The 57,671-nt window shown below is 71.6% G+C and carries 35 protein-coding genes (1 of these 35 cut by a window edge); 16 read left to right on the plus strand and 19 right to left on the minus strand.

The features are described 5' to 3' along the window. The 3 genes in view from G4D85_RS21310 to G4D85_RS21320 are tightly spaced (at most 41 nt apart) and all read right to left on the minus strand, a layout consistent with a single transcriptional unit that may run on beyond the window. Nucleotides 1–14,843, minus strand: the 5' portion of a protein-coding gene (locus G4D85_RS21310; RefSeq protein ID WP_164014774.1) for a non-ribosomal peptide synthase/polyketide synthase. The gene continues 2,122 nt to the left of window position 1, outside the view; only the first 14,843 of its 16,965 coding nucleotides appear in the window; the start codon lies at nt 14,841–14,843; its stop codon lies beyond the left edge, outside the window. 10 nt (nt 14,844–14,853) lie between these two features. Further along, the gene (locus G4D85_RS21315) at nt 14,854–19,989 is read right to left on the minus strand and encodes a non-ribosomal peptide synthetase (RefSeq protein WP_164014776.1); all 5,136 of its coding nucleotides are present in this window, start codon (nt 19,987–19,989) and stop codon (nt 14,854–14,856) included. Nucleotides 19,990–20,030: 41 nt separating this feature from the next. Next, nucleotides 20,031–20,924: an alpha/beta hydrolase gene (locus G4D85_RS21320; RefSeq protein WP_205525640.1), complete on the minus strand. Its 894-nt coding sequence runs from the start codon at nt 20,922–20,924 to the stop codon at nt 20,031–20,033. A gap of 159 nt (nt 20,925–21,083) precedes the next feature. Between G4D85_RS21320 and G4D85_RS21325 the strand changes: the two genes are divergently transcribed. Then, the gene (locus tag G4D85_RS21325) at nt 21,084–22,241 is read left to right on the plus strand and encodes a glycosyltransferase (protein ID WP_164014778.1); all 1,158 of its coding nucleotides are present in this window, start codon (nt 21,084–21,086) and stop codon (nt 22,239–22,241) included. Between the two features lie 201 nt (nt 22,242–22,442). Further along, a complete protein-coding gene (locus G4D85_RS21330) occupies nt 22,443–24,131 on the plus strand; it encodes a glutamine--tRNA ligase/YqeY domain fusion protein (RefSeq protein WP_164014781.1) in 1,689 nt (562 codons plus the stop codon). A 754-nt stretch (nt 24,132–24,885) separates the two neighbouring features. Here the strand turns inward: G4D85_RS21330 and G4D85_RS21335 are convergent. Next, on the minus strand, nt 24,886–25,104 hold the full coding sequence (locus tag G4D85_RS21335) for a hypothetical protein (RefSeq protein WP_164014785.1): 219 nt from the start codon (nt 25,102–25,104) through the stop codon (nt 24,886–24,888). A gap of 184 nt (nt 25,105–25,288) precedes the next feature. Between G4D85_RS21335 and G4D85_RS21340 the strand changes: the two genes are divergently transcribed. Beyond that, nucleotides 25,289–26,458, plus strand: coding sequence for a hypothetical protein (locus tag G4D85_RS21340; RefSeq protein WP_164014787.1), 1,170 nt, complete (start codon nt 25,289–25,291; stop codon nt 26,456–26,458). Here G4D85_RS21340 and G4D85_RS21345 read toward each other — a convergent pair. Continuing rightward, the gene (locus G4D85_RS21345) at nt 26,453–26,956 is read right to left on the minus strand and encodes a GNAT family N-acetyltransferase (protein ID WP_164014789.1); all 504 of its coding nucleotides are present in this window, start codon (nt 26,954–26,956) and stop codon (nt 26,453–26,455) included. The two genes, G4D85_RS21340 and G4D85_RS21345, sit on opposite strands and share 6 nt — an antisense overlap. A gap of 219 nt (nt 26,957–27,175) precedes the next feature. Between G4D85_RS21345 and G4D85_RS21350 the strand changes: the two genes are divergently transcribed. Beyond that, nucleotides 27,176–28,009: a 3'(2'),5'-bisphosphate nucleotidase CysQ family protein gene (locus G4D85_RS21350; RefSeq protein ID WP_164014791.1), complete on the plus strand. Its 834-nt coding sequence runs from the start codon at nt 27,176–27,178 to the stop codon at nt 28,007–28,009. Nucleotides 28,010–28,042: 33 nt separating this feature from the next. Here the strand turns inward: G4D85_RS21350 and mug are convergent, their stop codons facing one another. Beyond that, the gene (gene mug / locus G4D85_RS21355) at nt 28,043–28,543 is read right to left on the minus strand and encodes a G/U mismatch-specific DNA glycosylase (protein ID WP_164015197.1); all 501 of its coding nucleotides are present in this window, start codon (nt 28,541–28,543) and stop codon (nt 28,043–28,045) included. Between the two features lie 240 nt (nt 28,544–28,783). Here mug and G4D85_RS21360 point away from each other — a divergent pair, with 240 nt between their 5' ends. After that, complete coding sequence (locus tag G4D85_RS21360; protein ID WP_164014794.1) at nt 28,784–29,728, plus strand: 1-phosphofructokinase family hexose kinase; 945 nt, start codon at nt 28,784–28,786, stop codon at nt 29,726–29,728. Nucleotides 29,729–29,839: 111 nt separating this feature from the next. Then, nucleotides 29,840–31,102 (plus strand): glycosyltransferase family 87 protein, encoded by a 1,263-nt coding sequence (locus tag G4D85_RS21365; protein ID WP_164014795.1) that lies wholly within the window; start codon nt 29,840–29,842, stop codon nt 31,100–31,102. 2 nt (nt 31,103–31,104) lie between these two features. Here G4D85_RS21365 and G4D85_RS21370 read toward each other — a convergent pair whose 3' ends face one another. After that, nucleotides 31,105–32,391 (minus strand): metal-dependent hydrolase family protein, encoded by a 1,287-nt coding sequence (locus G4D85_RS21370; protein WP_164014797.1) that lies wholly within the window; start codon nt 32,389–32,391, stop codon nt 31,105–31,107. Nucleotides 32,392–32,506: 115 nt separating this feature from the next. Here G4D85_RS21370 and G4D85_RS21375 point away from each other — a divergent pair, with 115 nt between their 5' ends. Next, nucleotides 32,507–32,815 carry a hypothetical protein gene (locus G4D85_RS21375; RefSeq protein ID WP_164014798.1) on the plus strand — a complete coding sequence of 103 codons (309 nt, stop codon included), beginning with the start codon at nt 32,507–32,509 and terminating at the stop codon, nt 32,813–32,815. A gap of 15 nt (nt 32,816–32,830) precedes the next feature. Here G4D85_RS21375 and G4D85_RS21380 read toward each other — a convergent pair whose 3' ends face one another. Continuing rightward, nucleotides 32,831–33,205 carry a DUF423 domain-containing protein gene (locus G4D85_RS21380; RefSeq protein ID WP_164014800.1) on the minus strand — a complete coding sequence of 125 codons (375 nt, stop codon included), beginning with the start codon at nt 33,203–33,205 and terminating at the stop codon, nt 32,831–32,833. 95 nt (nt 33,206–33,300) lie between these two features. Here G4D85_RS21380 and G4D85_RS21385 point away from each other — a divergent pair, with 95 nt between their 5' ends. Next, complete coding sequence (locus G4D85_RS21385; protein WP_164014802.1) at nt 33,301–33,933, plus strand: SET domain-containing protein; 633 nt, start codon at nt 33,301–33,303, stop codon at nt 33,931–33,933. A gap of 30 nt (nt 33,934–33,963) precedes the next feature. Further along, a complete protein-coding gene (locus tag G4D85_RS21390) occupies nt 33,964–34,902 on the plus strand; it encodes an acyl-CoA dehydrogenase family protein (RefSeq protein WP_164014804.1) in 939 nt (312 codons plus the stop codon). Nucleotides 34,903–34,953: 51 nt separating this feature from the next. Here G4D85_RS21390 and G4D85_RS21395 read toward each other — a convergent pair whose 3' ends face one another. After that, nucleotides 34,954–35,670, minus strand: coding sequence for a hypothetical protein (locus tag G4D85_RS21395; protein WP_164014806.1), 717 nt, complete (start codon nt 35,668–35,670; stop codon nt 34,954–34,956). 120 nt (nt 35,671–35,790) lie between these two features. On the opposite strand from G4D85_RS21395, the gene G4D85_RS21400 reads away from it, so the two are divergent. After that, nucleotides 35,791–36,606, plus strand: a complete 816-nt coding sequence (locus G4D85_RS21400) for a hypothetical protein (RefSeq protein ID WP_205525641.1) — start codon at nt 35,791–35,793, stop codon at nt 36,604–36,606. Nucleotides 36,607–36,658: 52 nt separating this feature from the next. After that, nucleotides 36,659–37,969, plus strand: a complete 1,311-nt coding sequence (locus G4D85_RS21405) for a M18 family aminopeptidase (protein WP_164014808.1) — start codon at nt 36,659–36,661, stop codon at nt 37,967–37,969. A 63-nt stretch (nt 37,970–38,032) separates the two neighbouring features. Here the strand turns inward: G4D85_RS21405 and mdoH are convergent, their stop codons facing one another. From mdoH to G4D85_RS21425, 4 genes are all read right to left on the minus strand, one after another. Beyond that, on the minus strand, nt 38,033–40,054 hold the full coding sequence (gene mdoH / locus G4D85_RS21410; RefSeq protein ID WP_164014810.1) for a glucans biosynthesis glucosyltransferase MdoH: 2,022 nt from the start codon (nt 40,052–40,054) through the stop codon (nt 38,033–38,035). A gap of 23 nt (nt 40,055–40,077) precedes the next feature. After that, complete coding sequence (locus G4D85_RS21415) at nt 40,078–40,572, minus strand: hypothetical protein (protein WP_240359420.1); 495 nt, start codon at nt 40,570–40,572, stop codon at nt 40,078–40,080. Then, nucleotides 40,569–42,107 carry an OpgD/OpgG family glucan biosynthesis protein gene (locus G4D85_RS21420; RefSeq protein WP_205525642.1) on the minus strand — a complete coding sequence of 513 codons (1,539 nt, stop codon included), beginning with the start codon at nt 42,105–42,107 and terminating at the stop codon, nt 40,569–40,571. The genes G4D85_RS21415 and G4D85_RS21420 overlap by 4 nt, the downstream gene beginning before the upstream one ends. A gap of 366 nt (nt 42,108–42,473) precedes the next feature. After that, nucleotides 42,474–44,759, minus strand: a complete 2,286-nt coding sequence (locus G4D85_RS21425; RefSeq protein ID WP_164014814.1) for a PAS domain S-box protein — start codon at nt 44,757–44,759, stop codon at nt 42,474–42,476. A gap of 164 nt (nt 44,760–44,923) precedes the next feature. On the opposite strand from G4D85_RS21425, the gene G4D85_RS21430 reads away from it, so the two are divergent. Next, a complete protein-coding gene (locus tag G4D85_RS21430; protein ID WP_164014816.1) occupies nt 44,924–45,511 on the plus strand; it encodes a DUF2378 family protein in 588 nt (195 codons plus the stop codon). A 7-nt stretch (nt 45,512–45,518) separates the two neighbouring features. On the opposite strand, the gene G4D85_RS21435 is transcribed toward G4D85_RS21430, so the two are convergent. Further along, nucleotides 45,519–46,517 (minus strand): S1 family peptidase, encoded by a 999-nt coding sequence (locus G4D85_RS21435; protein WP_164014818.1) that lies wholly within the window; start codon nt 46,515–46,517, stop codon nt 45,519–45,521. 137 nt (nt 46,518–46,654) lie between these two features. On the opposite strand from G4D85_RS21435, the gene uvrA reads away from it, so the two are divergent. The 3 genes from uvrA (at nt 46,655) to G4D85_RS21450 (ending at nt 54,008) form a co-directional block, all read left to right on the plus strand. Then, nucleotides 46,655–51,955: an excinuclease ABC subunit UvrA gene (uvrA, locus tag G4D85_RS21440; RefSeq protein WP_164014820.1), complete on the plus strand. Its 5,301-nt coding sequence runs from the start codon at nt 46,655–46,657 to the stop codon at nt 51,953–51,955. Nucleotides 51,956–51,989: 34 nt separating this feature from the next. Beyond that, nucleotides 51,990–52,595, plus strand: coding sequence for a glutathione peroxidase (locus G4D85_RS21445; RefSeq protein WP_164014822.1), 606 nt, complete (start codon nt 51,990–51,992; stop codon nt 52,593–52,595). A 414-nt stretch (nt 52,596–53,009) separates the two neighbouring features. Continuing rightward, nucleotides 53,010–54,008 (plus strand): DUF5996 family protein, encoded by a 999-nt coding sequence (locus G4D85_RS21450; RefSeq protein ID WP_240359422.1) that lies wholly within the window; start codon nt 53,010–53,012, stop codon nt 54,006–54,008. A 7-nt stretch (nt 54,009–54,015) separates the two neighbouring features. Here G4D85_RS21450 and G4D85_RS21455 read toward each other — a convergent pair whose 3' ends face one another. The 4 genes from G4D85_RS21455 to G4D85_RS21470 are packed head-to-tail and all read right to left on the minus strand — an operon-like array spanning nt 54,016 to nt 56,338. Beyond that, the gene (locus tag G4D85_RS21455; RefSeq protein WP_164014824.1) at nt 54,016–54,594 is read right to left on the minus strand and encodes a DUF4136 domain-containing protein; all 579 of its coding nucleotides are present in this window, start codon (nt 54,592–54,594) and stop codon (nt 54,016–54,018) included. A 57-nt stretch (nt 54,595–54,651) separates the two neighbouring features. Further along, the gene (locus tag G4D85_RS21460; protein ID WP_164014826.1) at nt 54,652–55,167 is read right to left on the minus strand and encodes a hypothetical protein; all 516 of its coding nucleotides are present in this window, start codon (nt 55,165–55,167) and stop codon (nt 54,652–54,654) included. After that, complete coding sequence (locus G4D85_RS21465) at nt 55,164–55,697, minus strand: zf-HC2 domain-containing protein (RefSeq protein WP_164014828.1); 534 nt, start codon at nt 55,695–55,697, stop codon at nt 55,164–55,166. The genes G4D85_RS21460 and G4D85_RS21465 overlap by 4 nt, the downstream gene beginning before the upstream one ends. After that, entirely contained in the window at nt 55,697–56,338 is a 642-nt protein-coding gene (locus G4D85_RS21470) for an RNA polymerase sigma factor (RefSeq protein ID WP_164014830.1), read from the minus strand. Before G4D85_RS21470 ends, G4D85_RS21465 begins: the two co-directional genes overlap by 1 nt. Before the next feature lie 174 nt (nt 56,339–56,512). Here G4D85_RS21470 and G4D85_RS21475 point away from each other — a divergent pair, with 174 nt between their 5' ends. After that, nucleotides 56,513–57,091 carry a TIGR02265 family protein gene (locus tag G4D85_RS21475; RefSeq protein ID WP_164014832.1) on the plus strand — a complete coding sequence of 193 codons (579 nt, stop codon included), beginning with the start codon at nt 56,513–56,515 and terminating at the stop codon, nt 57,089–57,091. An 18-nt stretch (nt 57,092–57,109) separates the two neighbouring features. Here the strand turns inward: G4D85_RS21475 and G4D85_RS21480 are convergent, their stop codons facing one another. Continuing rightward, nucleotides 57,110–57,583: a peroxiredoxin gene (locus G4D85_RS21480; protein ID WP_164014834.1), complete on the minus strand. Its 474-nt coding sequence runs from the start codon at nt 57,581–57,583 to the stop codon at nt 57,110–57,112. Nucleotides 57,584–57,671: the final 88 nt, after the last annotated feature.

Here is a 57,671-nt window from a genome sequence, read left to right on the forward strand (position 1 = left end):
GTTTTGGGAGGGAGGGAGGGGGGCTGGCCGTGGGAGAGGGCGAGGCAGCAGGCCTGCAAGTCCTCGAGGAGGAAGCGCCAGGAGACGGCGTCGACGACGAGGTGGTGGAGGGCGAGGAGAAGACGCGGGGTGAGGCCGGGGCCGCGGTGGAAGAGGGCGGCGCGAAGCAGGGCGCCGTCTTCGAGGCGCATGGAGGCTTGGAGCGCTGCTGCGTGGGTGGAGATGGCCTGGGGCTGCTGAGGCTGGGGCAGGTGGGAGACGTCCACCTGGTGCAGGGTGAGGGGCGGAGGAGTCTCGGCAGTCTCCTGGAGCCAGTGGGGCGGTGAGGCTTCGGCCTGGGAGTGCTGGAGGGAGAAGCGCATGCGCAGGGCGTCGTGGTGCTCGCACAGCGCGCGCAGGGCCTGCTCCAGGACGGCTGGGGACAGAGGCTGGCGGACTTCCAGCAGGAAGGCCTGGTTGAAGTGGTGGGGGGTGGGCAGGCCCCACTCGAAGAACCAGTGCTGGATGGGGGTGAGGGGTACCGGGCCGGAGACCTGCTCCTGGGAGGAGACGGCTGGAGAGGCGGATTGGACGACGCGGGCGAGGAGCTCGACGGTGGGGTGCTGGAAGAGGAGGCGAGGGGAGAGCTTCAGGCCGGCCTGGTGGGCGCGGGAAATGACTTGGAGGGAGAGAATGGAATCGCCGCCCAGGGCGAAGAAGTTGTCGCGCCGGCCGACGTGCTGAACGCGCAGCACGGAGGCCCAGATGGAGGCGAGCGTCTGCTCGGTGGGCGATTGAGGAGCGAGGAAGCCCGTGTCGCTGGGGGCGCCTTGCGACTCGGGAGCGGGAAGGGCCTTCCTGTCGACCTTGCCGTTGGGAGTGAGGGGCAAGGCCTCCAGGGTGACGAAGGCGGCGGGCACCATGTGCTCGGGCAGGTGGCGTAGGAGGAAGTCGCGTAGCTCTGTGGCGGTGGGCGCGGTGGAGTGGGGCACGATGTAGGCGACGAGCCGCTTGCCTCCGGGGCCGTCTTCGCGTGCCACGACGGTGGCTTCACGGATGGCTAGGTGCTTGAGCAGCGCTGCTTCGATTTCGCCGGGCTCGATGCGGAAGCCACGCACTTTCACCTGCTCATCGGCGCGGCCCTGGAACTCGAGTGTGCCGTCTGGGCGCCAGCGCGCCCGGTCTCCCGTGCGGTAGAGGCGGGTACCGGGTTCGGCGCTGAAGGGGTTCGGGACGAAGCGCTCGGCGGTGAGGGTGGGCTGGCCCAGGTAGCCACGCGCCAGGCCGTGGCCGCCCACGTACAGTTCTCCCGTGACGCCGACGGGCAGGGGCTGAAGCTCGGAGTCCAGCACGTACACCTGTGTGTTGGCGATGGGCCGGCCGATGGGCGGCAGTCCGGCTTCGGTGCTCACTGCCTCCACGGGGGCGCACGTCGTCACCACCGTGCTCTCGGTGGGGCCGTAGTGGTTGACGAGCTGGAAGGGCGCATTTGCGCGGGGCCTGTGGCGCAGTCGGTCGCCACCTGTCAGCAGCACGCGCAGGGCCAGGTCTTTCGGCCAGGCTTCTTCGGTTTCGGTGAGGACGGCTTCGGCCAGCGGCGTGGGCAGGAAGCAGTGGGTGATGGCCTGTGCGCCCAGCCACTTGAGAAGCAGGGCCGGGCTGGCGCGCTCCTCCTCGTCGGGGAGGTGGAGGCTGGCGCCCGAGGCCAGCGGGGGCCACAGCTCCCAGACCGAGGCGTCGAAGGCGGTGCCGGCCACCTGAGTCAGCCGGCTGTCGGGTGTCAGGGCGTACTGGCGTTGGTGCCACGTCACCAGGTTCATCAAGCTGGCGTGGGTGACGCCGACGCCCTTGGGCAGTCCGGTGGAGCCCGAGGTGTAGATGACGTAGGCGAGGTGCTCCGGGTCCGTGGTGAGGAGGGGCGCGGTGTCGGGCTGGGAGGCGATGAGCGGGGCCTCTGTGTCCAGCAGCACTCGTGAGGTGGAGTTGTTGGAGAGCCGGGCGGCGATGGCTTCGGTGGAGACGAGCAGGTGGGCCTGGCTGTCGGAGAGCAGCCATTCGAGGCGCTGAGGAGGGTAGTTGGGGTCGAGCGCCACGTAGGCACCGCCGGCCTTGAGGATGGCCAGGGCACCCACGGCCCAGCGAGCCGAGCGCTCCACACACAGGCCCACGCGCACCTCGGGCCCGACGCCCAGTGCGCGCAGGTGGTGCGCGAGCTGGTTCGTCCTTCGCTCCAGCTCCGCGTAGGTGAGGGACTCTTCGGAGTCGCTCACCGCGAGGGCTCTTGGAGTGCGTCTGGCGTGCGCTTCGACTTCCTGGTGGATGCAGGTGCCAGTCGGCACGAGGGCGCGAGTGGCGTTCCAGTCGACCAGCAACCGGGCCCGTTCGGCCTCCCTCATCCAGGGGAGCGACGCGAGCGGCTGGTCCGCGCGGGAGAGCATTCCCTCCAGCAACATCTGGTAGTGCTCCACCAGTTGATGCATCGCCTCGGTGTCGAAGCGGCCGGACTCGTATTCGAGCTTCAACAGCAGCTCTCCGTGTCGCGGCAGGATGACGGCGGTGAGCGGGTAGTGCGTGTGCTCCGAGGACCGCAGGTCCTTCACGGCCAGTCGGTTCGCGCGCTCGCGAACCGAGCCGTCCAGCGGGTAGTTCTCGAAGGCGAAGAGGCTGTCGAAGAGAGGGGTTCCTCGCGGGACTTCGCACCAGCCCTGGAGCTGGGCCAGGGGTGTGGCCTCGTGCTGGCGCACCTGACTCTGCTGCGCCTGGAGCTCCTGTAGCCAGGGGACGAGTCGTTCCCGCTCGGGCAACCGCACGCGCACCGGGAGGGTGTTGATGAACAGGCCAATCATCGACTCCGCGGCTGGAAGCTCTGGCGGACGGCCGGCGACTGTCGTTCCGAACACCACGTCTCGCTGGCCACTGTAGCGCCCGAGCAGCAGCGCCCAGGCTCCCTGGGCCAGCGTGTTCATCGTGAGGTGGTGCTGCCTTGCGAAGGCTTGCAGCCTCCCCGTGAGCTCGGCTGGGAGCAGGGTCAGGTGTCCTTCCGGAGCTCCTGGCTCCTCCTGCGCGCGGCCGGGGCGTGAGTCGACGGGCAGGGGCGTGGGCTCGGTAAAGCCAGCGAGGAACTCGCGCCAGAAGGACTCCGCGCGGGTCGCGTCTCGTTTCCGCAGCCAGGCGATGTAGTCGCGGTACGGCGGGCGGTCCGGGAGGACAGGGGACTTCCCGTTGGACAGGGCCTCGTAGCTCGCGAACAGCTCGTCGAGGAGTGGCCCCATGCTCCAGCCGTCCAGCAGCAGGTGGTGATGGCTCCACACCAGTTGGTAGGTGGCCTGGTCCAGTTGGACGAGCGTGAGGCGCAGCAGCGGTGCCCGGGTGAGCTCGAAGCCGTGGCTCCGGTCCTCCGCCAGGAAGGCTCGCAGGCGCGCGTCCCGCTCATTCTGGGGCACGTCGCTCCAGTCGAGCTGCTGCCAGGGCAGGTCGACGCGGGCCCGGACGCATTGGAGTGGCTCGGGCAGTCCTTCCCAGAGGAAGGCGGTGCGGAGGATGGCGTGCCGCTGGAGCAATACCTCCCAGGCGCGCCGGAATGCGTCCGAGTCGAGTCCGCGCATCTCCCATGTGAGCTGCGTGACGTAGGTGCCCGCGGTGGGCGACAGGAGCGCATGGAAGAGCAACCCCTGCTGCAACGGTGAGACGGGGTAGAGGTCCGCGACACCGGAGACTGTCTGGAGCACCCGGTCCAATGTGCTCGGGTCCAGGCGAGCCAGGGGGAAGTCCGCGGGACGCAGGCGGCGGGCTTCCTCCGTGTTCCGCTCTCGGATGAACGCTCGGAGCGTGTCGAGGCACGCGTCTGCGAGGTGCTCGATGGTGGATCGCTCGTGAAGGTTGTCACTGTAGGTCCAGCGCAGGGCGAGGCGCCCATCGAGGACATGGCCGTTCACGTCCAGCACATGACGGCGCGGTCCCTGGTCGCCATACATGGGGCCAGTCGGGTCTCGCGAGAGGCCGAAGAGGGCGCCGGAGTCCGCGAGCGAGTCGAGCTGGCCGAGGTAGTTGAAGCTCACCTCGGGCGAGGGCAGCGCCGCGAGCGCGCGGGTCGCTGGGTCCCGGGCGTCGCGCAGGTAGCGCAGCAGGCCGAAGCCGAGGCCCTTGTGCGGCACGTCGCCCAGTCGCTGGCGCATGGAGGCGAGGATGTCACCCGGAAGGGCCTCGGGCTCCGCTGAGAGCAGGAGGGGGAACAGGGTGGTGAACCAGCCAGTGGTGCGAGAGAGGTCCACGTCGTCGAAGAGGTCCTCGCGGCCGTGGCCTTCGAGGTTGACGGCGAGGGCGGCGTGGCCCGTCCAGGTGCAGAGGGCTTTGGCGAGGGCGGAGAGGAGGATGTCGTTGATGTGCGCGCGCCAGGCGGCGGGGGTGTCCTGGAGCAGGAGGCGGGTTTCGTCCGGGGAGAGGGAGACGGAGAGGTGGCGAGCGGAGGCGAGGGAGTTGTCGGCGGAGGGCTTGTCGCGAGGCAGGGAGTGGACGAGGTGCCAGGGCAGGCCCGTCCAGAAGGAGGCCTCGTGAGAGAGGGAGTCGGAGAGGGCGTGGGAGTGGAGGCGGCGTGCCCAGGCCTGGAAGGAGGTGGTTTTGGGAGGGAGGGAGGGGGGCTGGCCGTGGGAGAGGGCGAGGCAGCAGGCCTGCAAGTCCTCGAGGAGGAAGCGCCAGGAGACGGCGTCGACGACGAGGTGGTGGAGGGCGAGGAGAAGACGCGGGGTGAGGCCGGGGCCGCGGTGGAAGAGGGCGGCGCGAAGCAGGCCTCCGTCTTCGAGGCGCATGGAGGCTTGGAGCGCTGCTGCGTGGGTGGAGATGGCCTGGGGCTGCTGAGGCTGGGGCAGGTGGGAGACGTCCACCTGGTGCAGGGTGAGGGGAGGAGGAGTCTCGGCAGTCTCCTGGAGCCAGTGGGGCGATGAGGCTTCGGCCTGGGAGTGCTGGAGGGAGAAGCGCATGCGCAGGGCGTCGTGGTGCTCGCACAGCGCGCGCAGGGCCTGCTCCAGGACGGCGGGGGACAGAGGCTGGCGGACTTCCAGGAGGAAGGCCTGGTTGAAGTGGTGGGGGGTGGGCAGGCCCCACTCGAAGAACCAGTGCTGGATGGGGGTGAGGGGTACCGGGCCGGAGACCTGCTCCTGGGAGGAGACGGCTGGAGAGGCGGATTGGACGACGCGGGCGAGGAGCTCGACGGTGGGGTGCTGGAAGAGGCGGCGAGGGGAGAGCTTCAGGCCGGCCTGGTGGGCGCGGGAGATGACCTGGAGGGAGAGAATGGAATCGCCGCCCAGGGCGAAGAAGTTGTCGCGCCGGCCGACGTGCTGAACGCGCAGCACCGAGGCCCAGATGGACGCGAGAGTCTGCTCGGTGGGCGATTGAGGGGCGAGGTAGCCCGTGTCGCTGGAGGAGCCGTGCGACTCGGGAGCGGGAAGGGCCTTCCTGTCGACCTTGCCGTTGGGGGTGAGGGGCAGGGCCGCGAGGGTGACGAAGGAGGCGGGCACCATGTGCTCGGGCAGGTGGTGCAGGAGGAAGTCTCGTAGGTCCGTGGCGGTGGTGGGCGCTACGGACGAAGACTCACGCTCGCCTGCGAGGGCCTCGTTGGTGCTTCCCGAAGGCGCGGTGGAGTGGGGCACGAGGTAGGCGACGAGCCGCTTGCCTCCGGGGCCGTCTTCGCGTGCGACGACGGTGGCTTCGCGGAGGGCCGGGTGCTTGAGCAGCGCTGCTTCGATTTCGCCGGGCTCGATGCGAAAGCCGCGCACCTTCACCTGCTCATCGGCGCGGCCCTGGAACTCGAGTGTGCCGTCTGGGCGCCAACGCGCCCGGTCTCCTGTGCGGTAGAGGCGGGTACCGGGTTCGGCGCTGAAGGGGTTCGGGACGAAGCGCTCGGCGGTGAGGGTGGGCTGGCCCAGGTAGCCGCGCGCCAGGCCGGTGCCGCTCACGTACAGCTCTCCCGTGACACCCACGGGCACGGGCTGAAGCTCGGAGTCCAGCACGTACACCTGCGTGTTGGCGATGGGCCGGCCGATGGGCGGCAGTCCGGCTTCGGTGCCCGTTGCGGCCACCGTCGCGCACGTCGTCACCACGGTGCTCTCGGTGGGGCCGTAGTGGTTGACGAGCTGGAAGGGCGCATCCGCGCGGGGCCTGTGGCGCAGTCGGTCTCCACCTGTCAGCAGCACGCGCAGGGCCAGGACTTTCGGCCAGGCTTCTTCGGTTTCGGTGAGGACGGCTTCGGCCAGCGGCGTGGGCAGGAAGCAGTGGGTGATGGCCTGTGCGGCCAGCCACTTGAGAAGCAGGGCCGGGCTGGCGCGCTCCTCTTCGTCGGGAAGGTGGAGACTGGCGCCCGAAGCCAGCGGGGGCCACAGCTCCCAGACCGAGGCGTCGAAGGCGGTGCCGGCCACCTGAGTCAGCCGGCTGTCGGGCGTCAGGGCGTACTGGCGCTGATGCCACGTCACCAGGTTCATCAAGCTGGCATGGGTGACGCCGACGCCCTTGGGCAGTCCGGTGGAGCCCGAGGTGTAGATGACGTAGGCGAGGTGCTCCGGGTCCGTGGTGAGGAGGGGCGCGGTGTCGGGCTGGGAGGCGATGAGCGGGGCCTCTGTGTCCAGCAGCACTCGTGAGGTGGAGTTGTTGGAGAGCCGGGCGGCGATGGCTTCGGTGGAGACGAGCAGGTGGGCCTGGCTGTCGGAGAGCAGCCATTCGAGGCGCTGAGGAGGGTAGTTGGGGTCGAGCGCCACGTAGGCACCGCCGGCCTTGAGGATGGCCAGGGCACCCACGGCCCAGCGAGCCGAGCGCTCCACGCACAGGCCCACGCGCACCTCGGGCCCGACGCCGAGTGCGCGCAGGTGGTGCGCGAGCTGGTTCGCCCTTCGTTCCAGCTCTGCGTAGCTGAGCCGCGAGCCGGTGGCCTCAACCGCGACCTGGTCCGGATGGAGTGCCACGATGTGCTCGAACAGCTCCGGAAGCGTGACGTCGCTGGGGAAGCCGGTGACAGTGGCGTTCCACTCCACCAGCACTTTCCGGCGTTCCTCCTCGTGCATGACGGGCAGTGCGTCGATGCGCTGGTCTGGGTCCGAGAGCGCGGCTTCGAGCAGTCGCTCGAACCGCCCGGCAATCCGAGCCACCGTGGCGGGCTCGAAGAGGTCCGTGCTGAACTCCCAGACACCGACCCACCCGTCCTCCGTTTCTCGCATCGACAGGGTCAGGTCGAGCTTCGACGTGCCCGTCTCCACGTCCCGCAGGCGCACGGATACGCCTGGCAGCTCCAGCGCCGCACGAGATGCGCTCTGCAGCACGAACATGGCCTGCACCAGCGGCGTCCGTCCCAGGTCCCGCTCGGGATGCAGTGCTTCGACGAGCTGCTCGAAGGGCAGATCCTGGTGGGCGTACGCACCCAGGCAGCGCTCCCGCACACGGCCCAGCAGCTCTCGGAAGGTGGGGGCTCCGGACAGGTCTCCGCGCAGTACCAGCGTGTTGACGAAGAAGCCGATGAGCCCCTCCACCTCGCGCCGGTTGCGGCCCGCCACTGGCGTGCCCACCAGCACGTCCTCCTGTCCCGTGTGCCGCATCAGCAGCACCTGGAACGCCGCGAGCAACAGCATGAAGTGCGTCACGCCTTCGCGCTGCGCCAGGGCCTCGACATGCCCGGACAGCGTGCGCGGCAGCAGGACGCGGAGCCTGCCGCCCCGGTGGCTCCAGACCTGAGGACGGGCATGGTCCGCCGGCAGCTCCAGCACGGGCAGTGGACCCGCGAGCTGCTCACGCCACCAGGCGAGATGCTTCTCCCGCACCACTCCGCTCAGCCACTCGCGCTGCCAGACGGCGAAGTCCGCGTACTGCACGGGCAGGGGTGGCAGCGTGGCGGTGCCCCCGGACCGGAGTGCCGCGTAGACGGCGCTCAGCTCCCGCTGGAACACGTCCTGGGACCACCCGTCGGAGACGATGTGGTGCATCGACAGCAGCAGGGCGTGTACCTCCGGCGCGAGCCGCAGCAGCGTGGCCCGCACGAGCGGCCCCTGGTGGAGGTCGAACGGACGCAGCGCCTCCTCCTTCGCGCGACGCTCGGCCTCCGTGTCGCGGTCCTCCGGTGACAGGCCGGTGAGGTCCACCACGGGCATGTCGAGCGCCAGCTCCGGCGAGATGACCTGGACCGGGTGCCCGTCTTCCATCGCGAAGGTCGTCCGCAGGGCCTCATGCCTGCGCACCACTTCCCGCAGGCTCTCGCGGAGCAGGTTCGCGTCCAGCGCTCCCTCCAGCCTCACCACGAGGGGCACGTGGTAGGTGGCCCCGCCCGGTGCGAGCTGCTCCAGGAAGTAGAGCCGCTGCTGAGCGAATGAGAGCGGCAGTGGGCCGTTGCGTGGCACTGGCGCCAGTGAGGGCTCGCGCCGCGCTCCCGGAGTGGTGTCTCGCGGGGAGGCCTCGACGTGCCGGGCCACCGCCGCCACCGTGGGCTCCTCGAACAGGCGCTGCAGTGGCACCTCGACGCCAAAGGACTCCCTCAATCGGGAGATGGCTTGCGTGGCCAGCAGCGAGTGCCCGCCCAGCTCGAAGAAGTCGTCTTCCACCCCGACGCGTGCCACGCCGAGCAGCTCCGACCAGATGTCGGCCACCCTGCGCTCCACGTCGGTGCGCGGGGCGACGTAGCGCTCCGTCGAGCCGTCCGCGAGGCTGACGCTCGGAGCGGGCAGGGCCTTCCGGTCCACCTTGCCGTTGGGCGTGAGGGGCAGCGCCGCCAGGGTGACGAAGGCCGCGGGCACCATGTGCTCGGGCAGGCGGTGCAGGAGGAACTCGCGGAGGGCCGGGCTCGTGAGCGCGACGGGCTGCAACGGACTTTCACTCCCGGGGCTCCGTGCTGGACGGGTGGGAGCGTCGGAGCCTTCGTCAGGCGCTGCCGGGCGTGGCACCACATACGCGACGAGTCGCTTGCCTCCGAGGCCGTCTTCGCGTGCGACGACGGTGGCTTCACGGATGGCCGGGTGCTTGAGCAGCGCTGCTTCGACTTCACCGGGCTCGATGCGGAAGCCGCGCACCTTCACCTGCTCGTCGGTGCGCCCGAGGAACTCCAGGATGCCGTCGGACCGCCAGCGCACCCGGTCTCCCGTGCGGTAGAGGCGGGCACCGGGCTCGGTGCCGAAGGGATTCGGGACGAAGCGCTCGGCGGTGAGGTCGGGCCGGCCCAGGTATCCGCGCGCCAGGCCGGTGCCGCCCACGTACAGCTCTCCCGTGGCGCGCACCGGCACGGGCTGAAGCTCGGGGTCCAGCACGTACACCCGCGTGTTGGCGATGGGCCGGCCGATGGGCGGCAGTCCCACCTCCGTTCCCTCTACGGCCACTGTCGCGCACGTCGTCACCACCGTGCTCTCCGTGGGGCCGTACTGATTCACCAGCCGGAACCGCGCGTCGGCGCGGGGACGCGGATGCAGCCGGTCTCCTCCCGATACGAGTACCCGCAGGGCCAGGTCCGCCGGCCAGCGCTCGGCAAGCACGGCTTCGGCCAGCGGTGCGGGGAGGACGGCCAGCGTCACGCGTTGCGCGGCCAGCCACTCCAGCAATCGCGGGGGCTGGGTGCGTGTCTCGTCGCTGGGAATGTGGAGGCTCGCTCCCGCCACCAGCGTGGGCCACAGCTCCAGCATCGACGCATCGAACGAGGTTCCGATGACGTGGGACACCCGGTCCGTGGGCTCCACCGCGTACTCGCGCAGGTGCCAGTGGATCAGGTTCGCCAGGCTGCCGTGCGTGACGCCAACGCCCTTGGGCTGCCCTGTCGAGCCGGAGGTGTAGATGACGTAGGCGAGATGGTCTGCGCACGCACCGCTCGGAGGAGGCATGTCGGGCTGAGCGTCGATGAGCGGCGCGTCCGCATCCAGCAGCACCCACTGCTCACCGCCGGAGGGGAGTTCGTCCGCGATGGCCTCGGTGGTGATGACCACCGGAGCGCCGCTGTCGCGCAGCATGGAGGCCAGCCGCGCCATGGGCTGGTTCGGGTCCAGCGGCACGTACGCGCCACCGGCCTTGAGGATGCCGAGCGCCCCCTCCACCCACTGCGCTGAGCGCTTCACGCACAGCCCGACGCGGACCTCGGGCCGCACTCCCAGCGACCTCAGGTGGTGCGCGAGCCGGTTTGCCCGACGCTCCAGCGCTCCATACGTCAGCATCCCCGCGTCATCCGCCACCGCGAGGGCTTCCGGAGTGAGCGCGGCCCGAGCCTCGAACAGGGCGGGGACGAGCGAGTCCGCGGGCACGGCGGTCTCCGTGGCATTCCACTCGATCAGTAGTCGGTGCCGTTCCTCTGGCGCGAGCATGGGAAGCTCGGTGATGCGCTGGTCCGGGGACGCGGCGATGGACTCCAGCAACCGCACGTAGTGGTCCGCGAGTCGGGCCACCGTCTCCCGGTCGAACAGCTCGGTGCCGTAGCCGAAGGACGCGACCAGACCCGCCTCGCTCTCCGACATGGCGAGGCCCAGGTCCATCTTCGCCCGCCCCGCGTCGCCATCTTCCAGCCGCGCCACGAGGCGCGGCAGTTCCAGCACCGGCGCAGCCCCGTCCTGCATGGAGAACATCACCTGGAACAGCGGGGTGTGCCCCGCGCCACGCTCGGGATGGAGCGCCTCGACGAGCTGGTCGAAGGGCAGGTCCTGGTGGGCATACGCGCCCAGGCAGGTGTCTCGCACGCGACCCAGGAGCGCCCGGAAGGTGGGGCCTCTGGAGAGGTCCCCCCTCAGCACCAGCGTGTTGACGAAGAAGCCGATGAGCCCCTCCACCTCGCGCCGGGTGCGGCCGGAGCTGGGGGCTCCTACCGCGACATCCGTCTGGCCGGTGTAGCGGGAGAGGAGCACCTGGAAGGCCGCCAGCAGCAGCATGAAGCGGGTGACGCCCTCGCGACGGCCGAGCGCTGCCAGTGCGTCCGTCAGCCTCCGGGGCAGCACGCGCTGGAGTCGCGCCCCCTCGCGCGTCCGTACGGCCGGGGCGGGACGGTCTGCTGGCAGCTCCAGGGACTCCAGCCCGGCCAGCCGCTCCCGCCACCAGGCGAGCTGCGGCTCCAGCGCGCCTCCCTGCGCGCATCGCTGCTGCCACACCGCGAAGTCGGCGTACTGGATGGGCAGCGGCGGTAGCGCGGTGCCGGAGGCGAGCGCCGCGTACAGGGCTCCCAGCTCGCGCAGCAGCACGGCGACGGACTCGCCGTCGAAGATGATGTGGTGCAGCGTCAGCAGCAGCGTGTGCGAACTCGATTCGAGCCGCAGCAGCAGGCCCCTCAGCAGCGGCCCCCGCTCCAGGTCGAACGGACGCGCGGCCTCCTCAGCGGCGTACCGGCGAGCCTCGACCTCGCGGGCCTCCGGGGACAGGCCCGAGAGGTCCACCACGGGCAGGGACAGAGACGGCTCGGGCGCGATGACCTGCACGGGCCGGCCCCGCTGCTCGGTGAAGGTCGTCCGGAGCGACTCGTGTCGGGCGGCGAGCGCCCGCAGGCTTCGTTCCAGCACGTCCGCGTCGAGCGCTCCCTTCCACTGCAAGAGGAACGGGACGTTGTAGTGGGCGCTCCCGGGTTCGAGCCGCGCCGCGAACCACACCCGCTGCTGCGCGGAGGAGAGGACCGTAGGCTCCTCGTGGGCCACAGGCTCCAGGGGCGGCAGCTGCACGCGCTGCCCGTCACTTCGGAGCGCGTCGAGGGCGGCGGCGAGGCTGGAGACGGTGGGTGCTTCGAAGACGCGGCGCACCGGCAGCTCCACGTCGAAGGTGTCCCGCACCCAGGCCACGAGCCGCGTGGCCACCAGCGAGTGTCCCCCGAGCGCGAAGAAGTCGTCCTCCACGCCCACGCGCTCCACGCCGAACAGCCGGGCCCAGAGGTCCGCGAGCAGCTCCTCGGTGGCGGTGCGGGGCGCACTGGCGGTCGCCGCGTCAGTGACGGTGGAGTCAGGGGCGGGCAGCGCCCTCCTGTCCACCTTGCCATTGCGCGTGAGGGGCAGGGCCTCCAGCGGGACGAACGCGGAGGGCACCATGGGTTCGGGCAGGCGCTGCTTCAGGAAGTCGCGCAGGGCGGTGGGCTCGGGCGTCGCTCCTGGCGTGGAGGGCACCACATAGGCGACGAGCCGCTTGCCGTTGGCTCCGTCCTCTCGCGCCACCACCACCGCGTCGCGCACGCTGGGGTGCAGGCGCAGCGCTGTCTCCACCTCGCCCGGTTCGATGCGGTAGCCGCGCACCTTGAGCTGTCCGTCGAGTCGGCCCAGGAACTCCAGCGTTCCGTCCGCGCGCCAGCGCACCCGGTCTCCGGTCCGGTACAGCCGGGCTCCCGGCTCGGTGCCGAAGGGGTCCGGCACGAAGCGCTCCGCCGTCAGCTCCGGCCTGCCCAGGTAGCCGAGCGCCACGCCGTCTCCGCCCGCGTACAGCTCTCCCGGAACGCCCAGGGGCACGGGTTGCAGCCTCGCGTCCAGCACGTACACCCGGGTGTTCGCGATGGGCCGGCCGATGGGCACGGTGAGCCCGACGTCCTCCGGTGTCCGCATCACATGGCAGCAGGTGAAGGTCGTCCCCTCGGTGGGGCCATAGCCGTTCACCAGCACTCCGCCACGGGCCAGCCGCTCGCGCGCCGCGCCAGGGGGCAGCACGTCTCCTCCCGCGAGGAGCTGGCGCACCCCCGCAAGGGCCTCGGGCTGGTGGGCCACCAGTTGCTCGAACAGGCCCGCTGTCAGCCACAGCGTCGTCACCTGCTCACGCCGCAGCGTCTGGCCCAGTTCCTCCAGTGAGGGCGTGTGCGGAGGGAACATCACCAGCCGTGCGCCGTGCAGCAGGCTGCCCCACAGCTCGAACGTGGAGGCGTCGAACGCCAGCGGCGCGAGCTGGAGGAAGACCTCCTCCGGGCCGAACCGCGCGTAGCCCGTTCCCATCACCAGCCGCACCACCGCTCGGTGCGGCACGCCCACGCCCTTGGGCCGGCCCGTGGAGCCCGACGTGTAGACGACGTAGGCGAGGTCTCCCGCCGTCACTCCGGTGCGGGGCGCGTCCTCCCGCTCCGCCGTCACTGCGTCCAGGGACACCACCTGAAGCCCGTGCAGCTCCGGCAACCTCGACACCAGCTCCGGAGAGGCCAGCGCCAGCGGCACGCCCGTGTCCTCCAGGAGGAGTGCCAGCCGCTCTCGCGGGTGGCTCGGGTCCAGCGGCACGTAGGCGCCTCCGGCCTTGAGGATGCCGAGCACTCCCACCACCAGCCCCAGCGAGCGCTCCACGCACAGCCCCACCGGGGTGCCCGTTCCCACCCCCAGCGCGCGCAGGTGGTGCGCCAGCCCGTTCGCCCGCCGGTCCAGCTCGCGGTAGGTGAGCCGCGAGTCGCCGAAGGCCACCGCGACGGCATCCGGCGTCCGCGCCGCCTGGGCCGCGAACAGCGCGGGGAGCGTCGCGTCCCGTGGGTAGTCGGTCCGCGTGGCATTCCACTCCACCAGCAGCCGGTGCCGCTCCGCCTCCGCCATGACGGGCAGCGCGGAGAGCCGCGCCCCGGGGGCCAGGGCCACGCCGCGCAGCAGCACCTCCAGGCGCTCCGCGAGCCGCGCCGCGGTGTCCGGCGTGAAGAGGTCGGCGCTGTACTCCAGCTCACCGGAGAGGCCCTCCGGGCCCGCCGCGAGGTGCAGGCTCACGTCGAACTTCGACAGCCGCCGCTCCACCTCCAGCCGTGACACCCGCACACCGGCCAGCTCCAGCGCGGGCGCGGGGGCCGCCTGGAAGGTGAACATCGTCTGGAACAGCGGCGTGCGGCCCGCGTCTCCGCGCACCTCCAGCGCCTCCACCAGCCGGTCGAAGGGCACGTCCACGCGCGAGTACGCGTCCAGGCACGTCGCGCGCACCCGCGTCAGCAGCTCGCGGAAGGACGGGTCTCCCGACAGGTCCGTGCGCAGCACCAGCACGTTGACGAAGGCGCCCAGGAGCCCCTCCACCTCCGCGCGGCCTCGTCCCGCCACCGGGGTGCCCACGAGCAGGTCCTCCTGACCCGAGTGGCGCAGCAGCAGCACCTGCCACGTCGCCAGCAACAGCATGAACGGCGTGACGCCCTCCTGGCGCGCCAGTGCTTCCAGCTCCCGAGCGACCTCCGCCGGCACCTGGACTCGCTGGTGCCCGCCCCACAGCGTCCGTGTGCCAGGTCGAGGGTGGTCCGCGGGCAGCTCCAGCGAGGGCAGAGGACCGGAGAGGCGCCGGCGCCACTCCGCCAGCAGTGGCTCCAGCGCCTCACCCGTGAGCTTCTGCCGCTGCCAGCGCGCGAAGTCCGCGTACTGGATGGGCAGCGCCGGCAGCGACGGAGCCGCACCCGACGCGAGCGCTCCGTACAGTGCACCCAGCTCGCGCACCAGCACACCCAGGGACCACTCGTCGCAGGCGATGTGGTGCAGCGACAGCAGGAGCACATGGTCCTCCGTGCCCAGTCGCAGCAGCGTGGCCCGCAGGGGCGGCTCGTGCTCCAGGTCGAACGGCCGCTCCGCGTCCTCCTGTGCCAGCCGGCGTGCCGCGTCCTCACGCTCCGGCCTTCCGCTCAGGTCCACCGTGGGCCAGTGCCCTTCGCGCGCCGGGGCGACCACCTGCACGGGCTGGCCTCCCACGTCCGCGTAGGTGGTCCGGAGCACCTCGTGACGCTGGACGAGCGCATCGAGTCCCTTGCGCAGGGCCACCGCATCCAGCGCTCCCGTCAGACGGAAAGCGCGGAAGAGGTTGTAGGCGAAGCCGCCGGGAGACAGCCGGTCGACCAGCCAGAGCTGCTGCTGCGCGAAGGACACCGGCCCGAGCTTCGTGCCGGGGCCCCGCTCCTGGAGCAGCCGTGCGAGTGCCTCGCGCCGCTCGGTCTGGGAGAGCACCGCGGTCCTGGATGTCTGGCTCATGTGGGGGACCTCAGAGGTCGTCGATGCCGAGCAGGAGGTTCACTTCGTCGTCGGAGAGGTGGGCCGCGTCCACGGGCAGCTCCGCGCGTTGAATGACGTCCGCGTCCGAGGGGCGGCTCCGTTGCGCGGCGAGCGCCTCCGCCAGCCGCGCCACCGTCGGATGGTCGAAGACGTGCCGCACCGTCAGCCCCACCTGAAGCTCCGCGCGCACCCGGGAGACGAGCCGCGCCGCGAGCAGCGAGTGGCCTCCCAGCGCGAAGAAGTCGTCGTGGATGCCGGGGCGCTCCACGCGGAGCAGCTCCGCCCACAGTGAGGCCAGCCGCTCCTCGTCCGGCGTCCGTGGCGCCACGTATGTGCTCGTGGGCGCGAGCGAGTCCCGGCCCGGCGCGGGAAGCGCGCGGCGGTCCACCTTGCCATTCGGTGTGAGCGGCAGCGCCGGCAGGAGCACGTAGGCGGCGGGCACCATGTACTCGGGCAGGCGCTGCTGGACGAAGGTCCGCAGGTCGGCGGCGGCCAGCGAGGACTCTCCCGCCGGAAGCGAGGGCACCACATACGCGACGAGTCGCCTGTCACCCGGCGAGTCCTCGCGCACCACCGTGACGGCCTCGCGCACGCCGGAGTGCTGACAGAGGACGCCCTCCACCTCGCCCGGTTCGATGCGGTAGCCGCGCAGCTTCACCTGCTGGTCCACGCGGCCCAGGAACTCCAGCGTCCCATCCGCCCGCCAGCGTGTCCGGTCGCCCGTGCGGTACAGGCGCGCTCCCTGCCTGCCGCTGAACGTGTCTGGCACGAAGCGCTCCGCCGTCGCGTCGGGGCGGCCCAGGTAGCCTCGCGCCACGCCCTCGCCGCCCAGGTACAGCTCACCCGGCACGCCCGGCGGCACCGGCAGTCTCCTCGTGTCCAGCACGTACGCCCGGGTGCCGGGAATCGGCCGGCCGATGGGCACCGGGCCCTCATCCGGAGCCGAAGCCACGGCGTGCACGGTGGACCAGACCGTCGTCTCCGTGGGGCCGTACAGGTTCCACACCTCGCCGCCGCGTGCCCGCAGCTCCGTGGCCAGCTCTCGCGGCAGCGCCTCGCCACCGCACAGCGCCTTCAGCCGCCGGCCCTTCCAGCCGGACTCCAGCAGCAGCCGCCACGTGCTGGGAGTGGCCTGCATCGCCGTGGCCCCGCACGCGTCCAGCAATGCGCCCAGCCGGCTTCCATCCGTCGCCTCGTCGCGGCTCGCCACCACCACCCGCGCGCCCACCGAGAGCGGCAGGAACAGCTCCAGCACCGCGATGTCGAAGGACAGCGTGGTGACGGCCACCAGCACATCCTCGGACGTCAATCCGGGGTGCACGGCCATGGCCGCGAGGAAGCGCGCCACCGCGCCGTGCGGCACCTGCACCCCCTTCGGCGTCCCCGTGGAGCCGGAGGTGTAGAGGACGTACGCCGTGGACACCGGGTCCACCGTTCGGTGAGCGGGCGTCGCGTCCTCTCGCTCCAGCTCGCTCGCGTCGGAGTCCAGGCACACCGTGCGCACGGAGTCGCCAGCGCGGAGCCTGGGAAGTAGCGCCGCCTGCGTCACCAGCACCGGCGTGCCAGCGTCGCGCGACATGAAGGCCAGCCGCTCCGGAGGGAAGCCCGGGTCCAGTGGCACGTAGGCCCCTCCCGCCTTCAGCACGCCCAGCAGCCCCACCAGCATGTCCACCGAGCGCTCCACGCACAGCCCCACCCGCACCTCCGGCCCCACCCCGAGCCGCACCAGCCGCCGTGCGAGCCGCTCCGCCCGCCGGTCCAGCTCCGCGTACGTCAGCGTCCTGCCTCCGCTGGTCACCGCCACCGCGCCCGGTGTGCGCCGCGCCCAGGTCTCGAACGCCGAGTGCAGCCCGGCCGGCTCGGGCAGCGCCGCGGTCTCCGGGCCACTCCAGTCCACCAGCACCTGACGGCGCTCCTCCTCCGTCAGCAGCGGCAGCGCGGACAGCCGCGAGTCGGGAGAGGTGGCCACGGCCTCCAGCAGCCGGTGGAAGTGGCCCGCCAGCCGCGCCACCGTGTCCTGCTCGAACAGGTCCGCGCTGTACTCCCAGCGGATGGCGACGGGGCCGTCCTCCGGTGCGCCCGTGCCCGCGCGCTGCTCGCCTTCGGGGATGACGATGACGTTGAGGTCGAACTTCGCCGAGCCATTGCCGATGGGCACCGTCGTGCCCCGCAGCCCGCCGAACTCCAGCTGTGGCACCGGTGAGTCATGGAAGCTGAACATGACCTGGAACAGCGGCATGCGCCCGGCATCGCGCTCGGGTTGCAGCTCGCGCACCAGCTCCACCAGCGGCACGTCCGCGTGGGCGTGGGCCTCCAGGTCCACCGCGCGCACGCGGCGCAGCAGCTCCACGAAGGTCGGGTCTCCGCTCGCGTCCGTGCGCAGGAGCACCGTGTTCACCATCATCCCGATGAGCGTCTCCAGCTCCGGCGTCCGGCGATTGGCCACGGTGGTGGCGACGCAGACATCCTCCAGCCCGGTGTAGCGGTGCAGCAGCGCCACGAAGGTCGCCCGCAGCGCCATGAAGAGGGTGACGCCCTGGCTCCGGCAGAGGGCCTTGAGCTCGCGGCGGAGCGCCTCGGGCAGCTCGGTGCGCAGCTCTCCGCCTCGGGAGCTCGGCACGCGGGAGCGGGGACGGTCCGTGGGCAGCTCCACCGGCGGAGGCAGTGGCGACAGTCGCCGCCGCCAGTACGCGAGCGAGGCTTCCATGGCCGGGCTTCCCTGCCACCGGCGCTGCCACGCGGCGAAGTCCGCGAACTGGATGGGCAGCTCGGGCAGGGGCGAGGGCTGGCCGACGACGAAGGCGGAGTAGAGCGCCTTCAGCTCGCGCAAGAAGACGGCGGCGGACCAGCCGTCGTGGACGAAGTGGTGCTCCACGTGCAGCAGCACGTGCTCCTCGTTCGCCAGTCGCAGCAGCGTCCACCGCACCAGCGGCAGGCGCGTCACGTCGAACGTGCGGCGCACCTCCTCCGCGATGCGTCGCTTCGCGGCGCCTTCGGCGTCTGCCTCGCCGCCGAGGTCCACCACCGGAAGGCGCACCTCCCAGGGCGCGTGGATGTCCTGCACCGGGTGCCCGTCCCGCGCGGGGTAGGTCGTCCTCAGTCCCTCGTGTCGCCGGATGATTTCCGCCAGCGCCCGCTCCAGCACCGGCACGCCCAGCGCGCCCTGGAGCCGCAGAATCATCTGCGCGTTGTAGGCGAGGTTGTCCGGGGCCAGCTGGAGGAGGAACCAGACCTGCTCCTGCTGGAAGGACAGCGGCAGCGCGTCCTCGCGGGGGCCGCGAAGGAGCGGCGGCGGCGCGAAGTCCGGAGCCCGCTCGGCCCGCGTGTCCAGGAAGTGCGCCAGCCGGGCCACGGTGGGGTGCTCGAAGACGGCGGACAGCGGGAGGTCCACGGACTCCGTCTCGCGCAGGCGGGCGATGAGTCGCCCCGCGAGCAGCGAGTGTCCACCCAGGAGGAAGAAGTCGTCGTGGATGCCTGGCCGCGCGTGGCGGAACAGCTCGGACCACAGCCGCGCCAGCCGGGCCTCCGTGGGCGTGTTCGGCGCGGTGAAGTCCCGAGCGGCTTCAGGCGCGGGGAGCGCGGCGCGGTCCAGCTTGCCGTGCGCGGTGAGCGGGAGCGCCTCCAGCACCACGAACGCCGAAGGCACCATCGGCTCCGGCAGCCGTTCGCGGAGCCGCGCGCGCAGGTGCTCGGCGGACAGCCCCGCAGCATCAATAGGTGCCACGGACGAAGGCGCACCCTCCGGAACCACGTAGGCGACGAGCCGACGCTCTCCAGGCGCGTCCTCTCGTGGCACCACCACCGCCTGCCGCACGCCCGGGAGCTGGGAGAGCACCGCCTCCACCTCTCCCAGCTCGATGCGCACGCCCCGCACCTTCACCTGCGAGTCGAAGCGCCCCAGGAACTCCAGCCGCCCGTCCGGCAGCGCTCGCACGCGGTCTCCGGTGCGGTACAACCGCGCGCCTGGCTCGGCGCTGAAGGCGTCCGGAACGAAGCGCTCCGCCGTCAGCTCCGGACGGTCCAGGTAGCCTCGCGCCAGCCCCACGCCCCCCACGCACAGCTCACCCGGCTCCCCCGCCGGCACCGGCTGCCCCGTGGCGTCGAGCACCGCCACGCTCACTCCCGGCAGGGGACTTCCGATGGAGGGACGTTCCACGTCCACGTCGGTGTCCACCGTGGCGCAGATGGTGGCCTCGGTGGGGCCGTACGCATTCAGCAGCCGGCGGCCCGGCTTCCACCGACGCGCCAGCTCCGGCGGCAGCGCCTCTCCCGCGGAGATGACCGTCTCCAGGGCGTCCAGCCCCTCCGGCTCCAGCTGCGCCAGCACCGAGGGCACCAGCGTCACCGTGGTGATGGCCTCCTCCCGCAGCAGTGCGTGCAGCCGGGGACCGGGCAGCAGGGACTCCCGCAGCGCCAGGTGCAGCGTCGCACCCGCCGCCAGCGTGGAGAGCACCTCGCACACCGACGCGTCGAACCCCGCCGAAGCGAACTGGAGCACGCGGTGGCCCGGCCTCACGCCGTGCGCCTCGACGACGGCGCCGAGCACCTGGCTCAGCCCACCGTGCTCCAGCAGCACGCCCTTGGGGCGGCCCGTGCTGCCCGAGGTGAAGATGATGTACGCGAGGTGCTCCGGCGTGACACCCGAGGCGGGCGGCTCCGAGGGCCACCGCGCCACGTCCTCCGCCACGCCGTCCAGACATATAAAGGATGCGTCCACGTCCGGGAGCCGCTCCCGCCACACCGCCCGGGTGAGCACCACGCGGGGCCGCGCGCGCTCCAGCATCCAGGCCAGCCGCGCCGACGGGTAGCCCAGGTCCAGTGGCAGGTACGCGCCGCCCGACTTGAGCACCGCCAGCAGCGCCACCACCCACTCCGGCGTGCGCTCCATCGCGAGCGCCACCCGCTCCTCGGGCCCCACGCCCAGCGCCTGGAGCTGATGCGCCAGCCGGTTCGCCCGCGCGTCCAGCTCGCGGTACGTCAGCGTGTCACCTCCGGCCACCACCGCCAGCCCGTCCGGCGCGAGCGCCACGCGGGCTTCGAAGAGGCTGTGGGCCAGGCCAGGAGGCTGGGCGGAAGACGGACGGATGTCGTGAAGGGGGGAACGCGCGGGGGTGTGGGGGGGCATGCAGGGATGTCGAGGCTAGCAGGACTCCCCGACAGCCAAGGTCAGCCCGCACCCAGGAGCGCCGCGTCGAAGTGCTGACGCAGCCGGCGCTCGTACTCCTCGGGTGCCACCTTCGCGTACTCGCCGTGTCCCGCGCCCTCAACCACCCACAGCGCCTTGGGCTCGCACGCCGCGCGGAAGAGGCTGGCCTGCAGCTTCGCCGGCGCATCCGGGTCCACGTCGCCGTTGACGAGCAGCAGCGGTCGCCCCTGGAGTCGGCACATGCCGTCGATGGGGCGCACCGCGTCCACGTCCACGCCGGCGCGGCGCAGCGTCCACAGCACGGGCTCCGCGCTCAGCGCGCCCCAGCGGCCATAGCCCGAGTACACGTCCGCCTCGAGCGCGGGGTAGGCGCCCGCCGCCGCCACCGCCTTCACCCGCGCGTCCGCGCTGGCCACCAGCAGCGAGGTGGTGCCTCCCATGGAAAAGCCGAACAGGCCCAGCCGCGCCGGGTCCACGTCCGGACGCGCGGAGACGAAGTCCAGCGCCGCCGTCACGTCATGGCGCTCGCGGTCGCCCCACGTCACGCGGTCGCCGTCGCTGTCGCCATGCGCCCGCAAGTCGAAGAGCAGCACTCCGTAGCCCGCACGGGCGAGCACGCGCGCCTCGAAGAGGAGCTGCGCGCGGTTGTCCGCGAAGCCATGCACCAGCACCACCGCGGCCCGGTTGCGCGACGGCACGTACCAGCCGCGCAGCGTCAGCCCGTCCTTATTGGTGAAGGCCACGTCCTCCAGGCCCGCGAGCTCGCCCGTGGCCTCCGGGCGCGTCACCGGCACGTGGGGCGGGTGCAGCAGTCCCTGGCCAATCCGGTAGCCATGGACGCCCAGATAGCCACCGGCGGCGAGCACCCCCAGCAGTGGGACCAGGATGAGGAGGGGACGGATGCGTGTCTTCACGGAGAGTGAGAGGGGAGGGGGGCGAGCGAGAGACTAGCCGAGCAATGGCCGGGCCCATCCTTCAACTCGGTTGCTTCACGAGAGGTCGGGCGCTACGCCATACCTTGGCGCCCCAACCACTGTGGGATACGGTGCCGCTGCCTAATTGGAGTGGGGCTGATGCTCGTACCGCGACAGGTTGACCCCCCGGAAACCCCCGCCAAGACGCGCGTGCTGTTCACCCTGGTTTTTCTGGGCTCGGGTGGCATCGAACGCTCGGTGTGCAACGTGCTGGCGGGCCTCAATCCGGGCCGGTTCGCCACCAAGATGTTCTTCCACCACCGGCCGCATCCGAAGAGCCAGCAGGACCGCATTCCCCAGCACACCGAGGTGGTGTGGGGCACGGATGCCTTCGTGTACCACCGGAAGATGCTTCCGCGCTTCTTCTGGCGGCTCATCCAGGAGGCACGCCAGGCGGACGTCATCGTCGCCGGCCAGGAAGGCCGGGCCGCGCTGCTCGCCTGCCTGGCGGGGAAGCTCCTGGGCAAGCCCGTGGTGGGGATGATTCACTTCGACTGGGGGGCCTTCAGCCGCGAGCAGCCCCGCCGGCAGCTCTGGGGACTGCGCCTCCTCTACCCCCGCATGCGCCGCATCGTCGCCTGCGGCCATGACTCGGCGAAGGCGTTCCAGGCGCTGGTGCCCGTGAGGCCGGAGCAGCTCGAGGTCATCCCCAACTTCGTGGATGGCGACAAGGTGCGCGTCGCCGGTGAGGCGCCGCTGCCGGACTGGGCGGTGCCCATCTACCAGAAGCCCGTGGTCATCGCCGTGGGACGGCTGGAGAACCAGAAGGCCTTCGACGTGCTCATCCGGAGCCACTCGCTCCTGCGCGCGTCGGGCCTGGACCACCACCTGCTCATCCTCGGAGAAGGCTCGCTCCAGGCAGAGCTCGAGGCGCTGGTGAAGTCCCTGGGCGTGGAGTCCTCCGTCTTCATGCCGGGCTTCACCCCCAACCCCCACGCGCTGATGCGCAGGGCCGCCGCCTTCGCCCTGTCCTCACGCTTCGAGGGGCTGCCCATGGTGCTGCTGGAGGCGCTCGCCCTGGGTTGCCCCGTCGTCAGCACCGACTGCCCGTCCGGGCCCGCGGAGCTGCTGGAGCACGGCCGGCATGGCGTCATGGTCCCCATGGAGGACCCCAAGGCCCTGGCTGACGCGCTGGGTCGCATCATGGATGACGAGGCCTATCGGCAGGACCTGTCCCAACGGGCGCACAGGCGCTCGGAGGAGCTGTCCGCCGACAGGGCCCTGCGCGCCTGGGAGTCGCTGCTCTCGACAGTCTGACGGCGGCCGGGCGCGCGGCCCCCCGTCCTTTCGGCCGGGGGATGGAGCAAGTCCTTCCGGATTGTTCTTTCCCGAGGCCCCCGGGAGTGGTCCGCTCCCTCCAGGATGCGGCCCGCCACGGGACGCCTCATCCCGGGACGGCGGCCAAGGGAAGGAATCCCTTGCCGGCCCCGGGCGGCTTCAACAGGATTCGCCTCCATCATGACGACGACGAACGAGACGCAGGGCCTGAACTTCCTCCAGGAAATCATCGAGGGAGACCGGCGCACGGGAAAGCACGGCGGTCGCGTGCATACCCGGTTCCCGCCCGAGCCCAACGGCTACCTCCACATCGGCCACGCCAAGTCCATCTGCCTGAACTTCGGGCTGGCGCAGCAGTACGGGGGCAAGTGCAACCTGCGCCTTGACGACACCAACCCCGTCACGGAGGACATCGACTATGTCGAGGCCATCCAGCGGGACGTGAAGTGGCTGGGCTTCGACTGGGAGGACCGCAAGTACTTCGCGTCCGACTACTTCCCGAAGCTCTACGACTTCGCCGTGGAGCTCATCAAGCAGGGCAAGGCGTACGTGTGCAGCCTGTCCGCGGACGAGATTCGCGAGTACCGCGGCGACTTCACCACGCCGGGCCGCGACAGCCCCTACCGCAACCGCTCGGTGGACGAGAACCTGGACCTCTTCAACCGCATGCGTGCGGGAGAGTTCTCCGACGGCAAGCACACCCTGCGGGCGAAGATTGACATGACGTCGCCCAACCCGGTGCTGCGCGACCCGCCCATCTACCGCATCCGTCACGCGCACCACCACCGCACTGGCGAAGCGTGGCCCATCTACCCGCTCTACGACTTCGCGCACTGCCTGTCGGACGCGATTGAGGGGATTACGCACTCCGTCTGCACGCTGGAGTTCGAGAACCGGCGCGTGCTGTACGACTGGATTGTCGACGCCCTCATCAAGGGGGACCGGCCGTACCAGTACGAGTTCTCCCGGCTGAACCTCAACTACACGGTGATGAGCAAGCGCAAGCTGCTCAAGCTGGTGAATGAGGGCCACGTCTCCGGGTGGGACGACCCGCGGATGATGACCATCTCCGGCCTGCGCCGGCGGGGCTTCACCCCGGCGTCCATCCGGGACTTCGCCACGCGCGTGGGCGTGAGCAAGACGCAGCAGCTCATCGACATGGGGCTGCTGGAGCTGTGCATCCGCGAGGACCTCAACGAGTCGGCGCCCCGCGCGCTGGCCGTGCTGCGCCCGCTGAAGGTGGTGCTGGAGAATTACCCCGAGGGCCAGGTGGAGAGCCTGGAGGTGCAGAACCATCCGCAGAAGCCGGAGATGGGGACGCGCCAGGTGCCCTTCATGCGCGAGCTGTACATCGAAGCGGACGACTTCATGGAGGACCCGCCGAAGGGCTTCTTCCGGCTGGCGCCCGGCAAGGAGGTGCGCCTGCGCTCGGCGTACTTCATCAAGTGCGAGAAGGTCATCAAGGACGCCGCCGGCAACGTGGTGGAGCTGCGCTGCTCGTATGACCCGGCGACGCGTGGCGGCAACGCGCCGGATGGCCGCAAGGTGAAGGGCACGCTGCACTGGGTGCCCGGCAACGCGCCCACCGCCGAGGTCCGCCTGTACGACAGGCTCTTCTCCGCGGAGGACCCGGAGGCGGACGAGACGAAGGAGTTCACCACCTTCATCAACCCGGAGAGCCTCCAGGTCCTGCGTGGCGCCCGCGTGGAGCCGATGCTGGCGGACGCCCCCGCGGAGACCCGCTTCCAGTTCGAGCGCCAGGGCTACTTCTACGTGGACCCGAAGGACTCGAAGGCCGGGAAGCCCGTCTTCAATCGTACGGTGACGCTGAAGGATTCCTGGACGAAGGAGCAGGCGAAGGGGAAGTAGCCTCTTGCCGTCTGAGATTCTGGGCGTCACTTCCACTTGAGTGGAAGCAAGGGCCCCGGGGATGGCTTCCGTCCCTGGGGTCACTTCCACTTGAGTGGAAGCAGCGGGCCCGGCTGCCGCCCCGGGTCACTTCCACTTGAGTGGAAGCAAGACGCGAGAGGCAGACTGCCCTGGGGTCACTTCCACTTGAGTGGAAGCAGCCCTCCGGCTGCCGTCTCGGTCACTTCCACTTGAGTGGAAGCAGCCCTCCGGCTGCCGTCTCGGTCACTTCCACTTGAGTGGAAGCAGCCCTCCGGCTGCCGTCTCGGTCACTTCCACTTGAGTGGAAGCAAGCCTGCGGACGGCCCCCGTCGCTGGGCTCACTTCCACTTGAGTGGAAGCAGCTCTCCGTGTCTGAGAGTTTGGGTCCAGCTTCCACTCAAGTGGAAGCAACAGAGGCTGGGGCCCCGGTGGGTCACTTCCACTCAAGTGGAAGCAGCACCCCGATGCTGGCGCATGTCCCATGGAGTCACTTCCACTCAAGTGGAAGTGAGTCCGGCTACGGCTCGGAGGGGAGCTTGCCGGCGCACGCTCCCTGGCCGACAGCCTTCGGCACAGGAGCCGCAGGCACCCGGCAGGCGGCATGGCCGAGGATGACGTCTCCATCGACGGTGCTCGTCGGCGTGGGCGTCCACCCCGCGGCGAGCCTCGCGTCCAGGAGTTCATCGGCCTTCGGTTGGTGGTCCCACACGGAGACCGCGTTCACCCCGCCCAGTCAGGTGGTGTCGAAGACGAGGTATCTCTCGCCTTCCCAGGGCACCACGACGTCATGGGTGAACTCGTCCTGCACCACCACCTCGGCCACGTCGCGAGGCGGCGTATGCGCGAAGCCCCAGCGCACCACGTCCTGGAGGAGGGTGAGTGGCGCGAGCTCCCGCTCCAGCGCGGCGCGCAGGTCCGCGGGCAGTCGGGAGTGGTCAATCAGCGGCACCATGCGGCAGTATACCTCCGCTCACGGTGTCCCGCCGACCGCTCCCTCCGCTGCCCGCCCCGGACTTCCGCGCGGGACATCCAGCCAGGCAAGACGGCAGGGTCGGTTGAATCACGACCTCGCGAAGTCCACTCCTCCTGTCAGGCCAGGGACATTCCGCCCTGCCTTTCGAGGAGGCTCACGCGCCATGGCCTGCGGCACGCTCCCACGCTTGTGGTCGCCGCCCACCCAGGCGCAGGTGGACGCCATCATCCGCATGGAGGACCCGGTCCTCCGCAACCTCCACATCACCCAGGCGTACCACGTGCTGAAGGTGGCCCTCACGGACGTCTTCGGCGAGGAGGACGTCAACTGGTGTGGCTTCTCCACGTGGGCGTCGAAGACCGCGGGCGCCTTCATCCGCAAGGACGTGCTGCCTTCGCTGCTCGGAGAGTTGCTGGAGCGCGCGGACGCGGTGACGCGCAGCATCGCCGAGCTGCAGGACCGGCTGCTCGGCGCGTGGGGTGCCTCCGTGGGCGTCCAGTTCGTGCTGGCGCGGACGCTGGAGGACATCACCGACGAGGTGGCCCGCCATGCGGCGCGCGGAAACTTCATTGTCTTCGAGGAGCTGGGGCCGCTCTACACGGACATCCTGGAGCGCTTCACCGGCATCGAGAGTCCGGACCCGTCCCGGCTCCAGCAGGTGCTGTCCCGGCTGTCCCCCGGGCCGGTGGAGGAGGGCGGGCAGGACCTGCTCATCCGCGCGGTGAAGGCGTACTTCGAGGCGATATTCACGCAAGACAGGAAGGCCCGCGCGGAGCTCATGTTCCTGGGCAACGCACTGGCGGGCTACCACGAGCAGACCCGGCTGCAGGGGCCCGTCCTGGCCGCGCTGAACGCGCCGCTGCGCGAGGTGTTCCTGGACAACCTGGTGGAGTTCACCCGCTCTGACCCGAGCCGCCGCGTGCGCGGCATGCCCGAGTGGGGCCTGCGAGGCGCCTTCACGCCGCTGGCCACCCGCCTGGAGCGCATCTGGCGCGAGCTGGCCACCCGCACGCTGATGCGAATCGAGCTGCCGGACATGACGCTGCGGCTGGGCGAGGACATTCCCGCGCTCACCTCGGAACGGGACTTCCCGCCGCTGCTGACGCACCTGGAGCACCCGGAGCTGGTGGCGCTCATGGCCGAGCTGGACCGCACGCCGGACGACACGGCGGGCAGCGCGGCGCGGGACTGGGGCAGCCTGAGCGACAGGATGAACCTCATCGTGGACCTGTTCCGCACGCGGCAGCAGGACCGGCTCCTGTATGACCAGCCCTTCACCTTCCTCCAGGTGGACGCGTTCCAGGAGGGGCGGGTGCCGCACGGGCGGCTATGAGGGCTCGGACTCACCGGAGTCGGCAGGCGCCTCGCGCGTCATCTCCACCATGGTGGGGCGCCAGCCCAGCTTGGCGAACATGCGCTGCGCGGGCGCGTTCTTCGCGGCGACGTGCAGCACCACCCGGGGCACGCCCAGGGCGGTGAGGCGCTTCATCAGCTCCTCGGCAAGCAGGGCGCCCACGCCAGCGCGGCGTCCCTTCTCCTCCACCCAGATGTCGTGGAACCCGCCGCTGCGGTCCAGCAGGGCATTCCAGTCCACGGCCTCCACGCGGCCGTAGGCGTAGCCCACCACCTCGCCATCCAGCTCCGCGACGATGACGACGGCGTCCTTCTTCTTCGCCTCGCGTCCCAGCCACCAGCGGTAGCCGGACTCCACGTCTTCCGGGAGCATGAACCGCTGTGGGTCGAGGTCATGGTGCAGGCGGGCCAGCGCCGCGCCCATTCGGCCCAGCGCGGGCTCATCCGAGGGTTTCGCGGGACGGAGGGTGACGGGCATGGCGGGCTCCTGGGGTAAGAGACTCGGACGCCTGCCATACCTGAAGGCGTGCCTGTCCGGTGGGCTCTCCGGCACGCGGAGCGGGGCCGTGGACACCGTGTTGTCGAGCGGCGGGCCGCGGGAAGCTCAACCTTCGGGCAACGGACATTCCACCCGGTGGGCTCACGCCCACTTTGCCCTCCCGGGGCAGCGCCGGGCGGGGCAGACTGTTCCCACCCCATGCCTTCTCTCGACGCCGAGCTCGACACCGCCCGCCGCATTGCCCGTCAGGCGGGCGACATCCTCCTGGCAATCTACGCCACGAACTTCGCCGTCCAGGACAAGGCCGGTGGCATGGGGCCCGTCACGGCGGCGGACGAGCGCGCCAACGCGTTCATCGTCGGTGAGCTGCGCAAGGCCTTCCCCGGTGACGGCGTGGTGGCCGAGGAGTCCGACAACAGCTCCGAGGGGAAGCGCTCCGAGCGCTGCTGGTACGTGGACCCGCTGGACGGCACCCAGGAGTTCGTCAACCGCAATGGCGAGTTCGCCGTCCACATCGGCCTGGCCATCGCCGGACAGGCCACGGTGGGCGTCGTCTACCGGCCGGTGGGGGACACGCTGTACTCGGGCGTGGTGGGGCAGGGGGCCTTCCTGGAGGAAGCGGCCGGACGCCGGGCCCTGCGCGTGTCGGACGTGGCGGAGCCGGCCTCGCTGCGACTGGTGGTGTCGCGCTCGCACCGCTCCAGGCTGACGGACGCGGTGGCGAAGCGGCTGGGCATCACCCGCGAGCAGGAGTCCGGCTCGGTGGGCCTCAAGTGTGGCCTGCTGGCCGAGGCCGCCGCCGACCTCTACATCCACACCAGCAACAAGAGCTACCGCTGGGACAACTGCGCGCCGGAGGCGGTGCTGCGCGCGGCGGGAGGAATCCTCACGGACCTGGGCGGCACGCCGTACTCGTATGACGGCACGGAGCTGCAGAACCATCGGGGGCTGCTGGCGTGCAACGCCGTCGCCTTCCCGCACGTGCAGCCGGTGGTGGCCGGGTTCGCGCGTGAGGCCGGCATCCTGAGCTGAGCCGTCGGGGTCGCGCTCACGTCCGGAACCCCGTCAGCTCGCGTCCGCCGCGTGTCGCAGCTCGGCGAACAGGCGCGCCAGGTCCGCCAACTGGTAGTGCGCGTTGAGCCCGCTGGGGTTGGGCAGCACCCACAGCCGCGTCGCGCCCAGCAGCTCCGGTTGGAGGCCCGTCTGCGCCTTCGGCCGACCAAAGGCGGTGCGGTACGCGCTCACGCCGAGCACCGCGAGGATGCGCGGCCGATACCGCCGCACCTTGGCCTCCAGCGACTTCGCGCCCTCGGTCAGCTCCGTGTTGTCGAGCAGGTCCGCGGTGGCCGTGGCCCGGTCCACCACGTTGGTGATGCCATAGCCCAACCCGAGCAGCTCCTCCTGCTCCGAGGGCTGCAGGCGGCGCGGGGTGATGCCCGCGGCGTGCAGCGTGGGCCAGAAGCGGTTGCCCGGCCGTGCGAAGTGGACGCCCACCACCACCGAGTAGAGGCTGGGGTTGATGCCGCAGAAGAGGACGCGAAGCCCGCGTTGGATGAGGTCTGGCATCGTCCGGCCGGTGGCGGAGGCCAGCTCCTCCCGGGTGGGCTTGCGAGGCGGTGTCATGGGAGCGGGATATTCGCGGTCCTACCCTCGAAGGCAACAGGAACCGACCTGACGCAAGGGGTGGGGCGTTGCCCGTCGGACGGGAATGCCACCGGACGCTCGTCTGGCTGGCGGAGCAGGGCCTGCTCGGGGCAGGCTTGGCGCGCTTCACAGTCCGGACACCCTGCCCCAAGGAACCTCGAGATGGCACACATCGTGACGCTGACGCTCAACCCGGCCATCGACGTGGCCACGTCGGTGCCGGAAGTGACTCCCGAGCACAAGCTGCGCTGTGGCCCTGCTCGCATGGACCCCGGTGGCGGCGGCATCAACGTCGCGCGCGTGGTGCGTGAGCTGGGCGGCGAGTCCATTGCCGTCTACACCCGGGGAGGCCCCACCGGGCACCTGCTGGAGCACCTGCTGGAGGAGAAGGGCCTCCTGCGCCGCTCGATTCCGGTGGAGGGCTACACCCGAGAGAGCTTCACGGTGGCGGAGGGCACCAGCTCGCGCGAGTACCGCTTCATCCTTCCGGGGCCCACGCTGTCGGAGCGCGAGTGGCAGCGCTGTCTGGACGCGGTGGCCGAGGTGGCCGTAGGCGCCGCCTTCATCGTCGCCAGCGGGAGCCTCCCGCCGGGCGTCCCGGAGGACTTCTACGCCCGCCTGGCGCGGATGGGGAAGCGCCAGGACGTGCGCGTGGTGGTGGACACCAACGGTCCCCCGCTCCGGGCGGCGCTGGAGGAGGGCGTGTTCCTGGCCAAGCCCAACCGTCGCGAGCTGAAGGACCTCACCGGCATGAAGACGGAGGACCTGGCCACCCAGGCCGAGGCGGCCCGCGAGCTGGTGGCGCGAGGCCGGGCGGAGGTGCTGGCGGTCTCCATGGGGGCCGACGGCGCGCTGCTGACGACCCGGGAAGGACAGCTCCGCGCGACGCCGCCGCCGGTGGAGACGCACAGCTCCGTGGGCGCCGGTGACAGCTTCGTGGCCGGACTGACGCTGGCCCTCGCCCGGGGCAAGACGCCCGAAGACGCCCTTCGCTGGGGCATCGCCGCTGGCACGGCCGCGCTCCTGTCGCAGGGCACGGACCTGTGCCACCGCGCGGACGCGGAGCGCCTGTTTGCCCTCGTCAAGCCGGTGGCACTGACGCCGTAGCCGTCGGTCCGGGCCGCGCCTCCTCGCTCCCTGGCGCGGAGGCCGGATGGGGGCGCCCTGGCGCGCTTTCCCCGCGACAAAGCCGAGGCACTCCGGCCAGAGTCCCCGCACGTGCCCGCTTCGGCTCCCTCCACGTCCCCCGCGTCCCGCCTCACTCCATGGCACTGGCTCGGGCTGGTGGTGAGCGTGGCGCCCCTGGCGCTCTATGCTTTCTCGCCTCGCGCCAAGGACCTGGAGCTGTACTTCAACACGGCGCGCGCCTTCCTCGCGGGCGCCACGCCCAACCAGGACTTCCGCTTCGAGTACCCGCCCTACGCGCTGCTCTGGTTCGTCCCCGCGGCCTGGCTGGGCGGGACGCTGAAGACCTTCATCCCCCTCTTCGGCCTGCAACTCACGCTCTTCGATGCGGCCAGCAAGTGGCTGCTGCTCTCCGAGGGGACACGGCGCTGGGGGCACTCGCTCCGGGCCTGGGCGCCCTTCGCGGTGTACTCGGTGGCGAGCTGGGTGCAGAGCGTCCACTACCTCAAGCGGTACGACCTCATCCCCGCCACCTTCACCCTCGCCGCGCTGGTGGCGTTGTCCCGACGGCGTGACGTGCTGGCCGGGCTGGCGCTGTCGGTGGCCATCGTGACGAAGCTGTACCCGGTGGTGCTGGTGCCGCTCGCGCTGGCCGTCTGCTGGCGGCGGGGCGCATGGGACTCAACCCGCCGGCTGCTGCTGGGGCTGGTGCTGGGCGTCCTGCCGCTGGTGCCGCTGAGCGCCTTCTGGCCGTGGTGGGGCTTCGCGTCCTTCCACGTGGAGCGCGGGCTCCAGGTGGAGTCGCTCGGGGCGTCGCTGCTGTGGGGCGCGCACCTGCTGGGCCTGGTGCCGGATGTGAGGTGGGAGCATGCGCCGGCCGCGTATGAGCTGCACGGCGCGGCGGCCGAGTGGGTGAAGGACGTGTCACGGTGGCTGTGGGTGGCGGGCTCGCTGGGCGCGGCGGCGGTGGGCCTGCGGGCCGTGCGGCACCGGGTGCCCGAGCGGGTGGAGGACCTGGCGCGGCTGGCACTGGGGCCGCTCATCGCCTTCGTCGTCCTCAACCCGGTGCTCAGTCCGCAGTACCTCGTCTGGCTCACGGGGGTGGCCGGGCTGGCGCTGCTCTCCGGCTCCCGGTGGGCGCCTGCCGCCATCTTCGTGGCCGCGGTCATGACCCGCGGCATCTTCGCGGGCAGCACGTACGACACGGGCATTGGCGCTCCGCATGCGGTGCTGCTGCTGGTGCGCAATGGCCTGCTGCTGGCCGCCGGCCTCGCGCTGGTGCAGGAGGCGTGGCGGAGCACGTCCCCTCGGAAGGGGCTTCACCCGGAGGCGGCGGAGGCCCCCGGGCGGAGCTGACGTCAGCGGCGGTGGAGGGTGCCGCCCTTCATCACCAGCCGCACCTTGCGCAGCGCGGAGATGTCCTGCGTCGGGTCTCCGTCCACCGCGACGAGGTCCGCGAGCAGCCCCGCCTTCACCTGCCCGAGCCGGTCCTCGCGGTGCAGCATTCGCGCGTTGCCGGAGGTGGCCGCCTGGAGCACCTGCGCGGGTGTCATTCCGTAGTCGACCATCAGCTCCAGCTCGCGCGTGTTGTCCCCGTGCGCGAAGACGCCCGAGTCACCGCCCACGCACATGGGCACCCTGGCGGCCAGCGCCGCGCGAAAGCTGGCGCGCTTCTCCTTGATGGAGGCGGGCTCCGGGTCCACGCCCCGCTTCCAGCCCCGGTACTGGAGGACGGCGTCGCCCGCCGCCAGGGTGGGGCAGAAGAAGACACCGCGCTGGGCCATGAGCTTGAAGACCTCGGGCGTGCCTTCGTCTCCGTGCTCGATGCTCTCGGCGCCCGCCATCACCGCGCGGCGCATGCCCTCGGCGGTGCTGGCGTGGACGGCCACCGGGCGGCCGCTGCCCTTCGCCGTGTCGACGATGAGCTTCATCTCTTCGAGAGAGAAGGTGGGACGCGCCTCGCCATTGGGGCCCCAGCGGTAGTCGCCGTAGACCTTGACCCAATCCGCGCCCCGGCCAATCTGCCCGCGCACCACCCGTACCAGGGAGTCCACCCCGTCCGCCTCCTCGGCGCCCTGGGGCACCTCCCACTCGACGGCGAAGCCCTTGGGGCCGTAGCTGCCGGTGGCGACGATGGCCCGCGTCGTCACCAGGAGCCGGGGGCCGGGGATGATGCCCTGGTCGATGGCCTGCTTGAGCCCCACGTCCGCGTCCGCCGCGCCCTCGGTGCCCAAGTCCCTCGCGGTGGTGAAGCCCGCCAGCAGCGTGGCGCGCGCGTGGTTCGTGGCCCGCGCCACCCGCAGCGCGAGCGACTCCTTCAGCACCTGGTCGTTCCAGTTCGCCTCGTTGTACGGGTGGAGGAGCAGGTGCGAGTGGCCCTCGATGAGCCCCGGCAGCAGCGTGGTGCCGGACAGCTCCACCACCTCGGTGCCCGCGGGGGCCTTCACCTGCGCCTCCGGGCCGGCGGCGGCGATGCGCTCTCCCGTGACGAGCACCACCCAGCCCGCGTGGGGCTTCGCGGTGACGCCGTCGAAGACGCGCGCGGGGCGCAGCAGGTACGACTTCGGGGCCATGGGTGGGGCGGACTGGGCGAAGGCGGACGAGGCTGTCAGGACCAGGGCGGCGGCGAGGGGCAGGACGCGCATGGCGGGGATGATGGCGCGCGGGCGGGGTGGTGGCCACTCCGTCGTTCCAGGAGCAGGGAGGCAGGCCACGCCCTCCGGCCGAGCACGGCACGAAAGGGCTTGTTAGATGGAGGCCATGGCTCGCGATGACCGCGTGAATGCCCTGCTGCCCGTCGAGGTCGACTTCCAGCGAGAGAAGGCCACGGGACTGCGGCGGTCCGGGGACAAGCTGGAGGAATTGCTGGCGCAGTTGGCCCAGGCCGAGCGCGACGTTCGCGCCCGCACCGGCCCCGAGCGCGCGAGGTACCTCGCCCGCTACCGGGCGGTGCGCCTGGAGGCCGAGAAGCAGAAGTGGAACCTCATGGTGCAGCGCGAGGCCTGTGGCCTGCGCAACCACAAGGAAATGGACCTCATCTACCCGTTGCCGCCCCCGTTGAAGGAGTGACGCCGGGGGCCGTGCTCAGCCCGTGCTGCGCCACGCGGCGATGGCGAGGAGCAGCCACCCGGCGAGGAAGCCCAGGCCGCCCAGCGGGGTGATGGCGCCCAGCACGCGGACGCCGGACAGGGCGAGCGCGTAGAGGCTGCCGGAGAAGAGGACGATGCCCACGAGCATCGCCCACCCCGCGCCGGACAGCAGGGGAGAGGGGCGGAAATGCCCCAGCAGGCCCACCGCCACGAGCCCGAGCGCGTGGTACATGTGGTACCGCGCTCCCGTCTCGAAGATGACCAGGAGGTCCTGGGGAAGCCGGGCCTTGAGCGCATGCGCGCCGAAGGCGCCCGCGGCCACGGACAGGAAAGCGTTCACCGCACCGAGGACAAGCCACCACCGCATCATCGAGTGCCTTTCATCGCGAGTCCGTCTGGTGCACGCTACACCGCCGCTGACGGAGCGTCCTGGCCGACGTGAACTCCCGGGCCGCACCCATCCGAATGACCTCACCCACTTTGATTCCTTCCACGAAGCCGATTCCCTTCGAGCTGCGCCCGTCCTCCATCCAGGGCACGGGTGCCTTCGCCACGCGCCGCATCCGCAAGGGGGCTCGCATCATCGAGTACATCGGCGAGCGCATCACCCAGGAAGAAGCCGACCGCCGCTACGACGACGAGGCGATGGAGCGGCACCACACCTTCCTCTTCAACCTGGACGACAATGCCGTGCTGGACGCGGGCACCGTCCACAACGAGTCGCGCTACATCAACCACTCGTGTGAGCCCAACTGCGAGGCCCTCATCGACAAGGGCCACATCTACATCTTCGCCCTCCGCAACATCGAGGAGGGCGAGGAGCTGGTCTACGACTACGCCTACGAGCGCACCGACGACATGGGCCCGGACTCCGAGGGGCTCTATGTCTGCCGGTGTGGCTCGCCGAAGTGCCGGGGCACCATCCTCGCGCCGCTGAAGAAGGAGCCAGCGGCGAAGAAGGCCCGCTCGAAGACGAAGTCCCAGTCGAAGTCCCGGGGCAAGGCCTCGAGCGGCAAGAAGGGTGCGGGGAAGAAGCCCGCCTCGTCCGGCAAGTCGTCCAAGCGGACGAAGACGGCCAGCCGCAAGCGGGCGGGCTGAGGCCGCGTCCCCTGACGTAGACTGGAGGGCGTGAACGACGCCCTCCGCTTCCTGCTCACCGAGTCCCCCGAGCCGCTGCCCCTCGACTCCGTCGACGCGTGGTGGCGGCGCCACCTGGAGTTGCTGTCCCGCTTCCCCGCGCCCGCGGACCTGGCGCTGGCCGGCGGCTTTCTCGCGGACCGGCTCGGGTATGCCTTCGCTTCCGGCTACCAGGCCGCGCACCGCTCGCTGTTCCCCATGCTCCCCGAGGACAGGCCGTGCGCGCTCTGCGCCACGGAGCCGGGCGGCGCGCACCCCTCCGCCATCCAGACGCGGCTGACGGACACGGACTCGGGCCTGAGGCTCAGCGGTACCAAGACGTTCGTCACGCTGGGCACCCGGGCGGAGCTGCTGCTGGTGGTGGCCAGTGACGGGCAGGACGCGCAGGGCCGCAACCGGCTGAAGATGGTGATGGTGGGCGCGAAGCGCCCGGGCGTCCGCGTCACCGCGCTGCCGGAGCTGCCCTTCGTGCCGGAGATTCCACACGCGGAGCTGGTGCTGGAGGACGTGGTCGTGGCTCCGGAGGAGGTGCTGCTCGGTGACGGGTACGCGCGCTACCTCAAGCCGTTCCGCACCGTGGAGGACTGTCACGTCCACCTGGCGCTGCTCGGGTGGCTGCTCCAGGTGGCGCGCCGGAGCGGCTGGCCGGAGTCCGTGCGCGAGGAGCTGCTCGCGCTGGCGGTGATGATGCGGGGACTGGCCCAGGCGGACCCGACGGACGCCGCCACGCACCTGGCGCTCGGCGGGGCGCTGGAGCTGGCGAGGCGGACCCTGGAGCGGGTGGGCCCCCTGTGGGAGCGGGTGGACGCGCCCACGCGCGAGCGCTGGGAGCGGGACAGGAAGCTGCTGGACGTCGCCGGCAAGGTGCGCGCGAAGCGACTGGAGGCCGCGCGGCAGCGGCCCCAGGGCCCGACAAGCGAAGGGCCGTGACCTTCCAGGGAAGGCCACGGCCCGGGGCTCACCGAGAGGTGGGCGTGTCGCTCAGTAGCGCCCGCCGCCCACGGCGGAGACGATGGCGGACAGGATGCGGTTCTCCACGCCCCACACGGCCTTGTTCAGGCCCTTGATGCCGGCCCCGCGCAGGTAGTCGGTGAAGTCGTGCAGCGCGGTGGAGCGCTGCATCTTCTCGCCCTTGGCAGCGTAGAGCAGCGGCGTGTTCGGCGCGCCCGTCAGGCCCAGGTCCGGGCAGGCCTCGGACAGCTTCTGCGGGTCGATGCCCGTGGCCGCCGACAGCATGGCCACCGTGAACTTGTGCACCGGCAGCTCGCGGGCGTTGGGCACCTTGTCCAGCACCTTCTGGCGCGTGGCCGGGTCCGTGGCGAGCTGGTCCAGGGACACCTTGGACATGGCGATGAGCTGCTCGTTCGTCACGTGCTTGCTGTCGAGGATGGCGCGGCCCAGCAGGCTCGCCGGCGTGTCCCCCTTGATGCTGATGTCCTTGCCGGGCATCTGCTGCATCCGGGTCCACATGGCCTGGACGGCCTTGCCCACCTCGGTGTCCGGGCCGCCGCGCCACGCACCGGGCGTCGGCTGCGCCGGGGCGGCGCGAGCCGGGGCGACGCCCTGGAAGGTGCTGAGCCCCGCGTGGCCCACCGCGTTCGCCCGCGCCGGAGCAGCGGTCTGCTGCGCGCCCGCCTGGGGCTGGGCGGCGGGGGTGGGATTGGAGAGGACGCGGGGACGGCTGCGGATGGGGTCCATGAGCTGGGGGGTCTCCAGAGTTCGGCTTATCGGGGCATTATCGCAGGTTCCCTGTAAAGGTTGCGTCCGACTGCTCCCAAGGCCCGTGCACTCCCTGGCGGGGCCGCTATGTTCCGGCCCATGAGGAAGACCTTCCCCGCCGACTTCGCCGAGCTGCTCACCCCCAAGGGCCGTCGCATCCTGGAGGGGAGGGACCGGGAGGTGACGGGCGCGCTGCTGGACCCGGAGCGGCCCTTCGTGGCGCTCCAGGGCGTCATTGACTTGCGCAAGGCCACCGCCTGCCGGGACGCGCTGGACGCGGCGCTGCGCGACACGCTGGTGCCCATGGAGGACCCCATCCCCCATGACTCCATCTCCGGCATGACGATGAACTACATGGAGCTGCTGCCCAAGACGGTGCGCAACCGCACGGCGCTGCTGGAGAACCGCCGCTCCCGCTCCTACCGCGCGGCCGAGGCGGTGGGCCTCACGGACATGATGCGCTCGGACAGCTTCGCCGCCTTCGCCGCCGCGGTGACGGGGCGCGCGCTGCGGCGCAAGTGGGGCATCCAGGTGTTGTGCTACGGCCCGGGGGACTACTCGGGGCCGCACAATGACCACCACCCCGAGGAGCCCGAGGCCCGCGACGGCTATGTGGACATGCACGTCAGCCTGACGATGCCGGGCGTGGACCATCAGTACCTCGTCTACGCGAAGGACGGGCACTTCACCGAGATGACGCGGGTGAGCACCGTGGGCGGAATCACGGTGTACCGGTTGCCCTTCTGGCACTACACGACGCCGCTGCTGGCGCGGCGCGGGGCGGAGGCAACGTCCCGCCGCTGGGTGCTGCTGGGCACCTTCCTGGACGCGGCGCCGGGGGCGCGGGCCGGCTCCACGGTGCTTCCGGCGGGGGCGCCGAAGGGGGCTCCAGCGGGCCGTCCGGCTGCCCGGTAGACGACTTTCGGGAGTGGCGGCGGGGCCGGACGGCGTTAGCTTGGGGCGCCCTATGAGCCCGACCGACACCGACGCCCTGGCCCGAGACCTCCTGGAGTACATCGACGCCTCGCCCACGCCGTACCATGCGGTGCGCGAGACGACCCGCCGGCTGACGCAGGCGGGCTACCGCGTCCTGGACGAGCGCGAGTCCTGGACGCTGAAGCCGGGCGAGCGCGTCTTCGTCACGCGTGGGGACACCAGCATCGCCGCCTTCCAGCTCGGCACCACGCCGGTGGACCGGGCGGGCTTCCGGCTGGTCGGCTCGCACACGGACTCGCCCAACCTGCGGCTGAAGCCGAACGCGACGGGCTCGAAGAACGGCTACCAGCAGCTGGGCGTGGAGATTTATGGCGGGGTGCTGCTGCACACCTGGACGGACCGGGACTTGTCGCTCGCCGGCCGCGTCATGGTGATGGCGGGGGGCAAGCCCCAGGGGTACCTGGTGGACTTCGCCCGGCCGCTGCTGCGCGTGCCCAACCTGGCGATTCACCTCAACCGCGGGGTGAACTCGGACGGGCTGAAGTTGAACCCGCAGGAGCACATGGTGCCGGTGCTGGGCCTGGAGAGCGCGGGCGCGGTGGACCTGAAGGCGCTGCTGGTACAGGAGCTGGCGCGCGGCGGGGTGAAGGCGGAGGCAGGGGACCTCCTCGGCTACGACTTGTGCCTCTACGACTTGCAGCCCTCCATCCGCTCGGGCGCGCACGGGGAGTTCCTCCATGCGCCGCGCCTGGACAACCTGGCGAGCTGCCACGCGGCGCTGTCCGCGCTGCTGTCCGCCGGCGAGAAGCGCGAGGCCACCAGCGGCGTCATCCTGTTCGACCATGAGGAGGTGGGCAGCCGGAGCGCGCAGGGCGCGGCGTCCCCGTTCCTGCGAGCGCTGCTGGAGCGCATCACGCTGGCGCACTCGGACGGGCGGCCGGACGCATTCCTCCGGGCGATTGCGAATTCGTTCCTGGTGAGCGCGGACATGGCGCACGCGGTGCACCCCAACTACGCGTCGCTGCACGAGCCGAAGCACCAGCCGCAGATGGGCCTGGGCCCGGTCATCAAGTCCAACGTCAACCAGTCGTACGCGACGGACGGCGAGACGTGGGCGTTCTTCACCACGCTGTGCCGCGAGGCCGGAGTGACGCCGCAGCACTTCGTCACCCGCACGGACCTGGGCTGCGGCAGCACGATTGGGCCGATTACGGCGGGGCAGCTCGGCATCCGCACGGTGGACGTGGGCAACCCCATGCTGTCCATGCACTCGATTCGCGAGATGGCCTGCGCGTCTGACGTGGGGCAGATGGTGGCCGTGCTGCGGCGGCTGTTCGCGTAGCACGGAAGGGCCCGGTCCCCGCGGTGCCCTGCGGGGTGGGCCGGTGTTCCGCGTCAGCCCGGCCTACGAGGCGACCCGGGTCAGCCGCTGCTCCCGCGCCTCCGCCAGCGTCCCCGCGTCCAGCAGGGCCGCCACCTTCTCCGGCGTGGACAAGGGCTCCGCGCCGCCGCCCAGCAGCTTCCTCCGCGCGGAAGCCAGCGCCGCGGACCCGGTCTCCGGCCCCGGCTGTGACTCCAGCAGCGCCAGGTGAAGCGCATGGGCCCGCGCATCCGTGAGCACGTGGTCCACCGCGTCCGCCACTGGGGCCCCCGCGTGCGTCTCGGTGACGTCCTGGGCCCGCTCCAGCACCCCGGGCGGCTCCGTCTCCTCGGGAATCAGGAACAGGCCCCGGCGCTCTGCCCACAGGCCCAGCGACGCGCGCGCGGTGAGCACGGAGAGGGGAATCGACAGCACGAGCCCGGCCACCACGGGCGCGAGCCACGCCAGCAGCCCGGGAGACAGCAGGAACGCTGCGACGGCCAGCGCCACGCCCACCCCCGTATGCACCGCGTGCCGCCGGGCGGCCTCGGCCCACGGCAGGTCCGCGTCCTCGCGCTGCTGGCTCGTCCAGGACACGCGGTAGCCCAGCAGCGTCCCGAAGACGAAGTGCGACTGGAACAGCATCATCACCGGCGCCAGCAGCGTGGCCAGCACGCTCTCCACCAGCACGCTCGCCACCAGCCGGGCCCGTCCGCCCATGCGCGCCGCGTCCTGCCCGCGCGCCAGCGCCAGTCCCAGCCCCAGCAGCTTCGGCGCCAGCAGCATGCCCATGGACACGCTCATCAGCCGCAGCGCGCCGTCCGCGTCGAACCTGGGCTCCGCGGCCTTCAATACCGCGGGCCCCAGCGACACCCATCCGTCATGCAGTGCCGCCACCAGCCCCGACACCAGGAACAGCAGCCACAGCGGTGAGGCCGCGTAGGACATCACCCCCATCAGGAAGTGCCCCCGGCTGATGGGGTGCAGCCCGCCCGCCATGACGAGGCTCAGGTGCTGGAGGTTCCCCTGGCACCAGCGCCTGTCGCGCTGCGCGTACGCCAGCAGGTTCGGCGGCGGTTGCTCGAAGCTGCCACCCAGCTCCGGCACCAGCCACACCGTGTACCCCGCCCGCCGCATCAGCGCGGCCTCGACGAAGTCATGGCTGAGGATGTGTCCGCCGAAGGGCTGCTGTCCCGGCAGCACGGGCAGGCCGCAGTGCTCGATGAACGCCGTGGTGCGGAGGATGGCGTTGTGGCCCCAGTAGTTGGACTCCCCCAGCTGCCATGCCGCCGCGCCCGCCGCCACCACCGGTCCGTAGACGCGTCCCGCGAACTGCTGGAGCCGCGCGAAGAGCGTGCTCCGGCCCACGCACAGCGGCGGGGCCTGGATGATGCCGGTGCGGGGGTTGAGCTCCATCAGCCGCGCCATCTTCACCAGCGTGCGGCCATCCATCAGGCTGTCCGCGTCCAGGACGACGGTGAAGTCGTAGTGCCGGCCCCAGCGCTCGCAGAAGTCCTGGAGGTTGCCGGCCTTCTTGCCCGCGTTGTCCGTGCGGCGCCGGTAGAAGATGCGCCCCTGGCCGCCCACCCGGCGGCACAGGTCCGCCCACGCCAGCTCCTCGGCCACCCACGCCTCGGGCCGGGTGGAGTCGCTCAGCACGTAGAAGTCGAACGCCTCCAGGCGTCCCGTGGCGGCCACGGACTCGTAGGTGGCCTGCACGTTGGCGAAGACGGCGGCCGGGTCCTCGTTGTGGATGGGCATCACCACCGAGGTGCGCGAGGCCAGCCGCGTGGCCTCCTCCTCCGTGGTGGGCCAGCGCAGCCCGGGCAGCCGCCCGCCGAAGGCGAGCTGGAGGAAGCCGGCCACCGCCGTCCAGAAGGACAGGGCAATCCACCCGAAGCACAGGGCGAAGAGGGCCACCAGCACCACCTCGGGCGCGGTGGTGCCCCGCGCGCTCAGCAGGCGGTGCATCTCCCACGTCCCCAGCAGGGTGGACGCGGCGGCCAGGCCCAGGACGCCAACGCGCCTCCGGCCGGCGCTCTCGGGTGAGAACGAATGGGCGTGCATGGCGGGCTCCAGGGGACGGGGCTTCAGCGCGAGACGGACACGTCGGCCTGCGCCCCGCGCCACCAGCGGCGGAGCAGCTCACCGAAGGGCCAGAGCACCAGCTGCTGCTCGGGCATCACCGAGGCCACCTGCGCCGGGGCCGGCACGGGCACCGCCGCGCGCAGCGCCCGCGCGAAGTCCTCCGGCACCGCACCGCGCAGCAGGAGCCGGGCCCCCAGGCGCGCGCCGTCGCACAGGACGAAGGCCGCGCGGCCCCGGGCCAGCAGCGAGCCTCCGAGCGCCCTGCCCAGGACGCCCGCCAGCCACGACTCCACGCGCGCGCGGGCCAGGGCCACGGCGGCCTTGGGCGACTCGCCGTGGGCCTCCGCGTCCGCGAGTACCCAGAAGGAGAGCGCGGCCAGGTCCTCGGTGGAGGTGAAGCCGAAGCCCTGGAAGAAGGCGTCGAGCGCCACGCGGGTTTCCGGGCTGACCCACACGGAGGCGGGCATGACGGAGGGGCGGGAGGTCAGCGTCGTCACGGTGTCCACAGGTAGCTCCAGGTCTCGGTGAGAGTCTCTGAACCGCGTCGCAGGTACGCGCGCAGTTCGGTGGGAGCGCTGCCGTCGGGCAGCAGCTCGAAGGTGGCGCGCCAGCCGCCGGAGGGCTCGTGGCGCCGCGCGGTGGCCTTCAGCACCTGGCCCTGCGAGGCGGTGATGACGGCCTCCACGGGCCCGTCCCCCGCGGCGGCCGAGGGCGAGAAGTCGAGCACGAAGCGTCGCGCGCCCGCGGTGTCGCCCGCGGCGATGCGCGTGGCGGTGACGAACGAAGCCGTCGCCGGCCACGGCGCCACCGCGCCCCAGTGCAGGCGGTACGCCACGCGCAGCGGTGTGCCCGGCGTCAGCGGCGCGTCCGGCACCCAGAAGGCGACGATGTTGTCGTGGAACTCGTTGGGCGTCGGAATCTCCACCAGCTTCACGGCGCCCGGGCCCCAGTCGCCCACCGGCTCCACCCAGGCGCTGGGGCGCAGCTCGTACCGGGCCTCCAGGTCCTCGTAGCTGGAGAAGACGGTGTCCCGCTGCAGCAGGCCGAAGGCGCGCGGGGCACGGGCGCGGAAGCTGGAGACGCTCAGCCGCGCGGGGTTCTGCAAGGGGCGCCAGAGCTGCTCGCCTTCGCCCGTCCAGACGAAGAGGCCGTCCGAGTCGTGCACCTCGGGGCGGAAGTCGTCCGAGGGCCCCCGGTCATTCTCGCCGAAGAGGTACATGCTCGTCAGCGGCGCCAGGCCCAACTGCTCCACGGCCTTGCGTGAGAACAGCGTCGCCTCCACCTCCATGACGGTGCGTGCGCCGGGAATGAGGGTGAAGCGGTACGCGCCGGTGACGCTGGGGCCGTCGAGCAGCGCGTGCACCACCACGCGGTCCGCGCCGGGCGCCGGGCGCTCCAGCCACAGCTCGCGGAACGCGGGGAACTCCTCGGGGCGCGGCAGCGCGGTGTCGATGGCCACTCCGCGCGCGGACAGCCCGTACACGTTGCCCTGGCCCAGGGCGCGGAAGTAGCTGGCGCCCAGGAAGGACAGCACCTCGTCGAAGTGCTCCTCCCGGTTGAGCGGGTGGGTGAGGCGCAGGCCCGCGAAGCCGTCCGCCTTCGCCAGTGGGGGCGCTGGCACCAGCGTGCCGTAGGTGTAGAACTCGGGCGAGAAGCGCACCGGCTCCACCTGGCCCTTGCTCACCACACTCACGGCCACGGGCGTGGGGTAGAGGAAGCCGGGGTGGAAGAACTGCGCCTGGAAGGGCAGCCCCTCGTCGCGCCACCACGCCTTGTCGTTGCGGTAGCGGATGTCCCGGTACGCGTCGTAGGACAGCCGCGCGTAGGCCTCGGGCAGGGACTGCCGGGGCTCCTGGTAGGGGCGGGCGGCCAGGGCCCTGGCGCGCTCCACCACGGTGCTGGCGGTGAAGGCCTTCGCCGGCGCGGAGGCACCCGGCTTCGCGGGAGCGGCGGCCACGGGGGCGGCCCCGGCCAGGGACAGCACCGCCGCGCACAGCCATGCACTCCAGGACTTCCGCCTCGACGCCTTCACGACCCGTTGCCTCCGAATGAACCGGTACGTCGAACGACCCCCCGGTCCTTCGGAAACCCGCCCGACTTGATGCCGCGCATTACACTCGCGGTGCAGCGCGTCAGGGCATGAGCAACCCGCGTACCAGCGCCCGGTGCCTCGGTCTCTTCAGGCTGAATCCCCTGGGATTTCCGGCACCTGGAAATGCCATCCAGTTGCGGCGCCAAGGAGTCTCGGGATTGGAGGGGCTGTGAAATGGGAGGCTGGGGAGCAGAGGGACAGCCTTCGAGCCGGGCTGTCCAAATCCTCCACAGGTGGACGGCCGCGTCCCCTCACGGCGAGTGCTGGCGGGCCCGGACGTGGATCAGCCGGGGTGTCCCGGGGCCGTCAGGAAATGGGGGCGCGGCGCAGCCGCTCCTGCACCAGGGACAGCAATTCCCGGCCGGCGAAGGGCTTCTCGATGTGGGGGCTGGGCACCGTCTCCAGGAAGGCGCGGGCCTGCTGCGTCACCGCGCCGCCGGTGAGGAACACCACGCGCAGCGCCTGCTCCGGGTAGCGCTCCTTCAGGGCCGAGTAGAAGTCCATGCCGCTCATGCCCGGCATCATCAAGTCACAGAAGACGACGTCGTAGCGCTCCCCGGCCTCGATTCGCTCCAGCGCCTCCTGCGCGCGCGTGGACAGCGTCACGTCATGGTGGGGCCGCAGCGTGCGCCCCAGCGCGGTGCACACCAGCGGCTCGTCATCCACCACCAGCAGCCGGCCGCGCTTCTCCAGGGAGGGCGGCGGGGGCGCGGGGGTTTCCGGGGCCTTCTGCACCGGCACCGTCGGGTGCAGCAGGACGCGGAAGGTGGAGCCCTTGCCGGGCTCGCTCTCCACGTGGATTTCCCCTCCCAGCGCCGCGACGAGGCTGTGGCAGATGGACAGGCCCAGGCCGGTGCCCACCCCCGGCTCCTTGGTGGTGAAGAACGGGTCGAACAGGCGCGGCAGGTGCTCGGAGGCGATGCCCGTGCCCGTGTCCGCCACCTCCACCACCACGCGGCCGTTGCTCGCCACGCGCGTGGCCACCCGGATTTCGTGCCGCTCCGGCGCGCCGCCGGGAATGGCCTGGGCCGCGTTGACCAGCAGGTTGAGGAACACCTGGCCCAGCCGCGACTCGTTGGCGCGCACCGGGGGCACCTCGCCGAAGTGCTTCACCAGCCGCGCGCGGTGGCGGATTTCCGTGGTCGCCAGGTTCAGCGTGGACTCCAGCACCTGCCGCACGTCCACTTCCACGTTGTCCGTCGAGTCCACCCGGCTGAACGTCTTCAAGTCGCGGACGATGGTGCGCACCCGGTCCGCGCCCTGCTGCGCCTCGGCCAGCGCCGACTGCGCGTCCGACACCGAGCCCACCAGCCTCGGCTCCAGGCCCCGCGCGCCGTCCCCCAGCAGCTCGCCCAGCGCCTCGCGCGCGAAGGCCAGGTTCGCCGAGAGGTACGCCAGCGGGTTGTTGATTTCATGCGCCACGCCGGCCGCCAGCGTGCCCACCGACGCCATGCGCTCGGCGAGCAGCAGCCGGGCCTGCATCTGGTTGCGCTCCGTGAGGTCGTGCGACACGGAGACCACGGAGTCCGTGCCGTCGAAGGGCAGCGGGAAGTGGGTGGACTCCACGTGGAGGAAGGTGCCGTCGCGCCGCAGCAGCCGCCGCTCCTGGGGCGCCGCGAGGCCGGTGCGCAGCACGGCCTCCGACAGGGCGAAGTCCTCCGGGGGGATGATGTCGGAGAGGTGCTTGCCGAGCAGCTCGCGCACGTCCGTGTAGCCCAGCGCGGTGGCCACCTTGAGGTTGGCGTAGCGCACGCGCGCGTCCTTCCCGAAGACGGCCACCAGGTCCGGCAGGCTCTCGATGAGCGTGCGGAAGCTCACCTCCGAGCGCCGCAGCTCCTCCTCGGCGCGCTTGAGCGGGGTGATGTCCGGGAAGAAGGAGATGATGTGCGGCGAGCCCGCGTAGGGGACCAGCCCCATGAAGAGCAGCGTGTGCCGCACCTCGCCCGTGCGGGTGTGGTACTGCGCGTCCACCCCGCGCACCGAGCCGTGCCGCCGCAGCCGCTCCACCACCTGGGAGCGGTCGAAGGGGCGCTCCCACAGGCGCAGCTCCACGGTGGTGCGGCCGATGACCTCCTCGCGCGAGTAGCCGAAGGCCTGGAAGTAGGCCTCGTTCGCCGCCACCACCCGGCCGTCGGTGAGCGTGGTGATGGAGGTGGGGACCGGGGACACCGACAGCATGCTGTCGCGCAGGTCGTCCCCGAAGGGCACGCCCGTGCGCCCCAGGCGGCGGGTGAAGCGCCGCTCGGCCAGGTCCAGCCGCAGCTCCAGCTCCGCCGGGTCCGGTGGCCACGCCAGCACCTCGTCCGCGCCGGCCTCCAGGGCCGCGTGCAGCGAGCCCAGGGCCGCGCGCGGGCCCAGCAGCATCACCACGGCCTCCACCCCCCCGGGCAGGCTGCGCAGGGCGCGCAGCAGGGGGATGGGGGCGGCCGGGGCGAACGCGTTCACCACCACGAGCGCGCAGGCACCCGAGCGCCAGGTGGCCGGCACCTCGGCGTCGCGCGAAGCGGTGACCGCCGTGTGCCCACGCGCCCGCAGCCGGGCCTCCAATGGCGCCAGGTCCACCCCTCCCTGGGTGACGATCAGGACCCGCATGGGACTCCTCGTATGCAAGGGTTCATCGTTGCACGAGCCCCCGGTTGGAAAAAGTGTGGTGTCCTGAGCGTTGGTTGCAGTCCGTTGGAAGCACGGGAGTTGCGGGACTGGTACAGTGGGACCACGGACCGGGGTGTACCGGCGGTGCTGGAGGGGGGAAACGCATGGAGCGGAGGGGACTGAGCGAGCCGGCGACGGAGCCGAGGAAGCCGCCCCCCATGCCCGTGCAGGTTCCACGGCGCAACTTCGAGGGGCTGTTCGTCCACGCGCTGAAGCCCACGGGCGGCTTCGCCCAGTCGCTGCGTGACATCGGCTACGATGCGGACTCGACGCAGGAGTACTACCCCCTGTCGGTGTGGCGCGCGGCGCTGGGGGTGGCCCGGCGCCACGCCTTCGCGGGGCAGTCGCCGGAGTCCGCCAACCGGGCGCTGGGGCACAAGTACGTGGAGGGCTTCGCGCAGACGCTGGTGGGGCGCATCTTCGCCACGGCGGCACCGCTGCTGGGCACGGAGCGCTGCCTGACGCGGCTGCCCACGTACCTCAAGGCGGGGCGCGAGGACATGAAGATGCTGCTGGAGCCGGTGCAGGCGCGTGAGTGGCGCGTGCGCGTGGTGGACCCGGACCCGCTGCCGGACTTCGTGGCGGGCGTGGTGGAGGGCGTGCTGCGCCGCACCCGGGTGACGCCGGAGGTGGAGGTGCAGGAGCGGCAGTCCACGGGCTACGCGCTGCGCGTGCGGTGGGACGGGCCCTGAGGCGGCCCTAGTTGAGGAGCCGCTTGGGCGGTGGCTTCCGACCCGGGGCCGTCGGGGGCCGTGCCTGCAGCCAGCGCTGGATGACGTCCAGCAGCCCGTCGAAGGTGTCGCGCAGGGCCCAGGCCCGGTCATCCGCGTCGGTCAGCTCGACGCAGCGCAGCAGCCCGTCGCGCAGGGCGCGCTGGGCGCCGGGGCAGTCGCCGCGCGCGTCGATGAGCTGCTCGGCGGTGCGGGCATAGAGCCGGTAGCAGGCCTCCACGTCGCCGCGGTTGTAGGCGGGGGCGCCCACGTTGATGGCCTGGCTCAGGGCGCTGCCGATGGCCTCCACCGTGCCGGGCGAGGCGCCCTCCAGCACGCTCAGCGGATGCTGCGGCACCTGGCGCACGCGGCCCGCCCGCCGCCGGGGGCCCTCCAGCACGGACAGCGGCGCCGTGCTGGTGGCGCGCAGCATGGGCATCACATAGCGGGTGGGAATCACCAGCCCCAGCGAGCGGCCATTGGCCAGGGCCGCGGTGGCCACGCCCACCACGGTGCCTCGCGAGTCCAGCACCGGGCCGCCCGAGGACTCCTCGGGAATGGTGCGCGTCAGCTCCAGCAGGGTGAGCCAGTCGCCCAGCACCTGCACCGCGCGCACCTCCTGCGAGCGCACCTCCGGGGCGGGCCTGCCCACCGCGCGCAGCACGTAGACGGTGTCGCCCTCCGCGGGCAGCGGGCCTGGCACCAGCGGCAGCGCGGGGACGATGTCTGGCAGGGGCAGCCGCAGGACGGCCAAATCCCTCCGCTCGTCCAGCGCCACCACCTGCACCACCTCCGAGCGCACGCCGTCGGCCATCACCGCGCCGATGCTGCGCGCGCCCGACACGGCATGGAGGCTGGTGACGAGGTGCCCCTCGGCGGTGGCCACGAAGCCGGACGCGGTGCGGCCCTCCACCTCCAGCACCACCAGGGACGGGGAGGCCAGGACCAGTGCGTCCCGGGGAGGCGTCCTATCGGGGCCCTCGGACATGGTGACCTCCTGGTGTCGCGGGAAGTTCTACTTCTAGCAGCCGCCTGCCCGGCACCCAACCCGGGAGGGGGCCGCTTGGACCTGGGGCCTACTTGGCGTTGGCGTCGAAGTGTCCGTTCGTTAAACCTGCGACCTCCATGCATAAGACTCACCTCGTAGGCGCCCGCACGCACAACCTGAAGGACCTCTCCGTGGACCTCGCGGAGGGGGAGTTCGTCTGCATCACCGGAGTCTCGGGGGCGGGGAAATCCAGCCTGGCGCTGGACACCTTGTACGCCGAGGGCCAGCGGCGCTTCGTGGAGAGCTTCAGCCCGTATGCCCGGCAGTTCCTCGAGCGGCTGGAGCGGCCGCCCATGGACGCGCTCGAGCCGGTGGCGGCCGGGGTGGCGGTGGACCGGCGCGCCCCGGTGAAGAGCTCGCGCTCGACGGTGGCCACGCTGGCGGACGTGGAGCCGTACCTCTCGGCGCTCTTCACGCGGGAAGCGGTGCCTGTGTGCGCCACGTGTGGCGTGGAGGCGGTGCGCACGGACGCGCGCGTGGCGGCGGCGGCCGTCATCCGCGAGCACCCGGACGCGCAGGCCGTCATCACCTTTCCGGTGCGCATCCCCGACACCTCGGCGTTCCTGGACGCGCGGGCGCGGCTGCTGAAGGACGGCTACCACCGGCTGGTGGTGCAGGGCGAGGTGAAGGAGCTGGAGTCCCTGAAGCCCTCCGAGGCCACGGACCCGGCGGGCGTGGCGCGCGTGGTGGTGGACCGGGTGAAGCTGGCGGACGCGCAGCTGTCTCGCGTGACGCAGGCGCTGGAGGACGCGTGGGCGCGCGCGGACGGCGAGGCGCTGGCCTTCATTCCCGGCCAGACGCCCCACCGGCTGCGCCGGGGCCTGGTGTGTCCGAAGTGCGCGAAGGAGTTCGAGCCCGCGCGGCCCGGCCTCTTCAGCTACCAGTCGCCGGTGGGTGCATGCGCCCCGTGTCGCGGCTTCGGCCGCACCATCGGCATCGACTGGGGCAAGGTGATTCCCAACCCGGCGCTGAGCCTGTCGAAGGGCGCCATCCGTCCCTGGTCCGGCCAGTCCACGTCGTGGGAGCGCGGCATGCTCCAGCGCTGGTGCCGGGCGCGGGGCATCTCCATGGACAAGCCCTGGGCGGAGCTGACGCCGGAGCAGCGGGAGCTGGTGCTGGAGGGCGAGGGGGACTACGACGATGGCCGTGCGTACCCGGGCGTGCGCGCGTGGTTCCGGTGGATGGAGGGCCGCACGTACAAGATGCACGTGCGCGTGCTGCTGGCCCGCTACCGCGCCTACTCACTGTGCACCGACTGCGGCGGTGCGCGGCTCAACGAGCAGGCGCGCGCGTACCGGGTGGGCGGGCTGGATTTGCCCTCGTGGCACGGGCTGGAGCTGACGGACGCGCTGGCGCGGCTGGAGGCGCTGCGCACCACCACCGGCCAGGGCGACCTCGCCCGGCGCGAGCTGGCGGGGCGCCTGCGCTACCTGCAGCGGGTGGGCCTGGGCTACCTCACGCTGGACAGGCCCGCGCGCACGCTGTCGGGCGGCGAGGCGCAGCGCGTGTCCCTCACGGCGGCGCTGGGCACGTCCCTGACGGGCGCGCTCTTCGTGCTGGACGAGCCCACCGTGGGCCTGCACCCGGGCGACGTGCCGCCGCTGACGGAGGCCATCGCCGAGCTGGCGGACCGCGGCAACATCGCCCTGGTCATCGAGCATGACCCGCTGGTCATCCGCTCCGCGCACCGCGTGCTGGAGCTGGGCCCCGGCGCGGGGAAGCAGGGCGGGCGGCTGTGCTTCGACGGCACCCCCGAGGCGCTGGCGAAGAAGGCGGACCTGCCCACTGGCCGGCTGCTGGCGGGAAGCGGCGAGACGAAGCGGACGCCGCGCCAGCGCAAGGGCGAGCTGGTGGTGCGGAGCGCGCGCGAGCACAACCTGAAGGACCTGTCCGTGCGCGTCCCGCTGGGCGTGCTGTGCGCGATTACGGGGCCCAGCGGCTCGGGCAAGAGCACGCTCATGGACGAGGTGCTCTACCGGCACCTGGCGCGGCGGCTGGGCGTGAAGGACGTGGAGGCCCCGGGCGCGGTGGAGGCGCTGGAGGGGATGGAGGCGGTGGAGGACGTCACCTTCGTGGACCAGTCCCCGCTGGGGCGCACGTCGCGTGGCAACGCGGCCACGTACACCAAGGCGTGGGACAGGCTGCGTGAGCGCTTCGCCGCGGAGCCGGACGCGGAGGTGCGCGGCCTCACCCCGGCGCACTTCTCCTTCAACGTGGACAAGGGCCGGTGCGAGGCGTGCTCGGGCGAGGGCTACGAGACGGTGGAGATGCAGTTCCTCGCGGACGTGGCGCTGCTGTGCGCGGCGTGCCGGGGCCGGCGCTTCAAGGAAGAGGTGCTCGCCGTCCGCCACCAGGGCTTCAGCGTGGCGCAGGTGCTGGAGATGACGGTGGCGGAGGTGCTCCAGCACTTCGGCGACGACTCGGCCCTCCAGCGCACGCTGGGGCCGGCGGCGCGGCTGGGCCTGGGCTACCTGCCGCTGGGGCAGCCCCTGTCCACGCTGTCGGGCGGCGAGGCGCAGCGGCTGAAGCTGGCGCGCGCGCTGGCCAGCAACGCGAAGGGCACGCTCTTCCTCATCGACGAGCCCAGCGCCGGCCTGCACGCGGAGGACGTGCGCCACGTCATCGCCGCGCTGCACGAGCTGGTGGACCGGGGCGCGAGCGTCCTCGTCGTGGACCACGACGTGTCGGTGATGAAGGGCTCGGACTGGGTCATCGACCTGGGGCCGGTGGGCGGGCGCGACGGCGGCCGGCTGGTGGCCGAGGGCACCCCGGAGGACGTGGCCCGCGCGGACGGCGCCACCGCGAAGGCGCTGCGGGGCGAGCACAAGCCGCTGGGCCGCTCGGTGAAGCTGCGCAAGCCAGGGAAGGACGCGGTGCCCGCCATTGAGGTGGAGCACGCGCGCGAGCACAACCTGCAGGACGTGTCCTGCAGGATTCCGCTCGGGAAGATGACGGTGGTGACGGGGCCGAGCGGCTCGGGCAAGAGCTCGCTGGTGTTCGACGTGGTGTTCGCGGAAGGCCAGCGGCGCTTCCTGGAGACGCTGAGCCCGTACGCGCGCCAGTTCCTCCCCACCATGCCCCGGCCGGACGTGGAGCGCATCGGCTCGCTGCCGCCCTCCGTGGCGCTGGAGCAGCGCACCTCGCGCGCGGGCGCCACCAGCACGGTGGCCACCGTCACCGAGGTGGCGCACTACCTGCGGCTGCTGTTCGCCAAGCTGGGCGAGCCGCACTGCCCGCGCGACGACTCGCCCATCGCATCGACGACGCCGGACGTGCTGTACGCGCAGCTCACCGGCATGAAGGGCGAGGGCACGGTGCTGGCGCCGGCGGTGCGCGCGCGCAAGGGCACGTACCTGGACGTCTTCGCGGCGGCGGCGCGGGGGGGCATCTCCCAGGCGATTGTCGACGGGAAGCTCGCCTCCACGGACGACCCGCCGCGCCTGACGAAGACGCGCGAGCACGACATCGACCTCGTCATGTACGAGGGGAAGCTGGCGAAGCTGCCGCGCGACGTCTTCGACAAGGCGCTGGGCTGGGGCCAGGGCGCGCTGAAGGTGGGCGGCGGGAAGGGTGAGACGCTCCTGTCCACCGAGCGCACCTGCCCGAAGTGCGGCACCGCCGTGCCGGAGCTGGACCCGCGCTGGTTCTCCTTCAACACGAAGCAGGGCCGCTGCGAGTCGTGCGAGGGCACCGGCGTGCAGGGTGGCGCGGAGGCGATGGCCGAGGGTGAGACGGCGCCGTGCCGCACGTGTGACGGCAGCCGGCTGGCCCCGGTGCCGCGCGGCGTGCGGCTGGAGTCCGCGCGCTACCACGAGGTGGTGCAGCAGTCGGTGGCCTCGACGCTGGCGCGCGTGCGCACGTGGAAGTTCAAGGGAGACAGGGCGCTGATTGGCGAGCAGTCCCGTCAGGAGCTGCTGCGGCGCCTGGAGTTCCTGGAGCGCGTGGGCCTGGGCTACCTCTCGCTGGACCGCAACGCGGGCTCGCTGTCGGGCGGGGAGATGCAGCGGCTGCGGCTGTCCGCGCAGCTGGGCGCGGGCCTCACGGGCGCCATGTACGTGCTGGACGAGCCGACCATCGGCCTGCACCCGCGCGACACGCACCGCCTGCTGGACAACCTGCGCGCGCTGGTGGCCACGGGCTCCACGGTGCTGGTCGTGGAGCACGACTCGGACACCATCCGCGCGGCGGACCACCTGTTGGACCTGGGCCCCACGGGCGGGCGCGGCGGCGGGCACATCCTCGCGGAGGGGCCGCCGGACGTGGTGCTGGAGGGGGACTCGCCCACGGCCCAGGCGCTGAAGGCGGCGCAGGTGCGGCCTCCGTCCGGACGTGGCGAGCCGAAGCAGTGGCTGGAGCTGAAGGGCGCGCGCGCCAACAACCTCAAGCGCGTGGACCTGCGGCTGCCGGTGGGGCGGCTCAACGTCGTCTCGGGCGTGTCCGGCTCGGGCAAGAGCACGCTGATTCGTCAGGTGCTGTACCCGGCGCTGCGTGAGGCGCTGGAGCTGGTGACGGTGAAGCCGGGGGCGTTCGACTCGCTGCGCGGGGTGGAGTCCATCAAGCGGGTGCTGTCGGTGGACCAGTCGCCCATCGGCCGCACGCCGCGCTCGGTGCCGGCGACGTTCCTGGGCATCTGGGACGAGCTGCGGCGCGTCTTCGCGGCCACGCCCGAGGCGAAGATTCGCGGCTTCAACGCGACGCGCTTCTCCTTCAACTCGGCGCAGGGCGGCCGGTGCTCGGCGTGCGAGGGGCAGGGCGCCATCTCCCATGAGATGTCCTTCCTGCCGGACGTGGTGACGCCGTGCGAGGCGTGCAACGGCGCGCGCTTCGACGCGGCCACGCTGGAGGTCCGCTACAACGGGCTGAGCATCGGCGACGTGCTGCGCCTGTCCGCCGACGAGGCGAAGGACGTCTTCCGCGCGCTGCCCCGGGTGGCCGCGCCGCTGGAGTGCCTGGCCGACCTCGGCGTGGGCTACCTGCAGCTCGGTCAGGGCTCCAACACCCTGTCGGGCGGCGAGGCGCAGCGGCTGAAGCTGGCCGCGGAGCTGACGGCCACCACGCGCCACGAGCCCACACTCTACGTCCTGGACGAGCCCACCACGGGTCTGCACCTGGGCGACGTGGAGAAGCTGATTACCTTCCTGGGCCGCTTGGTGGACCGCGGGGACACGCTGGTGGTCATCGAGCACCACCCGTCCGTCATCGGCGCGGCGGACCACGTGGTGGAGCTGGGGCCGGAGGGCGGCGAGGAAGGGGGCCACATCGTCGGAACGGGGACGCCCCGGGAGGTGGCGAAGCTGAAGACGCCCACCGGCCGGGTGCTCAAGTCGCTCTTTTCCGGTGAGGACACACGGCCCCGGGCCTCGGCGAGAAGGGCGTGAAACGCGGGAGGCTCTTCGGCATCCTTGCGGCGGCATGAGAACCCTCCACACCCTGACCCTGGCCGCGGCGCTCGCCGTCACTCCGGCGCTCGCCGCGGACACGTCCAAGAAGCCCTCCCCCCCGCCTCCGGCCTCAAAGGCCGAGCCCCAGAGCGAGACGAAACCCATGTCCCTTCATGACTTGTCGGCCAACCGTCTCGACGGGAAGCCCGAGAAGCTCTCCGGCTACCAGGGCAAGGTGGTCCTGGTGGTGAACACCGCGTCCGAGTGTGGCTATACGCCGCAGTACGCGGGCCTGGAGAAGCTGTACCAGGAGTACAAGGACAAGGGCGTGGTGGTGGCGGGCTTCCCCTCCAACGACTTCGGAGGCCAGGAGCCGGGCAGCGCGGAGGAGATCAAGAAGTTCTGCGAGCTGCGCTTCAAGGTCACCTTCCCCATGTTCGAGAAGGTGAAGACGAAGGGTGACGGCCAGTCGCCCGTGTACGCCTTCCTGGCGAAGGACCACCCGGCGCCGAAGTGGAACTTCCACAAGTACGTGGTGGGCAAGGATGGCCAGGTGAAGGCCGCCTTCCCCAGCTCGGTGACGCCGGAGAGCGCCGAGCTCAAGGCGGCCATCGACAGCGCGCTCGCGCAGAAGTAGCTGGTTCGGGCTCCCATGGTGGGCGCTGGGCTGGCTGCCCGCGCCCCGTGGTGACCTCGGCGAGGTGGCCGGCGCTGGCAACCCTGGCTGGAGCCAGGGGCCGCCCAGGCACGCTCCCAAAGCTCCGGGAGGCGAGTGGCCATCCGCTGGCTGCTCATGGCAGGGCTCGTCGCACCCGTCAGTCCTCAGCGCAGCTGCTGCCTGCTCACGAGCGGCTCGTTGGGCCTCGGCGAAGAAGCCGCCTGCTCTGACGGAGCGTCCTCCGCCCATGTCGGGCATCCGTGTGTCGTCTCGGGGACACGCGGGGCCTGTCGCTCCGCTTCCCGTCTTCACGGCGTGCGGCCTCGGGCGGGCCGCATGGCACGGGCGTGGGCGCGGCCTCATCCTCAATGCGGACCTGTGGGGAGGGGCTGCATGGCCTTCGCTTCGACGCCTGGGGTGGACACGCGGGAGGACGCATGGCCGGAGCTGCCGCTGGAGGTGTGGCGGGACAGCTACGCCACGCTGCACCGGTACACGCAGATTCTCGGGAAGGTCAAACTCGCGCTGACGCCGCTGGAGAACCACTTCTGGAACGTCACCTTCCGGGTGGCGGCGCGCGGGCTGACGACGGGGCTCATCCCCTACGGGCACGGCGCTTTCGAGGTGGACTTCGACTTCCTCGCGCATGAGCTGCTCTTCCGCACGAGCCGGGGAGACACGCGGGTACTCGGGCTGGAGTCCCGGCCCGTCGCGGACTTCTACCGGGACGTCATGGCGACGCTGCGCTCGCTGGGCGTCGAGGTGCGCATCTGGGAGACGCCCGTCGAGATTCCCGATGACACCACCCCCTTCGGCGAGGACCGGCACCACGCCACCTACCAGCCGGAGTACGTCCACCGCTGGTGGCGGGCGCTGCTCCAGTCCTCGGTGGTGCTGGAGGAGTTCCGGGCGCGCTTCACGGGCAAGTGCAGCCCGGTGCACTTCTTCTGGGGGAGCTTCGACCTGGCGGTGACGCGCTTCTCCGGGCGCCCCGCGCCGGAGCGACCCGGGGCAGACGTCGTCACCCGCGAGTCGTACTGCGAGGAGGTCTGCAGCGCGGGCTTCTGGCCCGGCACCCCGGAGACGAAGGGGGCCGCCTTCTACTGCTACGCCTCACCGGAGCCGAAGGGCTTCTCCACCGCCAGCGTCCGTCCGTCCGTCGCCGCCTACCCCCCCGCCTTGAAGGAGTACCTGCTGGCCTACGACGACGTCCGGCGCGCCGAGGACCCGAAGGCCTTCCTGCTCGACTTCCTCCAGAGCACCTACGACGCCTGTGCGGACCTGGGCGCGTGGGAGCGGGAGCGGCTGGAGCGGCCGCTGTACGTGCCCAGGCTTCCGAGCGTGGGCCGCGCCGACGAGCCGGCCACGCTGCCCGAGCAGCCCGCGGACTGACGCGGCGTCAGTTCTTCGCGGGCTGGGGCGAGAAGTCCGAGAGGAGCTGGGTGATGGCCTGGTTCAGCCACTCCTGCTCCTCCGCGGGCGTGGACTTCTTGTCCAGGTTCCCCTTGGCGGTGCCGCGCCACACGAGCTTCTTCGTGCTGGCATCCACGATGTCGAGGTCGAGCTCGCCCTTCGAGAACTCGCGGAGGTACGTCCGGGGTTGGGGACGCGGGTTGGGGGTGTCATAGGGACTCTGCATGGGCCCCACGGGAGCGGGGGCGTTATCCACCACTTCGCGGGCCTGCAGGTCGCGGATGGCGCCGCTCCACTTGATGAGGAAGTCCGGCGAGGCGCTGGCCTCCACGCGCTTGTAGCCACGGGCGGTGAGGAATCCGTCCACCGACTTCTCGACGTGCGAGCCCGTCTCCCCGCCCTGGGCGGGCGACCCTCCGGACGCGCGGGGCATCCACGCATAGGTGCGGTAGCCGCTCACGGCCCGCGCGGCACTGCCGTCATGCTGGGTGCTCACGTCGATGCTCGTACAGGCGGCGAGCATCAGGGCCAGGAGCGGAGGAGCGAAGCGGGCGGGCAGGCGCATGGGCGTCTCCGAAGGAGGGGTGTGGCGCTCGCGGAGTCTACCGGGTCGCCGCCGGATTCACTCGACGGGGGGCAGCTCCGGCAGCCTGTGCTTCTTCCATTTGAGCTTTGCCCTCCCTTCAGTACGAGCCAGGGTGAGCGCCAGCTGAGCGCGCTTCGCGGGCGGCAGGTCCTTCGCGAGCGCCTGGTACAGCTCCCGGTCGAGCGCGGCGATGCGCTCCCGTGCCTCGAAGGCGCGCTGGGCCGCTCCGTCCACCTGGGGCAGGGCCGCGCTGTCACCCTGGGCCGCCTGGTGGAGGACGCGGGCGGCGTCGCGCACCTGCTCGCGCAGGGGGCGGCGTCGCGCGTCGAAGCTCTGGAGCGTCTGCTCCATCTTCAGGGCCTGGGCGTTGTCCAGCTCCAGCGCGTCGGACAGCTCCAGCACCTGCCGCAGCCGCTGGCGCTTCTCCATGCGCTCCATGCGCTCCGCGTCGCGAGCCTCCCTGCGCGGCTCCCGCGCGGGCTCCGCCATGGCGACCCAGGGCAGCAACGCCAGCGCCAGCACCGCCATCCGCGTCCGCTTCATCGTCCTCACAGTGTCTCTCCCAGCTCGAAGTCCAGGTCCTCGTCCAGCGCGTCGCCATCCTCCAGCGCGTCCACGTCCTCGTCGAGCGGCTCCAGCCCCGCCCACGCCTCGATGGCGGCCATGGTCTCCGCGTCCACCTCGTCCCCCGTCGGCGAGTCGGCCTCGGACGTCACCGGCGCCGTCACGGTACCGCCGCCCTCGCCCGGGTTGCGGATGAGGCCCGGCACCAGCAGCATCAGCGCCACCACCGCCGCCGCGGCCACCAGCGAGTAGAGCGTCCGCCTCCGCAGGCCCCGGTGCTGCTCGTTGCGCCGCCAGGCCGCCAGCGTGCGCTGGGGCAATTCCTGCACGGTGGCCTTCTCCTCCGGGGTGAGGGGCGGCAGCTCCACCATCCCCAGCACGCCCACCGTCTCGGCGATGGCCTCGCGGCACCCGTCGCACGACTTCACGTGCGCGTGGACCCGGGCGGCCTCCTCGGTCTCCAGGGCTCCCGCGGCGAACACGTCCAGCAGCACCTCGTACTCAGGGCACGCGGCCATCAGCTCGTCTCCTCATTCGCGCCCACCTGCGCCTTCAATCGCTTCACCGCGTGGTGGAACTGCACCTTCGCGTTGTTCTCCGTGATTCGCAGCGTCAGGGCGATGTCCCGGAAGGACAGCCCGCCGTCCACCCGCAGCGTCAGCACCTCGCGCTGGCGCCGGGGCAGGGCCAGCACGGCGGCGCGCACCTGGCGCTCGCGCTCGGCCCGCTCCATTCCCTCCTGGGCCGACTCCGCCGGGTCCGCCGCCACGGGCTCCGCCGCGGACTCCACCAGCATGGGCCGCCACCGCTGTCCCTGGCGGGCATGGTTCTTCGCCAGATTGAGGGCGATGCGCACCAGCCAGGCGCGGAAGGGCGCGGGCCCCGAGGCCGTGAAGCGCGAGAAGACGCGGCGGGACGCCTCCAGCGCGCGCAGGAAGGCGGCCTGCGCCAGGTCCGCCGCGTCCTCGGGGCGGGACACGTAGCGCCGCACCAGCGCGAAGACGAGCGCGCGGTGTCGCTTCACCAACACCTCGAAGGCCGCCGGCTCTCCGTCCAGGAAGGCGCGGCACAGCGTCTCGTCCGAGGCCCGCTCCAGCCCTGGCCGCCCCGGGCGCGAGGGCATCGCCACCACCCGTCCGCCTGTGTCACCCACGCTCACACCCCTCCAACCCCCGGGCGCGAGGAAGGTTATTTTCGGCCCTCCTTCGTGCCGTGTTTTGCGGATAGTGCATGAAATCCAGCATGTTGATACATGCGAGAGCGACGGGCCCGGTTGCCGAGGCCGTCTGGGCGCTGCCAGAATGGCTCGTTGGTCGCAACCTAGGGACGGGGCATGGTGACGGAAGGCTCTAGCTCTCGAATCAAGGGTGGGGTGCTCATCTCCCGGCTGAACATGCTGCGCCACCATGGCGGGCAGGTTCGGGTGGACGAGGTGCTGCGGCGGCTTCCTCCCGAGGACCAGGCGGTGTTGCGGAAGATGATTCTTCCCATCGCCTGGTACCCGATGGAGCTGAACCTGCGGCTGGATTCGGCCATCGCGGAGGTGATGTCGCCGGAGGACAAGCACAGGGCCTTCCTCGACATGGGCCGGGCGTCGGCGGAGGAGGCTCTCCACGGGGCGCAGCACGTCTTCGTACGGCCCGGCGACCCGCAGTTCCTGCTGAGCCAGGCGCCGCAAATCTACCGCTTCTATTACGCGGTGGGCTCGCGCACCTACGAGCGGGCGGGCGACAAGGGCGCGGTGCTGCGCACGTTTGGCGCGGAGAACGTCACGGAGTCGGACTGCCTGACCATCATCGGCTGGCACGAGCGGGCCATCGAGCTGTCGGGCGGGCGCTCCGTCACCACGTCGCACCCGCTGTGCCGGGCCCGGGGCGCGGCGCACTGCGAGTACCACTTCGCCTGGGAGTGAGCGGCCGCGCCCTGGCGCTCAGCCTGGAGACGCCGTGCCTGGAGGCGGGTTGGCGCGCAGGTAGCGGAGCACGTCGTCCAGGTGCCGGTACACGCGCACCTCGTGACGGATGATGTGCTCGATGCGGCCGTCGGCGCTGACGATGAAGGTGACGCGCCGGTCCACGTTGAGCACGGGCCAGAGGACGTCGTAGGCGCGGCTGATGTCCCGGCTCTCGTCGCCGAGCAGGGAGAAGCGGATGTCCTCCTTCTCGGCGAACTCGCACTGCATGCGCTGTGTGTCCACGGACACGCCGACGAGCTCCGCGCCCAGCGACTTGATGAGCTGGTGGTTGTCGCGGAACGCGCGGTTTTCGATGGTGCAGCCGACGGTGAAGGCCTTGGGGAAGAAGAAGAGGACCACGCGCCGGCCGCGCAGGGAGGACAGGCGCAGGCTCGCGCCATGACAGTCGGTGGCGGTGAAGTCCGGCGCGGAGTCTCCGACGGCAGGCATTCCGGTGGGTCCCTTCCTGGTGGGCCGGGGTCACCTCACCCCTACCATGTTTTGGAGGGGAGGCAGCTGCCCTGGTCGCTCTGTCCGG

Origin of the sequence: Pyxidicoccus trucidator (assembly GCF_010894435.1) — a bacterium.
Taxonomy (GTDB): Bacteria; Myxococcota; Myxococcia; order Myxococcales; family Myxococcaceae; genus Myxococcus; species Myxococcus trucidator.

Bases quoted from the DNA above. Each gene is read 5' to 3' on its own strand.
- G4D85_RS21315 (WP_164014776.1), bottom strand. From the start codon at position 19,989: ATGCCCCCCCACACCCCCGCGCGTTCCCCCCTTCACGACATCCGTCCG.
- G4D85_RS21325 (WP_164014778.1), top strand. From the start codon at position 21,084: ATGCTCGTACCGCGACAGGTTGACCCCCCGGAAACCCCCGCCAAGACG.
- G4D85_RS21330 (WP_164014781.1), top strand. From the start codon at position 22,443: ATGACGACGACGAACGAGACGCAGGGCCTGAACTTCCTCCAGGAAATC.
- G4D85_RS21335 (WP_164014785.1), bottom strand. From the start codon at position 25,104: ATGGTGCCGCTGATTGACCACTCCCGACTGCCCGCGGACCTGCGCGCC.
- G4D85_RS21340 (WP_164014787.1), top strand. From the start codon at position 25,289: ATGGCCTGCGGCACGCTCCCACGCTTGTGGTCGCCGCCCACCCAGGCG.
- G4D85_RS21345 (WP_164014789.1), bottom strand. From the start codon at position 26,956: ATGCCCGTCACCCTCCGTCCCGCGAAACCCTCGGATGAGCCCGCGCTG.
- G4D85_RS21350 (WP_164014791.1), top strand. From the start codon at position 27,176: ATGCCTTCTCTCGACGCCGAGCTCGACACCGCCCGCCGCATTGCCCGT.
- mug (WP_164015197.1), bottom strand. From the start codon at position 28,543: ATGCCAGACCTCATCCAACGCGGGCTTCGCGTCCTCTTCTGCGGCATC.
- G4D85_RS21360 (WP_164014794.1), top strand. From the start codon at position 28,784: ATGGCACACATCGTGACGCTGACGCTCAACCCGGCCATCGACGTGGCC.
- G4D85_RS21370 (WP_164014797.1), bottom strand. From the start codon at position 32,391: ATGCGCGTCCTGCCCCTCGCCGCCGCCCTGGTCCTGACAGCCTCGTCC.
- G4D85_RS21375 (WP_164014798.1), top strand. From the start codon at position 32,507: ATGGCTCGCGATGACCGCGTGAATGCCCTGCTGCCCGTCGAGGTCGAC.
- G4D85_RS21380 (WP_164014800.1), bottom strand. From the start codon at position 33,205: ATGATGCGGTGGTGGCTTGTCCTCGGTGCGGTGAACGCTTTCCTGTCC.
- G4D85_RS21385 (WP_164014802.1), top strand. From the start codon at position 33,301: ATGACCTCACCCACTTTGATTCCTTCCACGAAGCCGATTCCCTTCGAG.
- G4D85_RS21395 (WP_164014806.1), bottom strand. From the start codon at position 35,670: ATGGACCCCATCCGCAGCCGTCCCCGCGTCCTCTCCAATCCCACCCCC.
- G4D85_RS21400 (WP_205525641.1), top strand. From the start codon at position 35,791: ATGAGGAAGACCTTCCCCGCCGACTTCGCCGAGCTGCTCACCCCCAAG.
- G4D85_RS21405 (WP_164014808.1), top strand. From the start codon at position 36,659: ATGAGCCCGACCGACACCGACGCCCTGGCCCGAGACCTCCTGGAGTAC.
- mdoH (WP_164014810.1), bottom strand. From the start codon at position 40,054: ATGCACGCCCATTCGTTCTCACCCGAGAGCGCCGGCCGGAGGCGCGTT.
- G4D85_RS21425 (WP_164014814.1), bottom strand. From the start codon at position 44,759: ATGCGGGTCCTGATCGTCACCCAGGGAGGGGTGGACCTGGCGCCATTG.
- G4D85_RS21430 (WP_164014816.1), top strand. From the start codon at position 44,924: ATGGAGCGGAGGGGACTGAGCGAGCCGGCGACGGAGCCGAGGAAGCCG.
- G4D85_RS21435 (WP_164014818.1), bottom strand. From the start codon at position 46,517: ATGTCCGAGGGCCCCGATAGGACGCCTCCCCGGGACGCACTGGTCCTG.
- uvrA (WP_164014820.1), top strand. From the start codon at position 46,655: ATGCATAAGACTCACCTCGTAGGCGCCCGCACGCACAACCTGAAGGAC.
- G4D85_RS21445 (WP_164014822.1), top strand. From the start codon at position 51,990: ATGAGAACCCTCCACACCCTGACCCTGGCCGCGGCGCTCGCCGTCACT.
- G4D85_RS21450 (WP_240359422.1), top strand. From the start codon at position 53,010: ATGGCCTTCGCTTCGACGCCTGGGGTGGACACGCGGGAGGACGCATGG.
- G4D85_RS21455 (WP_164014824.1), bottom strand. From the start codon at position 54,594: ATGCGCCTGCCCGCCCGCTTCGCTCCTCCGCTCCTGGCCCTGATGCTC.
- G4D85_RS21465 (WP_164014828.1), bottom strand. From the start codon at position 55,697: ATGGCCGCGTGCCCTGAGTACGAGGTGCTGCTGGACGTGTTCGCCGCG.
- G4D85_RS21475 (WP_164014832.1), top strand. From the start codon at position 56,513: ATGGTGACGGAAGGCTCTAGCTCTCGAATCAAGGGTGGGGTGCTCATC.
- G4D85_RS21480 (WP_164014834.1), bottom strand. From the start codon at position 57,583: ATGCCTGCCGTCGGAGACTCCGCGCCGGACTTCACCGCCACCGACTGT.